47 protein-coding genes and 1 tRNA gene (2 of these 48 running past the window's edge) are annotated in these 57,671 nt (G+C 67.7%); 5 read left to right on the top strand and 43 right to left on the bottom strand.

Annotation, left to right across the window (positions count from 1 at the left end; translation table 11 throughout):
- The 3 genes from M5D76_RS05910 to M5D76_RS05900 all read right to left on the bottom strand — a co-directional run.
- On the bottom strand, positions 1–2,294 hold the 5' portion of the coding sequence (locus M5D76_RS05910; RefSeq protein WP_248922467.1) for a DNA translocase FtsK. Its footprint begins 310 nt before the window's first position; only the first 2,294 of its 2,604 coding nucleotides appear in the window; its start codon is at positions 2,292–2,294; the stop codon falls past the left edge of the window.
- On the bottom strand, positions 2,295–3,956 hold the full coding sequence (locus tag M5D76_RS05905) for a ribonuclease J (RefSeq protein ID WP_248922466.1): 1,662 nt from the start codon (positions 3,954–3,956) through the stop codon (positions 2,295–2,297).
- A gap of 243 nt (positions 3,957–4,199) precedes the next feature.
- The gene (locus M5D76_RS05900; RefSeq protein ID WP_248922465.1) at positions 4,200–4,673 is read right to left on the bottom strand and encodes a hypothetical protein; all 474 of its coding nucleotides are present in this window, start codon (positions 4,671–4,673) and stop codon (positions 4,200–4,202) included.
- Here M5D76_RS05900 and M5D76_RS09160 point away from each other — a divergent pair.
- From M5D76_RS09160 to M5D76_RS05880, 4 genes are all read left to right on the top strand, one after another.
- Complete coding sequence (locus M5D76_RS09160; RefSeq protein WP_346348400.1) at positions 4,612–4,968, top strand: Ig-like domain-containing protein; 357 nt, start codon at positions 4,612–4,614, stop codon at positions 4,966–4,968. The genes M5D76_RS05900 and M5D76_RS09160 overlap by 62 nt on opposite strands.
- Positions 4,969–5,252: 284 nt before the next feature.
- Positions 5,253–7,757: a response regulator gene (locus tag M5D76_RS05890; RefSeq protein WP_248922464.1), complete on the top strand. Its 2,505-nt coding sequence runs from the start codon at positions 5,253–5,255 to the stop codon at positions 7,755–7,757.
- Positions 7,754–9,079 carry an ABC transporter substrate-binding protein gene (locus M5D76_RS05885; RefSeq protein ID WP_248922463.1) on the top strand — a complete coding sequence of 442 codons (1,326 nt, stop codon included), beginning with the start codon at positions 7,754–7,756 and terminating at the stop codon, positions 9,077–9,079. Before M5D76_RS05890 ends, M5D76_RS05885 begins: the two co-directional genes overlap by 4 nt.
- A 403-nt stretch (positions 9,080–9,482) precedes the next feature.
- On the top strand, positions 9,483–11,201 hold the full coding sequence (locus M5D76_RS05880) for a S41 family peptidase (RefSeq protein ID WP_248922462.1): 1,719 nt from the start codon (positions 9,483–9,485) through the stop codon (positions 11,199–11,201).
- Between the two features lie 395 nt (positions 11,202–11,596).
- On the opposite strand, the gene M5D76_RS05875 is transcribed toward M5D76_RS05880, so the two are convergent.
- The 13 genes from M5D76_RS05875 to lepA form a co-directional block, all read right to left on the bottom strand.
- Positions 11,597–13,807, bottom strand: coding sequence for a polyribonucleotide nucleotidyltransferase (locus M5D76_RS05875; protein ID WP_248922461.1), 2,211 nt, complete (start codon positions 13,805–13,807; stop codon positions 11,597–11,599).
- Between the two features lie 90 nt (positions 13,808–13,897).
- Positions 13,898–14,176, bottom strand: a complete 279-nt coding sequence (gene rpsO, locus M5D76_RS05870; protein WP_248922460.1) for a 30S ribosomal protein S15 — start codon at positions 14,174–14,176, stop codon at positions 13,898–13,900.
- A 185-nt stretch (positions 14,177–14,361) separates the two neighbouring features.
- A complete protein-coding gene (gene recO / locus M5D76_RS05865) occupies positions 14,362–15,117 on the bottom strand; it encodes a DNA repair protein RecO (RefSeq protein ID WP_248922459.1) in 756 nt (251 codons plus the stop codon).
- A gap of 3 nt (positions 15,118–15,120) precedes the next feature.
- Complete coding sequence (gene era / locus M5D76_RS05860; protein WP_248922458.1) at positions 15,121–16,035, bottom strand: GTPase Era; 915 nt, start codon at positions 16,033–16,035, stop codon at positions 15,121–15,123.
- Positions 16,036–16,108: 73 nt separating this feature from the next.
- Complete coding sequence (locus M5D76_RS05855) at positions 16,109–16,498, bottom strand: diacylglycerol kinase family protein (RefSeq protein WP_248922457.1); 390 nt, start codon at positions 16,496–16,498, stop codon at positions 16,109–16,111.
- A complete protein-coding gene (ybeY, locus tag M5D76_RS05850) occupies positions 16,495–17,004 on the bottom strand; it encodes an rRNA maturation RNase YbeY (RefSeq protein ID WP_248922456.1) in 510 nt (169 codons plus the stop codon). The genes M5D76_RS05855 and ybeY overlap by 4 nt, the downstream gene beginning before the upstream one ends.
- Before the next feature lie 27 nt (positions 17,005–17,031).
- Positions 17,032–18,009 carry a PhoH family protein gene (locus tag M5D76_RS05845; RefSeq protein WP_248922455.1) on the bottom strand — a complete coding sequence of 326 codons (978 nt, stop codon included), beginning with the start codon at positions 18,007–18,009 and terminating at the stop codon, positions 17,032–17,034.
- Positions 18,010–18,104: 95 nt separating this feature from the next.
- Positions 18,105–19,331, bottom strand: a complete 1,227-nt coding sequence (locus tag M5D76_RS05840) for a MiaB/RimO family radical SAM methylthiotransferase (RefSeq protein ID WP_428847230.1) — start codon at positions 19,329–19,331, stop codon at positions 18,105–18,107.
- Between the two features lie 59 nt (positions 19,332–19,390).
- The gene (gene dnaJ, locus M5D76_RS05835) at positions 19,391–20,572 is read right to left on the bottom strand and encodes a molecular chaperone DnaJ (protein WP_248922453.1); all 1,182 of its coding nucleotides are present in this window, start codon (positions 20,570–20,572) and stop codon (positions 19,391–19,393) included.
- A 69-nt stretch (positions 20,573–20,641) separates the two neighbouring features.
- Entirely contained in the window at positions 20,642–21,742 is a 1,101-nt protein-coding gene (locus M5D76_RS05830) for a DnaJ domain-containing protein (protein WP_248922452.1), read from the bottom strand.
- A gap of 136 nt (positions 21,743–21,878) precedes the next feature.
- The gene (locus tag M5D76_RS05825) at positions 21,879–23,093 is read right to left on the bottom strand and encodes a coproporphyrinogen-III oxidase family protein (RefSeq protein WP_248922451.1); all 1,215 of its coding nucleotides are present in this window, start codon (positions 23,091–23,093) and stop codon (positions 21,879–21,881) included.
- The gene (locus tag M5D76_RS05820; RefSeq protein ID WP_428847247.1) at positions 23,094–24,158 is read right to left on the bottom strand and encodes a tRNA dihydrouridine synthase; all 1,065 of its coding nucleotides are present in this window, start codon (positions 24,156–24,158) and stop codon (positions 23,094–23,096) included.
- A gap of 35 nt (positions 24,159–24,193) precedes the next feature.
- A complete protein-coding gene (gene lepA, locus M5D76_RS05815) occupies positions 24,194–26,008 on the bottom strand; it encodes a translation elongation factor 4 (protein WP_248922449.1) in 1,815 nt (604 codons plus the stop codon).
- 138 nt (positions 26,009–26,146) lie between these two features.
- Here lepA and rpsT point away from each other — a divergent pair, with 138 nt between their 5' ends.
- Positions 26,147–26,410: a 30S ribosomal protein S20 gene (gene rpsT, locus M5D76_RS05810; protein WP_248922448.1), complete on the top strand. Its 264-nt coding sequence runs from the start codon at positions 26,147–26,149 to the stop codon at positions 26,408–26,410.
- Positions 26,411–26,514: 104 nt separating this feature from the next.
- Here the strand turns inward: rpsT and holA are convergent, their stop codons facing one another.
- From holA to M5D76_RS05675, 27 genes are all read right to left on the bottom strand, one after another.
- A complete protein-coding gene (gene holA, locus M5D76_RS05805) occupies positions 26,515–27,477 on the bottom strand; it encodes a DNA polymerase III subunit delta (RefSeq protein WP_248922447.1) in 963 nt (320 codons plus the stop codon).
- Positions 27,478–27,501: 24 nt separating this feature from the next.
- Complete coding sequence (locus M5D76_RS05800) at positions 27,502–29,874, bottom strand: ComEC/Rec2 family competence protein (RefSeq protein WP_248922446.1); 2,373 nt, start codon at positions 29,872–29,874, stop codon at positions 27,502–27,504.
- Positions 29,867–30,634: a helix-hairpin-helix domain-containing protein gene (locus M5D76_RS05795; protein ID WP_248922445.1), complete on the bottom strand. Its 768-nt coding sequence runs from the start codon at positions 30,632–30,634 to the stop codon at positions 29,867–29,869. The genes M5D76_RS05800 and M5D76_RS05795 overlap by 8 nt, the downstream gene beginning before the upstream one ends.
- Positions 30,635–30,765: 131 nt before the next feature.
- A complete protein-coding gene (gene thiI, locus M5D76_RS05790; RefSeq protein ID WP_248922444.1) occupies positions 30,766–32,013 on the bottom strand; it encodes a tRNA uracil 4-sulfurtransferase ThiI in 1,248 nt (415 codons plus the stop codon).
- A gap of 4 nt (positions 32,014–32,017) precedes the next feature.
- Positions 32,018–32,311 carry a DNA-directed RNA polymerase subunit omega gene (locus tag M5D76_RS05785; RefSeq protein WP_248922443.1) on the bottom strand — a complete coding sequence of 98 codons (294 nt, stop codon included), beginning with the start codon at positions 32,309–32,311 and terminating at the stop codon, positions 32,018–32,020.
- Positions 32,298–32,891, bottom strand: a complete 594-nt coding sequence (gene gmk / locus M5D76_RS05780; RefSeq protein ID WP_248922442.1) for a guanylate kinase — start codon at positions 32,889–32,891, stop codon at positions 32,298–32,300. The genes M5D76_RS05785 and gmk overlap by 14 nt, the downstream gene beginning before the upstream one ends.
- Positions 32,892–33,200 carry an integration host factor, actinobacterial type gene (mihF, locus tag M5D76_RS05775; RefSeq protein ID WP_248922441.1) on the bottom strand — a complete coding sequence of 103 codons (309 nt, stop codon included), beginning with the start codon at positions 33,198–33,200 and terminating at the stop codon, positions 32,892–32,894.
- 203 nt (positions 33,201–33,403) lie between these two features.
- Entirely contained in the window at positions 33,404–34,129 is a 726-nt protein-coding gene (pyrF, locus tag M5D76_RS05770) for an orotidine-5'-phosphate decarboxylase (protein ID WP_248922440.1), read from the bottom strand.
- Positions 34,123–35,031: a dihydroorotate dehydrogenase gene (locus tag M5D76_RS05765; protein WP_283102145.1), complete on the bottom strand. Its 909-nt coding sequence runs from the start codon at positions 35,029–35,031 to the stop codon at positions 34,123–34,125. Before M5D76_RS05765 ends, pyrF begins: the two co-directional genes overlap by 7 nt.
- Before the next feature lie 14 nt (positions 35,032–35,045).
- Complete coding sequence (locus M5D76_RS05760) at positions 35,046–35,837, bottom strand: dihydroorotate dehydrogenase electron transfer subunit (RefSeq protein ID WP_248922438.1); 792 nt, start codon at positions 35,835–35,837, stop codon at positions 35,046–35,048.
- Positions 35,838–35,898: 61 nt separating this feature from the next.
- A complete protein-coding gene (locus M5D76_RS05755; protein WP_248922437.1) occupies positions 35,899–37,194 on the bottom strand; it encodes a dihydroorotase in 1,296 nt (431 codons plus the stop codon).
- Positions 37,178–38,116, bottom strand: coding sequence for an aspartate carbamoyltransferase catalytic subunit (locus tag M5D76_RS05750; protein WP_248922436.1), 939 nt, complete (start codon positions 38,114–38,116; stop codon positions 37,178–37,180). The genes M5D76_RS05755 and M5D76_RS05750 overlap by 17 nt, the downstream gene beginning before the upstream one ends.
- Positions 38,117–38,689, bottom strand: a complete 573-nt coding sequence (gene pyrR / locus M5D76_RS05745; protein WP_283102113.1) for a bifunctional pyr operon transcriptional regulator/uracil phosphoribosyltransferase PyrR — start codon at positions 38,687–38,689, stop codon at positions 38,117–38,119. It lies immediately after the preceding gene.
- A 292-nt stretch (positions 38,690–38,981) separates the two neighbouring features.
- Positions 38,982–40,118: a glycosyltransferase gene (locus M5D76_RS05740; protein WP_248922435.1), complete on the bottom strand. Its 1,137-nt coding sequence runs from the start codon at positions 40,116–40,118 to the stop codon at positions 38,982–38,984.
- Positions 40,119–41,207, bottom strand: coding sequence for an ABC transporter ATP-binding protein (locus M5D76_RS05735; RefSeq protein WP_248922434.1), 1,089 nt, complete (start codon positions 41,205–41,207; stop codon positions 40,119–40,121). It abuts the gene before it with no gap.
- 8 nt (positions 41,208–41,215) lie between these two features.
- Positions 41,216–42,037 (bottom strand): ABC transporter permease, encoded by an 822-nt coding sequence (locus M5D76_RS05730; protein ID WP_248922433.1) that lies wholly within the window; start codon positions 42,035–42,037, stop codon positions 41,216–41,218.
- Between the two features lie 231 nt (positions 42,038–42,268).
- Positions 42,269–42,343: transfer RNA gene (locus tag M5D76_RS05725), tRNA-Asn, on the bottom strand.
- Positions 42,344–42,577: 234 nt separating this feature from the next.
- Complete coding sequence (gene rpoD, locus M5D76_RS05720) at positions 42,578–43,966, bottom strand: RNA polymerase sigma factor RpoD (RefSeq protein ID WP_248922432.1); 1,389 nt, start codon at positions 43,964–43,966, stop codon at positions 42,578–42,580.
- Between the two features lie 47 nt (positions 43,967–44,013).
- Positions 44,014–46,056, bottom strand: a complete 2,043-nt coding sequence (gene dnaG, locus M5D76_RS05715; RefSeq protein ID WP_248922431.1) for a DNA primase — start codon at positions 46,054–46,056, stop codon at positions 44,014–44,016.
- Positions 46,053–47,114, bottom strand: a complete 1,062-nt coding sequence (ribF, locus tag M5D76_RS05710; RefSeq protein ID WP_248922430.1) for a riboflavin biosynthesis protein RibF — start codon at positions 47,112–47,114, stop codon at positions 46,053–46,055. Before ribF ends, dnaG begins: the two co-directional genes overlap by 4 nt.
- Positions 47,111–48,037, bottom strand: coding sequence for a tRNA pseudouridine(55) synthase TruB (gene truB, locus M5D76_RS05705; RefSeq protein ID WP_248922429.1), 927 nt, complete (start codon positions 48,035–48,037; stop codon positions 47,111–47,113). The genes ribF and truB overlap by 4 nt, the downstream gene beginning before the upstream one ends.
- The gene (locus M5D76_RS05700) at positions 48,034–49,071 is read right to left on the bottom strand and encodes a DHH family phosphoesterase (protein ID WP_248922428.1); all 1,038 of its coding nucleotides are present in this window, start codon (positions 49,069–49,071) and stop codon (positions 48,034–48,036) included. The genes truB and M5D76_RS05700 overlap by 4 nt, the downstream gene beginning before the upstream one ends.
- A gap of 4 nt (positions 49,072–49,075) precedes the next feature.
- Positions 49,076–49,570, bottom strand: coding sequence for a 30S ribosome-binding factor RbfA (gene rbfA / locus M5D76_RS05695; protein WP_248922427.1), 495 nt, complete (start codon positions 49,568–49,570; stop codon positions 49,076–49,078).
- Between the two features lie 6 nt (positions 49,571–49,576).
- Positions 49,577–52,180 carry a translation initiation factor IF-2 gene (gene infB, locus M5D76_RS05690; RefSeq protein WP_248922426.1) on the bottom strand — a complete coding sequence of 868 codons (2,604 nt, stop codon included), beginning with the start codon at positions 52,178–52,180 and terminating at the stop codon, positions 49,577–49,579.
- A 60-nt stretch (positions 52,181–52,240) separates the two neighbouring features.
- Positions 52,241–53,488, bottom strand: coding sequence for a transcription termination factor NusA (gene nusA, locus M5D76_RS05685; RefSeq protein WP_248922425.1), 1,248 nt, complete (start codon positions 53,486–53,488; stop codon positions 52,241–52,243).
- Positions 53,489–53,536: 48 nt separating this feature from the next.
- The gene (locus M5D76_RS05680) at positions 53,537–54,010 is read right to left on the bottom strand and encodes a ribosome maturation factor RimP (protein WP_248922424.1); all 474 of its coding nucleotides are present in this window, start codon (positions 54,008–54,010) and stop codon (positions 53,537–53,539) included.
- A gap of 191 nt (positions 54,011–54,201) precedes the next feature.
- Positions 54,202–57,671, bottom strand: the 3' portion of a protein-coding gene (locus tag M5D76_RS05675; RefSeq protein WP_248922423.1) for an InlB B-repeat-containing protein. The gene runs 3,367 nt beyond the window's last position; the window shows 3,470 of its 6,837 coding nt (coding positions 3,368–6,837); its start codon lies off the right edge, out of view — the gene reads right to left on this strand; its stop codon occupies positions 54,202–54,204.

Below are 57,671 nucleotides of genomic sequence, written 5' to 3'. Positions count from 1 at the left end.
TCGGGCTCGCCCTGGTCGCGGATGAAGCCCACGATCTGCTCGATCTCGTTGTCCGAGGTGTAGCAGCCGAGCACGCGCTTGGGCGCGAGGCCGCGGTCCTTGAAGAGCATGTCGCCGTTGCCGAGCAGGCGCTCGGCGCCCGTCTCGTCGAGAATGACGCGCGAGTCGATGCCCGAGGAGACCTTCAGGGCGCAGCGGGTGTCGATGTTGGACTTGATGAGGCCCGTCACGACGTTGGCCGAGGGGCGCTGCGTGGCGATCACGAGGTGGATGCCGGCGGCGCGCGCAAGCTGGGCGATGCGCACGATCGACGCCTCGACGTCCTTTCCGGCCGTCATCATGAGGTCGGAGAGCTCGTCGATGATGACGACGATGTAGGGCAGCGGCTCGGGCGGGTTGTCCATCTCGGCGAGCTTGCCGTTGACGCACATGTCGTTGTACTTGGTGATGTTGCGGGCGCCGGCGCGCTCGAACACCTTGAGGCGGCGCTCCATCTCGGAGACGGCCCACTGCAGCGCGCTCGCGGCCTGGCGCGGGTCGGTCACGACCGGCACGTACAGGTGCGGGAGTCCGTTGTACGAGGAGAACTCGACGCGCTTCGGGTCGACCATGATGAGCCTGACCTGCTTGGGCGTCGTGCGCATGAGCAGGCTCATGATCATCGAGTTGATCATGACCGACTTGCCCGAGCCGGTGGTGCCGGCGACGAGCATGTGCGGCATCTTCGAGATGTCGGCGATGACGGGCTTGCCGGCCGAGTCGCGGCCGATCGCGACCTCGAGCGGGCCGCCCGCGGCATAGGGCAGCACGTCGCCCAGGTGGACGTTCGAGCGCGTGTGGTTCGGGATCTCGATGCCCACGTAGGAGGTGCCGGGTATCGGCGCGAAGATGCGGACCTTCTCGGCGGCCAGCGTCAGCGCGATGTCGTCCTCGAGGTTGCGGATCTTGTTGACCCTCTCGCCCTCGCCCATCTCGATCCTGAACGTCGTGACGAGCGGGCCGGAGACGTAGTCGACGACCTTGCTCTGCAGGCCGAACTCCTCGAGCGTGCTCTGCAGGCGGCCCTTGGTCTCCTCCAGCTCCTCGCGCGAGCTCGCGGCCGTGGCGCTGTTGGGGTTCGAGCTCAGCATCGAGAAGGGCGGCAGCTCGTAGCCCTCGGCGTCGTCGCCCGGGCGCGCCGACGCGGTCGGGGTCGCGCCACGCCTCTTGCGGCCCGACTTGCCCTTGGCCGCGCCCTTGGACTCGCCCTTCTCCTCGCGGCCCTCCGAGCTCGCGGAGTCGCGGTGCGGGCGCTCGGCCGTGGCGGTCGAGGCGGTGGCGTTCTTGATGAAGTCTGGCACAGCGAGAGGAGCCTCGGCCTCGCGTTCGTCGTCATCCAGGGGAAGCGAGGTCTGGTCGGCCCCGACGACGCCCGACGCGGGACGCGCGCTCTCGACGTCGATGTCGGGGTGGCGCTTCCTCTTGAAGATGCTGGTCTTCGCCTCGGCGGGCGCCTCCTGCCCCGCGGCCTGCGCGTCGCGCCTGCCGCGCCCACGGGTGAGCACCGTGGTCTTGCGCTGGCCAATGAAGGTGGTGGGGGCCTCGCCGGCACCCTCCATGGCCACGTCGCCATAGGCGGCCGCGGCCAACTCGCGCTCCTCGAGGGCGCGCAGGTGCGCCTCGCGACGACGCTCGGAGGCCGCGTGCAGGGACTCGCGCGCCTCCTCGGCGCGCTCGCTGACCTTCTGGACGGCGCCCGAGATCGAGAAGCCGCAGACGATGACGCCGGCGATGATGACGCCCGCGAGGATGACGTAGCCGACGGCTCGGCCCACGCTCTTGAGCAGGCACCAGGCGACCGCGCCTCCCACGTAGCCGCCGAGCGAGCCCACGTGCTCAGCCGAGATCACGAGGTCGGGGTCGACCTCGGCCTCGCCGAGGTTGAGCGAGATGATGGCCAGGATCGACACGACCACGAGGGCGAGGCCGAGCGCGACGCGCGAGCTCAGGCCATCCCCCTCGGCGACGAAGAAGGTCGCCGCGAACGCGATGATCGTGAGAGGGAACAGGAGCGCCCCCACGCCGAAGCAGGCCACGAGCGCGTCGCCCGTGGCTCGCGTCACGGGCGCGCTCGACGGCATGACGAGCGCGACGATCATGGCGACCGCGAGAACGATCAGCAGGACCGCGAGGATGTCCCAGGCGGCGCTGCCGCGCCTGATGGCCGGAGCCTGCGCCTGGGCCTTGCCGCGACCCTTGGACGATTGGTTGTTGCGCCTCTTTTGTTGTGCGTTTGACCTGCGTTTAGAGGGCATCTAGACCTCCATCACGAACGGAATCACCATCGGGCGGGTACGCGTCTGGTCCCACAGGTAGTTGGAGAGGGTGTTGCGCGACCCCTTGCGCAGGGTCTCGAGGCTCATGGCCTCCTTGGAGAGCTGCTTGTTGAGGTGGGCCTTTACGCGCTCCTGGGCCTCGCGCGAGATGTCGTCGGCCGAGAAGGACACGCCGCGGCAGGAGACCTCCACGTCGCGGACCTCCTTCTTGCGCAGCGAGACGGTCGAGACGACCGTGACGATGCCGTCGCTGGCGAGCTTCTGGCGGTCGCGGAAGACCACGGGGTCGGCGTCGGTGATCGAGAGGCCGTCGACGTAGACGACGCCGCTCTCGACCGGCTTGCCCCAGGAGACCTTGCCGCCGCGCATCTCGAGCGTGTCGCCGTTGTCGGCGACGAAGATGTGGTCGGCGCCCATGCCCATCTGCTGGGCGAGCTTGGCATGGGCGCGCAGGTGCACGGCCTCGCCGTGGACCGGCATGAAGTACTTCGGCTTGGTCATGGCAAGCATGAGCTTGAGCTCCTCCTGCGAACCGTGGCCCGAGACGTGGACGAGGGTCGTGCTCTTGTCGTACACGGCGCAGCCGATCTTGGAAAGCGCGTTGATGATGCCCTGAACGCTCTTCTCGTTGCCGGGAATCGGGTTTGCCGAGATGATGACCGTGTCGTTGGCGGTGATCGTGAACGAGCGATGCTCGCCGTTGGCCATGCGCGAGAGCGCGCTCATGGGCTCGCCCTGGCTGCCGGTGCACAGGACGACGACCTTGTCGTCGGGGATGTCGCCGGCGTCGAAGGCGTCGATGATGTCGTCCTGCGAGATCTTGAGGTAGCCGAGGTCACGGGCGATCTTGGTGTTCTGGACCATGGAGCGTCCGGTCACGACGACCTTGCGCCCCACCGCGACGCTCGCGTCGCAGATCTGCTGCAGGCGGTGGATCTGGCTCGAGAACGAGGCGACGATCACGCGGCCGCTGGCGTTCTTGATGATGTGGCGCAGCGCCGGGCCGACGGCGGACTCGCTCTGCGTGAAGCCGGGCCTCGTCGCGTTGGTCGAGTCGGACAGCAGAAGGTCGATGCCCAGAGTCGAGAAGCGGTTGATCGCCTGGTAGTTGGGCGTGACGCCGTCGATCGGCGTCTGGTCGAGCTTGAAGTCGCCCGTGTGCAGGACAGAGCCGGCAGGCGTGCGCATGTAGACGCCGAGCGCGCCCGGGATCGAGTGGGTCATGTCGAAGAAGTCGATGCTGAAGGCACCAAGGTTCACGTGGGTGCCGTTGGAGACGTCGCGGAACTTCGGCGACCTGAGGCGATGCTCGGCGAGCTTGCCCTCGATGAAGCCGAGGGTGAGCTTGGAGGCGTAGATGGGCACCTTTCGCGCAAGGTCCATGAGGAGGTACGGGAGCGAGCCCGTGTGGTCCTCGTGGCCGTGGGTGATGATGATGCCGCGCAGCTTCTCCTCGTTCTCGAGGACGTAGGAGTAGTCGGGCAGGATGAGGTCGATGCCGGGCTGCTCGTCGTCGGGGAACATGAGGCCGGCGTCGACGAGAACCATGTCGTTGCCGTACTCGAAGGCGGTCATGTTCTTGCCGATACCGTCAAGGCCGCCCAGGGGAATGATCCTGAGCGGAGTCTGCTTCTTTGCCATTAGCTGGTAATTCCTTTCGATGGTACGTTTTATGACTATCAAAGCGCTCATGCGCTCTCTTTTATGGTTGTGGCATGTGGGCCTAAACCACACATACGTCGTTTATTGTACGCAAAGAAGCAGGCTGTATGCAGCAGCGACGCGACCCTATACGAAATCGATAGGAGGATGCGCCGCGGGCGGACACGCGCGCGACGTCACAGTCGCGCCGTTGTGATCCTTGGCTCTTCTCGCCCCAATCGACTATCGAGCCGAGAGTTCGCGCAGGTGCTCCAGATGAATCCCGATGTGGCCGACACCGAGGATCGCCGCAGCGGCCACGGTGATCGGCGATTGGTACCAGATCCCCAGGAGCGCCAGGGCAGCAACCGGAAGGGTCGCAATGGGTACGGGGATGGGGCCTAGCGGCTGGTACATTCCAGCAAGACGTTCTCCGCCCATGAAATACCTCGCCCAGGCAACCTCGTAGAGAAGCATGGACAGGAAGGCGGTCATCAACCAGATCAGCCAAGGAAACGAGAAGCCCTGTGGGCACACGAAAGCGACGGCGGAGATGGTGGCGAGCACTTGGCCGACCCGTTCGAACACGAGAAGAGCCTTGCGCTCGTGCCTGGAGATTTCCCCATAACCCAGGGGCTGGTTCCTCGCCCACTTGATGTTCGGTATGAACAGCATCGCAAGAAAACCGACGCCTACCATCGAGAAGCCGAACTGCATTTTCACCCTCCAGATCGCGTCCAGGAGCTTGACCCTCGAGCACTTCCCCATTGCGCTTCTTATCAATTGTGCCGCAAAACCCCTATCTTCAGAATGCCCGTCGAGCTCCTGCATCGCCTTGGGTTGCACGCCGAGCTTGAAGAGGATCGTGAAGATGCGCTACGAGTCCACCAATCCCAAGGTCGCGACCGTGTCGGCCAGGGGCGTGATCAGGGCTAAGGCCAAGGGCAGCTGCTACGTCTACGCCTATGTCCAGAACGGCGTAGCCAAGAGGGTCAAGGTGACCGTGAAGTAGCGCGCGGCCTCAAGGCCGCGGCGCGCGACGCCGCATACTGCGCGGGACCGGGGCGGAGGCGATGCTTCCGCCCCGGTTGCCGTTGCCGTTGCCGGGCCGGAGGACGCATCTCCGGCTCATCCGTCCCCAACCCGCCGCTCGTGCCAGATAACCAAGCACTTTGGCGCAAACAGAGGGTTGGGGACGTTTTTCAAATGAGATAATGCTTGCATACGAAGCGGAAAAGGCTCGCTATGCAAACGAGAAGCAAACGACATCTGATAATTCTGGTGAACGTAGCTGTCATGCTCGGCATCATAGGCTTCGTTTTGCTGCACGTGCAGCGGGCAGCTAGCGAGTCGATTAACGATGAGGTGGCCCAGTTCGAGACGGCGACCGTCACCATGGAGCAGGTGACGGCAAATTACCTCGAGGGCGAGCAAAATATCTGCAACGTTTGGGCGCGTTACATCAACAGCGAGCCTATGACCATTGACGAGGCGGCATCGTTCGTCAGGGCTTCCCATGTGTCGACCGAAAACGCTGCACACATCGTTTTCACAGACAACGGATCGCTCGAGGGGCTCTCGACGCGCCCCAAGACGGGCGCGGAAGATGACTACGCCGTGTCGTACAAGGCGATCGGCCTTCCCATAAGGCTTGACAAGCTGGACGAGCAAGATGGCGCTATCAACGTCTCGCGGTCCTACACAAACCCTATGACCGGTGTTCAATCGCTGGCGTTTTGCAACAAGATCTCGCTTGTGGATTCCAGTGACAGGTTGAAGCAGCGCGAGGCGATCCTCTTGCGCGTTATCCCCTTGGAGAAACTCCAGGAAAAATGGGTGTTTCCCAGCGACCGGTACGAAGACGCTGAAGTCTCGCTCGTCGACAGCGACAGCAACTACATCATCAAAGGCCGCAATTACAAGAACAGCAACTTCGTCGAGTTCTACAAGTCGTACAACCAGATTGATGCAGCTGGGGTCGAAGAGCTAAAGGAGCGTCTTACAACGCAGAGTGGGTCGTTTTTCATGGACAACTCGCGCGGTGAGGAATGCCTGATAGCGTATGTGCCGATCAGCGCGAACAAAGGCTGGACAATCCTGAACTACATCCAATCGAGCAGCTTGAATCGAAGCAACGTCGACTGGTTCTTGATCGGCGGGGTTGCTTGCGCCCTTCTGTTCCTGCTCAACTTCGACATGGCCTTCATGAATTGGTTCAACGCGCGCCTGGATGAGGCCGCGAAGGAAGCCGAGGCGGCGAATCGCGCGAAGAGCGACTTCCTCTCAGCCATGTCCCACGATATCCGCACGCCCATGAACGCAATTCTGGGGTTGACGACCATCGCTCAACGCAACGTCGACGACCCGGCCATTGTCAAGGACAGCTTGCATAAGATTGGGCTTGCGAGCAACCACTTGCTCACGCTTATCAACGACATCTTGGATATTTCCAAAGTGGAAAGCGGCAAGCTCACCCTCACGCCGGCAACCTTCTCGATCGTGGAGGTAACCGAGAACCTCGTCAACATTTCGCAGCCCATGGTGAAGGAGAAGAATATCGCCTTCCAGCTCCATGCCAACGCCGTGGAACACGAGTACCTGTGCGCCGATCAGCTGCGCATCAACCAGGTGTTCATCAACATCTTGTCGAACGCCCTCAAGTACACCGAGCCTTTCGGTAGCGTCGCGGTCGACTTGCAGGAGCTGGAGAGCGAGACGCCCGGCATGGTGCGCCTGGTCTACCGCGTAGCCGACACGGGCATGGGCATGAGCGAGGAGTTCATGGAGCACATGTACGAGTCGTTCTCGCGCCAAACCGACAGCCGCGTGAACAAGGTCCAGGGCACGGGACTCGGCCTGGCTATCACCAAGCAGATGATCGACCTCATGGGAGGTACGATCGAATGCCAGAGCAAGCTGGGCGAGGGGACGACATTTACCGTCACGCTCGACCTGCTCATTGCGGAGCGCGAGCCCGAGGATATGACCCTGGAATCCGTCGATGCGCTGCTCGTCGACGATGACGAGGTCTTCCTCCAGACCGCCCAGTACACGTTCAACTCGCTCGACGCGCGCGTCGAGGTGGCTTCTTCGGGCGTGCAGGCGCTCGAGATGGTGGGGGCGCGACACAGCCTGCACGATGACTATGGCGTCATCATCGTGGATTGGAAGATGCCCGACATGGATGGTATCGAGGTCGTGCGCCGCATGCGCGCCCTGGTCGGGGAGCAGGTGCCAATTATCCTTGTCTCGGCATACGATTGGTCCGACATCGAGGAAAGCGCGAAAGAGGCCGGCGCCGACGGGTTCATATCCAAGCCGCTGTTTAAGTCCACGCTCTATCGTGCGATCAACGAGCTTCTGAATTTGACGGAAGCGACGGATGCCAACGAGGACGACCATTCCGACATTGCGGGTATGCGCGTGCTCGCCGCCGAGGACAATGACATCAACTGGGAGATTCTCAACATGTTGCTCGACATGCACGGCATCGAGTCAGTGCGCGCCGAAAACGGCCAGATTGCGGTCGATATGCTTGCGTCATCGCAGCCGGGAGATTACGACCTCGTGTTCATGGACGTGCAAATGCCCATCATGAACGGTATCGAGGCCACGAAGGCCATCCGCGCTCTGCCCGGCGAGTGGCCGTCGACAATTCCGATTATCGCGATGACGGCAGATGCGTTTTCCGAAGACGTTGCAAAATGCATGGATGCTGGTATGAACGGTCATATCGCTAAGCCAATTGATATCAAGATCGTTTTGAAAGAGATTAGAGGGGTGAAGGAGGGCAAGTTATGAGAAAGTCTGTGGTGCGTTGCCTGGTCGTTTTATCTATTGCTCTCGTCTCGGTCGCGTTGGCGGCCTGCGCCGCATCGTCGGGTTCTACCGGGTCTGCGGTTCCATCGGGGCAGGCGGGCGAGAAGAAGGGCTTTACCCCCTCGCTCGATACCGCCACGAAATGCTCCCTTTCCGTAGCCGGCAGCTACGATAACTTTGAGGCGCTTGAAGCTGAATTCGATAAGTTCAACGAGTACTATCCCAACGTCGAGCTGAGCTACACCAAGCTTGACGACTACAACAACGTCGTTTCTACGGCCTTGAACTCCGAAGATGCGCCTGACATCTATTTCGCGTTCGACTTCATGATGGATTCCGACAGCCACAAGCCGGTATTCGAGCACGCCGAGGACCTCTCCGATTCGGCGCGTGGCATCGACTTGTCGTGCGTGCGCCCGAGCTTGCTGTGCAAAGACGATGCGGGGGCGTGCCCCATGGCCCCCATATTCTCCAGCACTTCCGGCATCCTTGTGAACGAGGACCTCTTCGAAAAGGAGAAGATCAGCGTTCCGACAAACTACGAGGAGCTGCTGGCTGCATGCGATGCGTTCAACAAGGCGGGGTATCCCACTCCCATTTTGACCTACAATGTGGCGTCTGCGTACGGCAACCTCGTTGGCGAGCTCATGTATGGCGATGCCGCCAAGAACCCCAAGATGGTCGAGAAACTTAACTCGCTCGATCCCTCGGCTGGCGAATACATGAGGCCAGTCCTCGAGAAGGTCAACGTCATGAAGGAGCATGGGTGCTTCAACCTCGATGTCTGCAACGAACTTAAGAACGGCTACAACGCGCTGATTCTGCGGTTCTTCGAAGGCGATATCCCCATGGCACTGTGCTCGGGCGATACGGCGTCAGGCACGACAAAGCGCGAAAGCCAGTCCGAAGCATTTTCCGCCCATCCGTTCTCGTACGCCCTCTATCCGTTTACTCTCTCCGATGAGGGCGCCAGCCTTCTCGACAAGCCTTCGGTGCAGTTTGCGGTTAACAAGGAAGGCAAAAACCTCGACATGGCAAACGAGTTCATGCGCTTCCTGATGAACCAGCAGGAACTTAACAACATCGCGCGCGCGAAACGCCTGCTCACGGTGACGTCCGACCTTTCCTTCGATGGTATGTACGCTCCGTTCAGCAAGATTGACCCAAGCCGTGTCATTTCGACCCATGAAGTCGGACTGACAGATGGCGTCACCATCCAATACCGCGTCGCGGCTTTCCAGGTTGCGAACGGCGAGGCGTCGATCGATAAGGCAATCGCCGGATACGGAACGTACGAGCTGTAAGAGGCCTGTGCAGCGCTTGATGCGGCGGATGCCGGTCCCGAACTGCTTGATGACGTTCAGGCGGAACAGGACGTTGGGAACAACACCCAGACGACTCAACGGAAGTCGGGCCGACAGACGCTTCCCAACCCCTCCGTCCGGCCCTGGACGCGTCAGGTGAAGTGAAGCGACCGGTATATCGCCTCGTCTGTATCGCCGAACACGTTGAAGACCACGGTGATGCCCGCGTCCTCGTATGTGTCGAGCCACTCGCGCACGGTGCGCACGGCAATCTCGGCAGCCCAACCGAACTAGGCATAACGAGAAGCCCCTCACGTATGAGGGAGGCTCTTCTCGACCCCCTCTCTCTATACTTTTGATCACCGATTGTTGCGGGTCCCGTTTAAAGGTGGGAGGAGAGAAGATGAAGTCATTACCCAAATTGCTATGCCTAGTGGTGATGGTTCCCCTTGCGGCGACGCTCGTCGCATGCGGCGGTACGAACGCGGCTTCAAGCGCCAAGAAGCATGAAGTTGCCAACGACACGTTTCCCCTGTACAACGGAACCGAGAAGTCCGGCACGGAGCTGAAGCTCTATTTCCTCGACGGTGCAAAGGACCTGCCCTATATCGACGCGAGCGATTGTCTGGCCCTGCTCAAGGAGACGTACCATGGCACCGTGGACTTCACGATGTCCACGGAGGGGCCTGTCGTGACCTATTCCAGGGCCAACAAGCTCTATGACACCGATGTGCCTCTGACCATCGATTTCGATAAAGACGTCATGCATTACGCAGATTACAACCTGTTCAGCATGAGGGCTGATCAGTCCACGATGCTGGACTTGACCAGCATCGACGTCGTGAACGAGGCGGGTGATTTCAAGCTCCTGCAGAAAGTCGGCACGGGCACCTTGGACCGACGGGGCGACGTCTTTGAGGTCAACCTGGGCGATTACGGCATCGACCTGGTTAATCAAGACGGCCTGTACCTGATCCCGTTGCAGACGGTTGCCGACATCCTCATTGCGCCAACTTGGCTGGAAAGCCTCTACTTCAACGGCCAGTGCGTGATTAAGGCCGACGATATCTCCAGGTGCGGCGATCTTTACTATTCCGCGCCCACCGGAAACCGCAGCGATGCATTGGCGGAATTCGGCTACAACGAGCTGTGCATGATGCTGGACACCTTGTACGGCCTGAAAGAAGACCACAAGATCGAAAGCTTCGACCAGCTGTTCAAGGAGACCGGTTTCACGGAAGCTTTGAAGGGACCGGATTCGGCCGAGGCCGACAAGGCGGTCTACCGCCTCATCACGGAGTACCTCGACGACGTCCACAGTAATTGGTACGGCTTTTCGTACCTGTCCGGGCCCATCGACTACACGGCACTCGGCACCTCGCGCGCCCGGGTCTTGGCCGCCCGCGAGCGCCAGGAAGCCTCGAGGGACAAGTACTACCCCGACAACATCCCTGGTTACGAGGAGGTCGGCAACACGGCCTACGTCACCTTCGACGCCTTCACCCCTCCGCCCTCAGCGGATTATTACTACGGGGTGGATGATGTGGCGAAACTCCCCGACGACACCATCAGCCAGATCATAAAGGCCCATGCGCAAATCACGCGGGAGGGCAGCCCCATCGAGAACGTGGTCCTCGACATGAGCGACAACGGCGGCGGCGACGCGACCGCCGCGGAGTTCACCATCTCCTGGTTCCTGGGCGAGGGCTCCATCGGCATGGAGGACGCCATGACCGGCGCGCAGTGCGTCTCCTCCTATCGCGCCGACGTCAACCTCGACGGAAAGTTCGACGAGAAGGACACCCTGGCGGGCAAGAAGCTGTTTTGCCTGACTTCCCCCGTCAGCTTCTCCAGCGGAAACCTGGTGCCCTGCATGCTAAAGGAATCCAACGTCGTCACGCTGCTGGGCCGGCCTTCCGCCGGAGGCGCCTGCGTCATACAGCCCATCTCGTCCGCATGGGGCACCTCGTTCAGGATCTCCAGCCCCCGGCGGCTGTCCTTCATGAAGAACGGCTCGTTCTACGACATCGACCGCGGAGCTGACCCGGATTACGTCCTCACCGACCCTGACAGCTTCTACGACCGCGCGGCCCTGACCGAATACATCAACGGCCTTTACTAAGGTTGGAGAGCCCCGACTGCGGAGGGAGCGAGGTCCCTGTGATGCCCGTCCCGTTGGCGGGCCAGACGTATGGGTGCTGTCGGCGCATGGAAGAATTCATGGAAGAAATGTCCCGAAAGGAGCGTTTTCCAGTGATGCAAAGTGGTGCGCCGAAGATTTCGCGCACCACTATTTACCTGCGAAAACGATATGTTTTGGTTCGGAGTGAGAACTACCGTTATATGGCCTGGTTTACTCCCTCTCAACAGCTCCTTGAGGCCGCATGGCCATGGCACCCAAACGACGCTGGGACACCGTAAAACGCGTAAAACAAAATGGGAGGCGCCACAAAAGGCGCCTCCCATGACGTGCTCTATGTCAGTCCAAAGGAACCAGGTCGACGAACGTCGAGGAACTTAGCCCTCGTGGTGACGACGGGGCTGACGACCACCGCGGTCGCCAGCGTGACGACGGGGCTTGCGCTCGCCGTCGCCGTGGCCGTGGCCGCCACGACCGTGGCCAGAGCCAGCGGGGGCCTCGGGCTTGTCGAGGCGATCGAGGCTGATCTTGCCCTTCTCGTCCACCTCGATGACCTTGACCTTGACCTCGTCGCCGACGTTGAGGACGTCCTCGACCTTGTCGACGCGGCCCTGGGCGACGCGGGAGATGTGGAGCAGGCCGTCCTTGCCGGGCAGCAGCTCGACGAAGGCGCCGAAGGCCTGGATGTTCACGACGCGGCCGGTGTACTCCTCGCCCACCTCGGGAACCTTGACGATGGCGCGGATGCGCTCCGCGGCCTCCTCGCCGGCGGCGCCGGTGCCCGCAATGAAGACGGTGCCGTCCTCCTGGATGTCGATCGTGGCGCCGGTGTCGTCCTGGATGCCGCGGATGACCTTGCCGCCGGAGCCGATGACGTCGCGGATCTTGTCTGTCGCGATCTGGAGGCTGATGATCTGGGGCGCGGTCTCCTTGGTCTGCTCGCGGGGAGCGGAGATCTGGTCGAGCATGGCGTCGAGGATGAACATGCGGCCCTCGTGCGCCTGCTGGAGCGCCTGCTTGAGGATCTCGGGCGTGAGGCCGGTGGCCTTGTTGTCCATCTGCATGGCCGTGATGCCCTTGGTGGTGCCGCAGACCTTGAAGTCCATGTCGCCGAGGAAGTCCTCGATGCCCTGGATGTCGGTCAGGACGACGGTCTTGCCCTCCTCCTGGATGAGGCCCATGGCCACGCCGGAGACGGGGCGGGTCAGGGGCACGCCGGCGTCCATGAGGGCGAGGGTGGAGCCGCAGGTCGACGCCATCGACGAGGAGCCGTTGGACTCCATGACCTCGGAGACGACCCTGATGGTGTAGGGGAAGTCGTCCTCGGAGGGGATGACGGGGAGAAGGGCGCGCTCGGCGAGGTTGCCGTGGCCGATCTCACGACGCTTGGGGCTGCCCATGCGGCCGGTCTCGCCGGTGCAGAACGGCGGGAAGTTGTAGTGGTGGATGTAGCGCTTGCCGTCGATCGGCTCGATGGTGTCGAGGCGCTGCCACTCGTTCAGCATGCCGAGGGTGGCGACGGAGAGCACCTGGGTCTGGCCACGCTGGAAGAGGCCGGAGCCGTGGACGCGCGGCAGGTAGTCAGGCTTGACCATGAGGGGACGGACCTCGGTGGCCGTGCGGCCGTCGACGCGCTCGCCGGTCTCGACGACCATCTTGCGCATCGCGTGCTTCTCGAGGCTCTTGAGCTCGACGGGGATCTCGCGCTCCCACTGGAGCTGCTCCTCCTCGGTGAACTCAGCGCGGATGGCGTCCTTGAGGGCCTCGACCTTGCCCATGCGGGCCTGCTTGTCGGCGTCCTTGAGGGCCGCGGACATGTCGTCGAAGTGGGCGAAGACCTTCTCGTGCACCTCGGGGACGGGCTGGTCGAGGATGTACTCGCGCTCGGGGAAGGCGCCGTTGACCTCGACGACCTTCTCGAAGAACTTCTTCTGCTCCTCGCAGAAGGCGGCGATGGCCTCCTGGCCGAAGGCCATGGCGGCGAGCATGTCGTCCTCGGAGATCTCCTTGGCGCCGGCCTCCAGCATGGAGATGAAGGTCGCGGAGCCGCCGAGCTCGAGGTCGAGGTCGGAGTTGTCGCGCTCCTCGTAGGTCGGGTTGACGATGAACTCGCCGGTCTCGACGTTGCGGCCGATGCGGACGCAGGCGAGCGGGCCCTCGAAGGGCACGCCGCCGACGGTCAGGGCGGCACTGGCGCCCATGATCGAGATCGTGTCGACGGAGTTGACCTGGTCGGCGACGAGCGGCATGGCGACGATCTGGACCTCGTTGCGGAAGCCGTCGGGGAACGACGGGCGGATGGGTCGGTCGATCATGCGGGCCGTGAGCGTGGCCTTCTCGGACGGGCGCGCCTCGCGCTTGAGGTAGCCGCCCGGGATGCGGCCGACCGAGTACATCTTCTCGATGAAGTCGACCGTCAGCGGGAAGAAGTCGTAGTTCTTGCGCTCCTTGGAGACGACGACCGTGACGTTGACGGTCGACTCCCCGCAGGAGACGAGGCACTCGCCCGTCGCCTGCTTTGCGAGCTCGCCCGTCTCGAAGCGGTAGTGCTTGCCGTAGAGGTCGAACTCGTGTGTAACCTTAGCCATTTTCTTTTCCTCTTATCTCCGCCTGCCGCATTGCAGGCGGGCCGTCTATAGCAAGGGAGCGCCCTTGTGGCGCCCCCTCGTAACACCTCGTTACTGGATGTTGTCGCGAATGCCGAGGCTCTTGATGAGCGAACGGTAGTTCTCGATGTCCTGCTTCTTGATGTAGGACAGGAGACGACGACGCTTACCGACGAGCATGAGCAGGCCACGACGGGTGTGGTGGTCGTGGATGTGCACCTTCACGTGCTCGGTGAGCTCGCGAATGCGCTCGGTGAGAAGAGCGACCTGGACCTCGGGCGAGCCGGAGTCGTGCTCGTTCTTGCCGTACTGCTTGATGAGCTCGGCCTTGCGCTCCTTGCTGATTGCCATTTGAAACCCCTTTCACATAGATTCGCCCCGAACCGGGTTGGCCGTCTGGCAATGGACGAACCACCAAGTACGGGGTAATGACTGATAAAGAGTACCACTAATGCGCGCCCAAGCCAAAGCGCGGGGCCGGACGCGTGCGCTCCTCTCGCAATTCACCGCAGGTTGCACACATCTTGCGGCCGCGCTCAGAGGCTGAGCATGAACTCCATCGCGCGGAGGCGGGCGTCGAGGTGCGTTGCCGCCCAGGTATGCGCGAGCGAGACGAGCGTGGTCGAGGTCGTGACGTCGATCTGGGACGCGAGCAGGTCGTCGAAGGTGAGGTGCAGCAGCGAGGCGACCCAGCCGATCTCGGAGGCGCTGAGCTGCTGGGCGCCGGGGACGTCCTTGGCGCAGCTCGAGCAGAGGGTGCCGCCGGCCGCGGCCGAGAAGTACGAGACGTCGTGGTCGCCGCAGGCGATGCAGCTCGAGAGCTCGGGGCGCCAGCCGCCGTGCGCGAGCACCTTGAAGACGTAGGCCGCGACCGCGAGGTCGAGGCGGGGCTGGTCGACGGCCTCCTCGCAGGCGCGGAGCGCCCGCGAGCAGATCGGGTGCAGGAAGGGGTCCTCGGCGTCCTCGAAGCAGGTGAGGCGCGCGGCCTCGAGGACTGCCGAGGCCGCGGAGAGGCGGTCGAGCTCGCCGCGCAGGCGCGGGTGGCCGTCGACGAGGGAGGCCTCGCTGACGACCTCGAGCCCCCGGCCGCGGCCGCGGGCCAGCAGGAAGTCGGTCTCGCAGGCGAGCTCCGAGCGGGCGGCGAGCCGTCCGCCCGGCTTTCTCGCGCCGCGGGCGACGGCGCTCACACGCTCCCCCGATTCGGCCAGGAGCGTGAGGATGAGGTCCTGCTCGGCCAGCTTGGTGCGGTCGAGAACGATGGCGCGCAGGCGCCTCGAGCGGGGGCGTGCCATGCCCTACTCGGCCTCGTACCCCAGGCGGCGGATCTCGTTCTGGTCGCGGCGCCACTCGGGCTTGACGCGGACCTGCAGGTCGAGGTAGCAGCTGCAGTCGAAAAGGCGCTCGATGTCGCGGCGCGCCTCGGTGCCGACCTTCTTGATCATCTTGCCGCCGTGGCCGATGACGATGCCCTTCTGGCCCTCGCGCTCGACGATGATCGTCGCGCTGATGGAGGCGTGGTCCTTCGACCAGTCGATGTCGTCGCAGATGACACCGACGGAGTGGGGCACCTCCTGGCGCAGGTTGTTGAGGAGCTTCTCGCGGACGAACTCGGCCACGAGGTCCTCGTCGGTCGCGTCGCAGTCCATGTCCTCGGGGAACCACCTCGGCCCCTCGGGCAGGTGCTCGGAGACGAGCGCGACGAAGGAGTCGACGTTGAAGCCCTCCTTTGCGGAGAGCACGAGCGTCTCGTCGAAGCGGGCGAGCTTGCCGGCGGCCTCGAGCTGGGCCGTGACCTGCTCGGGCTTGGCGATGTCGGCCTTGGTGATCACGAGCAGCTTGAAGGGGGCGCACGAGGCGTCGACGTGTTTGGCGACCCACTCGTCGCCGGTGCCGACGGGCTTGGTCGCGTCGATCAGGAAGGCGACGGCGTCCACGTCGGCGAGCTCGCCGAGGGCGACCTTGTTGAGCTCCTTGCCGAGGGCGTCCTTGGGCTTGTGCAGGCCCGGCGTGTCGACGATCACGAGCTGCGAGTGGTCGGTGTTGACGACCGCGCGCATGCGGCGGCGCGTGGTCTGGGCGACGGGGCTCGTGATGGCGAGCTTGCCGCCGACGGCCGCGTTGAGCAGCGTGGACTTGCCCACGCTGGGGCGTCCGACCAGTGCGACGAAGCCGCTGGTGAAGGGCTTTTCCTGGGAGGCGTCAGAAGTCATGTCAATCCTTGGTTCGTGGTTGGGCCGGGGCGAAGGGGCAGGCTCTTCTCGACAGCGCGGGGCCGGGGCCGCGCTAGAGCGAGGAGATGAGCCGGACGAGGGCGCTGATGTAGACGCAGGCGCCGGCGAGGGCGACGAAGAGGCTGAGCACCCACGACGCGGCGGCGGCGATGTCCTTGGCGCGGCCGGCGAGCGGGTGGAACTCGGGCGAGACGAGGTCGACGACCGTCTCGACGGCCGTGTTGACGAGCTCGGCGGCGAGCACGACGCCGCAGCAGACGAAGACGACGGCCCAGCTCACGGGGTCGAGGCGCACGATGATGCCGAGCACGACGGCAAACAGCGCGCCGCCGAGCATGACCTTGATGTTGCGCTCCTGCGAGATCGCGGTCCTGAAGCCCTGGAGGGCGAACAGGAAGCTGCGCCTGAACGACGGGTGGCTCGGGCCCTTGCCGGGAATCACGCGTCCTCACCGCCCCGGTGGCGCGTGAGGGTGACGCGCTCGATCGGGCGGTCGGTCTTGATGAGGGCGAGGAGCTCGTCCTCGCGGGCCTCCATGACCTCGGCCTCGTCGTCCTCGAGGTGGTCGTAGCCGAGGAGGTGGAGCATGCCGTGGACGAGCAGCAGCCTGCACTCGTCCTGCACGGTGGTGCCGACCTCGGCGGCCTGGCGGGTGATGTAGTCCGGCGCGAGCACGATGTCTCCGAGCTCGCAGGGCTCGCCGGGGGCGAGGTCGGGGTCGTCGGGGCGCTCGCACTCGAGGGAGATCACGTCCGTCGCGCGGTCGATGCCGCGCCAGGAGGCGTTGAGCTCGCGGATGCGCTCGTCGCACACGACGGAGACCGAGACCATGCAGGGGCGCTCGACGCCCTCCTGCTCGAGGACGAAGGCGCAGTCCGCGCAGAGCTCCTCCTCCGAGAGGGGCGAGGCGATTCCGTCCTCGAACGAGATGTCAAAAGCGTGTTCCACGCGAGCCTCCACGTACGTCCTTCTACCCTATTGTGCCTGAGTTTTGCCGACGGCGCGACCAGATTGGTCGGCGCTCTGGTAGGCGTCGACGATGGCGGCCACGAGCGAGTGGCGCACGATGTCGTCGCCGCGCAGGTCAACGAAGGCGATGTCGTCGACGTCGGCGAGCACCCTGCGGGCGACGTCGACGCCGTTCTCGCCGAGGAGGTCGCGCTGAGAGCTGTCGCCCGTGATCACGAACTTGGAGTTGAAGCCCAAGCGCGTGAGGAACATCTTCATCTGGTCGGGCGTGGTGTTCTGGGCTTCGTCGAGGATGACGAAGGCGTCGTTCATGGTGCGGCCGCGCATGAAGGCGAGAGGAGCGACCTCGATGACCCCCTGCTCCACCAGGGTCTGGGCGCGCTCCGCCTCGACCATGTCGAAGAGGGCGTCGTAGAGCGGGCGCATGTAGGGGTCGAGCTTCTCCTCGAGGGTGCCGGGGAGGTAGCCGAGCGACTCGCCGGCCTCGACGACGGGACGGGCGAGCACGATGCGGGCGATCTCGTGGCGCTTGAGGGCGGCGACGGCCATCGCCATCGCGAGGTAGGTCTTGCCGGTGCCGGCGGGGCCGAGGCCGAAGGTGATGGTGTTGTTCTTGATCGCGTCGATGTAGCGGCTCTGGCCGGGCGTCTTGGGCCTGATGGAGCGGCCGCGCAGGGTCTGGATGACCTCGCCGCGGCCGGGCTCGGCGTTCTCGGCGCCGCGGCGGGCGCGGCCGAGCAGCAGGTCAACGTCCTTGGCGGTGGGCGTCTCCCCCGCCTCGACGAGCCCGATGAGGTGCGAGAAGACCGACACGACCTGATCCACCTCGTCTGCGGGGCCAACGACCGACACCTGGCTCCCGCGCACGGTGACGATGGCCGAGAACGCCGACTCTATGCGTCTGAGCAGGGCGTCTGCTGGCCCCATGAGCACGAGCGGGTTTACCGAGTCGGGAATGGTCAGGCGAATCTGGGTCGGCTCCATGTTCCTCCAAACGAGTGTCAGGTCCCCGCGGGCGCAGGGCATGTGCCCATGATAGCCCTAGGCGCAGGCGCGCGGCGGGCCGGGGGCGGGTCGGTTCAGTGTTCGGTCGCGGGCGAGCAAACGAGGCGCGAGGACGGCGCGGTGGCGTCCACGCGGACGCGCACGAGCTCGCCGACGGGGCTCTTCTCGTCCAGGGTGGCCTCGAAGAGGCCGCCGGTCACGCCGGTGCCCGGAGCCTGGACGAGCACGAGCTGCTCGGTCCCCACGAGGCGCTCGGCCTCGGCGGCACGCATGGCCGACGCGAGGTCGCGCACGCGACGGGCGCGCTCGGCCATCACGCGGGGGTCGACCTGGCCCGGCGCCTCGGCCGCGGGCGTGCCGGGCCGCCTGGAGTAGCGGAAGACGTGCATCTTGGCGAAGCGCATCTCCTCGCAGAAGGCGAGCGAGCGGGCGAACTCGTCGTCGGTCTCGCCCGGGAAGCCGACGATGAGGTCGGTGCCGAGCGCGAGGCCGGGCAGGGCCTCGCGGGCGCGGCGGACGACGTCGCGGTACAGCGCGGTGTCGTAGACGCGGCCCATACGCGCGAGGGTCTCGTCGCAGCCGGACTGCAGGCAGACGTGGAGGAAGGGCGCGACGCGCTCGCCGTGGCGGGCCATGGCGGCGAGGAGCTCGTCGTCCACGTCGGGAGGCTCGATCGACGAGAGGCGCAGGCGCCCGATTGGGGTCTCCTGCATGAGCAGGTCGATCAGGGAGGCGAGGTTGAGGCTCCTCTCGCCCGAGGCGTCCTCGTAGCGGCCGAGGTTGATGCCCGTGAGCACGACCTCGCGCGCCCCGCGGTCGCAGGCGGCGCGCACGGCCGAGACGACGTCGGGGGCGGCAAGCGAGCGCGACGCGCCGCGGGCCTTCCAGACGATGCAGTAGGTGCAGCGGTTGTCGCAGCCGTCCTGGATCTTGATGCCGGGGCGCATGCGGCCGAGCGGCGTGGGCGAGGCGGGCACGCAGGCGACGGCGGGGTCCGCGGCGTCGACTGCGTCAGGCGAGGCCTGGCCGAGGGCCTCGAGGACGCGGCGCGCGACGGCGGACTTGTCGCGCTCGACGATCACGTTGGGCGCGATGGCGGCGACCTCGTCGGTGAAGAGGTTGGCCACGCAGCCGCAGGCCACGACCACCGGCGCCTGCGGGAGCGTCGCGGCGTGACGTACGGCCTTGCGGGTCTTGGCCTCGGCCTCGCCCGTGACGGCGCAGGTGTTGATGACGATTGCGTCGGCCTCGGACTCGCTGGTGAGACGGGCGCCCGCGCGCTCGAGCTCGGACGCGATCACGTCCGCCTCCACGCGGTTCACCCTGCAGCCGAGGTTGACGACGCTTACCCTCGCGCCGCTCACTTGGAGCCGTTGGCGCTCTTGCGCCCGTGGGGCCTGAACTTGGTCTTCTTCTTCGAGCCGTCGGAGGCGCTCTTCTCGCCTGCGTCGCCCTTGGAGGCGCCGCGGGCCTCGACCATCTGGCGGATGGCGTCGAGGTCGGACTCGGCGAGGCCCTCGGGGCTGACGACGCGCACGACCGCCACGAGGTTGCCGCGGGCGGTGGAGCCGAGGCGCGGCATGCCGAGGCCCTCGACCATCACCTGCTGGCCGAACTCGCAGCCGGCGGGGACGTCGACGGTCACCTCGTCGCCCTCGAGGATGCCGTCCATCTTGACGGTGGTGCCCACGATGGCCTCGAGCGCGTCGACGCGGACCTCGCAGAAGAGGTCGTCGCCCTGGCGCTCGAAGACGTCGCTGGCCTCGACCTCGATGCGCACCACGAGGTCGCCCGCGGCGTCGCCGCGCACGCCCGCCTCGCCCTTGCCGGGCACGGTGAGCGACTGGCCGGAGTGGATGCCGGCCGGGATCTCGACCTCGACGGTCTCGCGGGAGGGCGTCCTGCCCTGGCCGTCGCAGGTCTCGCACGGCTTGTCGACGACCTTGCCGGAGCCGCCGCACTCGGGGCAGACGCTCTGGGACTGCATCTGGCCGAAGATCGTGCGCTGGACCTCGACCACGCGGCCGGTGCCGTTGCAGCGGGTGCAGGTGGTCTCGTGGCCGCCCTCGCCGACGCCGGTGCCGTCGCAGTCGTCGCAGGGGGCGAGGCGGTCGTAGGCGATGGTCTTGGTGCAGCCGGACGCCGCCTCGGCGAGCGTGATGCGCAGCGTTATGCCCATGTCGCGGCCGCGGGTGCGTGCCGGGCGGCCGCCGCGGGCGGACGCGCCGCCGCCGAAGAACGAGTCGAAGATGTCGTTGATGCCGAATCCGCCGCCGAAGATGTCGGACATGTCGACGTAGTCGGCGCCGAAGCCGCCGGGGCCCTCGGCCGAGCCGTAGCGGTCGTAGTTGGCGCGCTTGCGCTCGTCGGAGAGGACGGAGTAGGCCTCGTTGACCTCCTTGAACTTCTCCTCGGCGTCCGGCGCCTTGTTGACGTCGGGGTGAAGCGTGCGCGCGAGCTTGAGGAACGCGCGCTTGATGGTCTTCTGGTCGGCGTCACGGTCGACGCCGAGCACCTCGTAGTAGTCGCGATTTGAAGCCACTCTAACCAATCTCCTGCACAAATAGATACCTGTCGCGCGGCCGTGGCCGCGCAAGAACCAACCGAATTGCTAGCCCCTGACGGCGCCGTAGCCCGTGCGCCCGAGCGATGCGCCGCACGAGAAGAGCGACACCATGACGAGGGCGAAGAACGTGCCCGTCACGAGGCCGTTGACGAAGGCGACGCGGGCGTGGCGCCACCAGCGCGGGCTCGCCTTGAGGCCGCCGCCACGAGCGATCGAGAAGACGCCGAGCGCGGCCAGGATGACGACGTAGAAGAGAAGCGACGGCAGCACGCCGGCGATCGCGCCGAACGCGACGAAGGGGACGTCGAAGCCGAGCACGCGCATGCCGAAGGCGACCGAGGGGCTCATCTGCTCGGACGGGACGCGCACGCGGCAGACGAAGTCGCCGGCGCTCGACGCGTTGGTGCCCGCGTTGCCCTTTCCCTCGAGGCGGATCTCGTCCCCGTCGTGGGAGCCTGCGGGGACCTCGACGACGACCTCGCTGGCGGAGAGGACGCGACCGGAGCCGCCGCAGCTCTCGCAGGGGTTCGCGACGACCTTGCCCGTGCCCTCGCACTCGGGGCAGCCCATCTCGACCACGCCAAAGCCGAAGATGCCGGAGAGGTCGACGTGGATGTGGCCGGAGCCGCCGCAGGTCGGGCAGGTCTCGGCGTGGTCAGACTCGACCGAGCCGTGCCCCGAGCAGGCCTCGCAGGCGACGTAGCGCTGGTACGTGACCCCACGCTTGGTGCCGCTCTTGGCGGCCTCGTCGTCGAGCGTGAGCTCGTAGACGACGTCGGCGCCCGCGCGCGGGTTGTACGAGCGGGAGCGCGTGCCCGACTGCGCCTGGCCGGCCCCGCCGAAGGGGAAGCCCCAGCCGAAGGGCGAGCCGGCGCCCGCAGAGCCGCCGTAGGAGCCTCCGAAGCCGGAGCCCGCGAACGGCGACCCGGAGCGCATCGCGTCGTAGCGCTTGCGCTTCGACTCGTCGGAGAGGACCGCGTACGCCTCGGAGACCTCCTTGAACTTCTCCTCGGCATCGGGCGCCTTGTTGACGTCGGGATGCAGCTTGCGCGCCTTCTTCTGGAAGGCGCGGCGGATCTCGTCGGTCGTTGCGCTCGACTCCACGCCGAGGATGGCGTAGTAGTCCTTCTCGTTCATGGCTGCCATCAGGTAGCTCCCGTTTCGCTCTCAGTCGCATCTGCGAACATGTTCAACCTTGTCGATTTTATCCGTATCTCGCCCCCGCTATACCGACAAGGGCGCCCATGAGGAAATCCCCAGACGAGCCAGGCGACCCCGCAGCTCAGACGGACAGCTCGCGGACGCTGCCGGGCGCAAGGCCCCAGAGCAGGCCGTAGAGCTCGTTGCCCAGAAGCCACCCGCGCCCCGTCGGGACCAGGCGCTCGCCCTGCTCCTCCAGAAGTCCCTGGTCGATGGCGGTGCCGAGCGCCTCGTCGAGCGCGCCTCCCAGGACGCGTCGCCCGCGGGCGAGAAGAGCCTCCCCCATGCCCGCGGCAAGGCGGGCCGCAAGCATCAGGTCCTCGGCCGCGGCCTGCGCCTCGTCGAGCACCTCGAGGTCGAAGGCCAGCTCCGAGAGACCGCACCCCGCCGCGATGTCGCGCCGCGACGTCCGCACCGTGAGCCTCACGCGCCAGTCGCCGGCACGAAGCGCGGGCAGCTGCGGGCAGAGCGCGCGCAGGCGCCCGTAGGCCTCGCGGTGCACCATCCCCGAGCCCGACGTGCCGAGCCCCAGGTACTCGCGGCCCTCCCAGTAGGCGCGGTTGTGGCGGCACTCGCGCCCCGGCCGCGCGTAGCTCGCGACCTCGTAGCGGTGCATGCCGGCCGCGACGAGCACGCCCGCGGCGGCCTCCATGCGCGCGGCGGCGACGTCCTCGTCGTTGAAGGGTGCCTCGTCGTAGATCCTGTCGAACGCGGTCCCCTCCTCGATCTGCAGCGGGTACACGCTCACGTGCGAGACGCCGCAGGCCAGCACGTCGGCAAGCGAGCGCGACCACGACTCGTCGGTCTGCCCCGGCGTCGCGCACATGAGGTCGCACGACACGTCGAGCCCGGTCCGGCACGCCGCCGAGAGCCTGTCGAGGGCGCCCCGCCCGTCGTGGGCGCGGCCGAGAAGAGCCAGCTCGTCGTCGGAGGTGCTCTGGATGCCCAGGGAGAGCCTCGTGCAGCACGAGGCGTCGAGCGACGAAAGCAGGTCGTCGCCAAGCGACTCCGGGTTCGCCTCGCAGGTGAGCTCCGCGGGCGAGGCCGCGTCCCCCACGCACTCGACGAGGTCGACCAGACGCTCGCCCAGAAGGCTCGGCGTGCCCCCGCCCACGTAGGCGGTCTCGACGTCGCCCAGAAGCCCCGCCTCGGCGAGATCGGCCACCTGGCGCTCGAGCGCGCGCTCGTACGAGACCACGAGCTCGTCGCCCGCCCTCGTGGCCCACGAGGCGAAGTCGCAGTAGAGGCACTTGCGTGCGCAGAAGGGAACGTGCAGGTAGAGAGCCGAGACGCTCACCTAAAGCTCACCCTCGGCGGCGTCCACGTAGGCGCGCAGCGCCTCGACCATCTCCAGGAAGTCCTCGAGCGTCACGCACGCCATCGCGCGGTTGCGCCAGGCGGCGGCATGCGGCATGCCCTTGAGGTACCAGCCCGCGAGGCTGCGCCCGCGCGCGAGGTGCGCACCCGTCGCGGCCAGCAGCCGGACGTGGCACTCGAAGGCGCCCAGGCGCTCGGAGAGCGTGGGTGTGTGCGGCTCGCGGCCGGCGTCCACGTCGCGCGCGCCGGCGAACACCCAGGGGTTGCCGTAGGTCCCGCGCGCGACCATGACCGCGGTGGCGCCCGTCTCGGCGCGCATGCGCGAGGCGGCCTCGGCGTCGAGCACGTCGCCCGAGCCGATCACCGGGATCGAAACGGCGTCCACGACGCGGCTCACCACGCCCCAGTCGGCCTCGCCGCGATACAGCTGGCTCGCCGTGCGCCCGTGCACGGCCACGGCGGACGCGCCCGCCTGCTCCATGCGGCGCGCGAAGTCCGGCGCCTGCTCGGGGCCCGGCTGCCGCGAGCGACGGATCTTGCAGGTCACGGGCACGCTCGCCTCGCTGACGCACGCCTCGATGATCCGCGCCGAGAGCTCCGGCTCGTCGAGAAGGGCCGACCCCTCGCCCTTGCGCGTCACCTTGGGCACGGGGCAGGCCATGTTCACGTCGATGAGGGCCAGGCGCTCCCCCACGCGCTCGCACACGAGGGCGGCCGCCTCCCTGAACTGCTCGGGCTTGCTGCCGAAGAGCTGCACGGCCACGTCGGGCTCGGCGCCCTTGGGGTACACCAAGTCCCAGGTCTTCTCGCCGGCGTAGTGGATGCCGGCGACGGACACCATCTCGGTGTAGCCGATCGCCGCGCCGCCCGCGCGCGCCATCATGCGGTACGCGGCGTCGCTCACGCCGGCCATCGGCGCCATGAGGTACGGGTTCGCACAGAGCCGCTCCGCCAGCGTGCCCCCGCCCGCGAAGGGCGCAAGCGTCGCGTCGAGTCCGGCCGCGGGCGCGAGGCGCTCGAGCACACCCGCGCACTCGTCCGCCACCGCCTGGCGCCCATCTGCCGAGAAGAGCCTCTCCGTCACTGGTCGTCATCGACCTTCAGCACGGCCAGGAACGCCTCCTGGGGAACCTCGACCGAGCCGATCGACTTCATGCGCTTCTTGCCCTCCTTCTGCTTCTCGAGCAGCTTGCGCTTGCGCGAGATGTCGCCTCCGTAGCACTTCGCGAGGACGTCCTTGCGGTGGGCCTTGACCGTCGAACGGCTGATGATCTTGTTGCCGATGGCGCCCTGGATGGGCACCTCGAACTGCTGCCTCGGGATGATCTCCTTCAGCTTGTCGCACAGGCCGCGGGCGAGCGTGTACGCCTTGTCCTTGTGGACGATGAACGACAGCGCGTCCACCTCGTCGCCGGCAAGCAGGATGTCGAGCTTGACGAGGTCCGAGGTGCGGTAGTCGGAAAGCTCGTAGTCGAGCGAGGCATAGCCCTTGGTGCGGCTCTTGAGCTGGTCGAAGAAGTCGAGAATGAGCTCGGCCAGCGGCATGTCGAAGTGCATCTCGACGGACTTCTCGGAGAGGTAGACCATGTCCTGCGTGATGCCGCGGTGGTCGATCGCGAGCTGCATCACGGCGCCCATGTACTCGGGCGGCACGATGACCTTGGCCTTGAGGTACGGCTCCTCGATGTGGTCGATGCGCGTGACGTCGGGCAGATCCTGCGGGCTCGTGATCTCGATCATCTCGCCGTCCGTCTTGAAGACGTGGTAGCTGACCGAGGGGCTCGTCGCGATGAGATCGAGGTTGAACTCGCGCTCGAGGCGCTCCTTGACGACCTCCATGTGGAGAAGGCCGAGGAACCCTACGCGGAAGCCGAAGCCGAGGGCCACGGACGTCTCGGGGTCCCAGGTGAGCGACGGGTCGTTCACGTGGAGCTTCTCGAGGGCGTCGCGCAGGTTCTCGTACTGCTTGTTGTCGATCGGGAAGAGGCCCGTGAAGACCATGGGCTTCGCCTCGTGGTAGCCGGGGCACGGCTCCGCGCACGGTCGGTCCGCGTAGGTGATGGTGTCGCCGGTCTTGACGAGCGCGGGGTCCTTGAGGCCCGTGACGACGTAGCCGACCTCGCCGACGCCGAGCTCGTCGAGGGGGAACTCCAGCGGGCGCTTGACGCCCACGCCCTCGCAGAGGAACGTGTCGCCCTCGGCCATCATGCGCAGCGTCTGCCCGCGGCGCATGACGCCGTCGAAGACGCGCACCGTCGCGACGACGCCGCGGTACTCGTCGAAGTACGAGTCCAGAATGAGCGCCTTGAGCGGGGCCTCCGCGTCGCCCTCGGGCGGCGAGACCAGGTAGACGATGCTCTCGAGAAGGTCGTGGATTCCCTCGCCGGTCTTTCCCGACACGAGCGACGCGTCGTCCGCCGGGATCGCGAGCTCCTCCTCGATCTCCGCCTTCACCTCGTCGGGGCGCGCCGACGGCAGGTCGATCTTGTTGATCGCCGGGACGATGTCGAGGTTGGCGTTCATCGCGAGGCTGGCGTTCGAGACCGTCTGGGCCTCCACGCCCTGCGTCGCGTCGACGACCAGGATCGCGCCCTCGCACGCGGCGAGCGAGCGCGACACCTCGTAGGTGAAGTCGACGTGGCCCGGCGTGTCGATGAGGTTGAACTGGTAGTCCTCGCCGTTCTCGGCGGTGTACACGACGCGCACGGCGTTGCTCTTGATGGTGATGCCGCGCTCGCGCTCGATCTCCATGGAGTCGAGCATCTGGCTCTCTAGGTCGCGCTCCTCCACGGTGTGGGTGAGCTCGAGGATCCTGTCGGAGATGGTCGACTTTCCATGGTCAATGTGCGCAACGATCGAGAAGTTGCGGATATGTGAAGTATCGTTGTTAGGCATAGCGAGAATAATAGCCTAAATGCGCCGCGCCGTGCTATACTCGCGAAGTTGACCTCGCCGTGTCGGGTGATGGATACCCCACGTCCCTCACCTCGTCTTATAAGAGGCCTCAAGGATAGTTACCGAAAGGAACCGCACGTGGCAAACATCAAGTCTCAGAAGAAGCGCATCCGCACCGCCGAGAAGGCCCGCATCCGCAACAAGGCGGTCCGCTCCGAGCTCAAGACCGCCGTCAAGGGCGTCCGTCAGGCCGTCGAGGCCAAGGACCTCGATGCCGCCCAGGCTGCCGCCAACAAGGCCGGCCGCCTGCTCGACAAGGCCGCTTCCAAGGGTGTCATCCACAAGAACCAGGCCGCCAAGCGCAAGTCCGGCGTCCAGAAGCTGGTCAACACCCTCAAGTAGCTCGATCGCTACAAGCATGAGCATGGGGCCGTCCCTCGGGGCGGCCCCATTTTTTTGTGCACGTTGTGAAGGCGCGGGCGAGAAGAGCCTAGGCCTCGCCCCGACTACCCCCGGCAGATGCTCACGACGAGCCTGACGAAGGCCGTCTCGGCGTCCGACCCGCTCTTGAGCTCGCGCTCGCAGCGGGCGCACGAGGCGAGAGCCGCCTCGAGCTCGCCGTCGCCGAAGGCGCGCGCCCACCTGAGGTGGTTCTTGACCTGCCAGCCCTGCTTACCGAGGGCCTGGCCGACGAGGCCGCCCTCGCCGCGCTGCTCGAGCGAGCGCGCGCAGATCAGCTCGCGCATCCTCCCTCCGATGATCGACGTGAGGAAGATCTGCGACGGCTTCTGCATGAGATGGTAGAGCGAGAGGGCGCGCTCGGCGTTGCGGGCGCTCACGGCGTCGAGGAAGTCCCAGGGCTTGACCTCGGCCGTGCGCGCGATGTTCTCCTCGATGTCCGCGACGTCGACGCACCCCTTGTCGCGGCAGAGGTCCTGCAGGCGCTCGAGCTGCGCGTCGATCATCGTCGTGGACTCGCCCACGCGGCTCACGAGCTCCTCGGCGGCCGCCTCGCTCATCCTGAGGCCGCGCGCGGACGCCATCTTGACGACGCTCGGCGCCATCTCCCAGCGCTTCTTGGGCACGCACTCGACGATGGAGCGCGCGCCGACCGCCTTGACGGCCTTGTAGAGGCGGGCCGTCTTCCTGAGCGTGGTCGCCTGCAGGAGAAGGACGCAGTCCGGGTTGGGGTTCTTGAGGTAGTCGATGATCGCCTCGGAGACGGGCTTGGGCAGCTTGTCCGCGTTGTGGATGATGACCAGGCGAAAGCCCGCGCCCACCGGAAGCGTGTTGAGCGACGTGACGATGGAGCCGGGCTCCATGTCGGACGTGGGCTCCATCTCGTCGAGGTTGAACGCCGCGAAGGACTCGTCGAGCCTCGCCTTCATCCTCTTCACGGCCTTCTTGCTCTTCAGCTCGTCCGCGCCGACCACGAGGTAGGCGGGGAGCAGCTCCTGCTTTGTAGTCACCAACTAACACCCCTTTCCCCCTAACTATGACACATCGGGGGCGAGGGCGCCCCCGCGCTCGCACGAGACGCGCGGACCCTCCGCCGCGGGCTCGATCGTGACGGTCCCGACGTCCTTGGTGCACAGGAAGGTCGACCCGCTCGACTCGAGCATCTCCACGCACTCGGGCGTCGGGTGCCCGAAGCGGTTGTTCTCCCCCGCGCTTGCGACGGAGACCTCGGCGTCGAGCGCACGTGCCTCCCCCGGCGTGAGCGAGACGCGCGAGCCGTGGTGACCCACCTTGAGGAAGTCCACGTCGCCGACGCGCCCGGCCTCGATCGCGCGCCCCGTCTCGTCGCGCTCCGCGTCTCCGGTGAGAAGGCCCGAAAGGCTCCGCCCACCCCCGTCGTACTCGAGGACGAACTCGAGCGAGTGCGCGTTCTCGTCGCCGGCGACCTCCCCCTCCGGCCACACGCAGCGCAGCGTGAAGCCACCCACGCGCACGACGTCGCCGAGCCCGACCTCCTCGACCTCGTCCCCGACTAGGGCCCTCACGCACTCCCCCGGCTCGCCGCCGAGGTTTCCGCCCACGCCGCGCGCGACCATGACGCGCTCGCACCCGACCCTGCCCGCAAGGTCGTCGAGGCCCCCGTAGTGGTCGTCGTGCAGGTGTGTCACGATCACCGCGTCGAGGTGGAAGACGTTCTGCCGCGCCAGCGCGTCGGCCACCGCACCGTCGGGCCCGGCGTCCACGAGCACCGCGCTCGCCCCGTCCTGGACGAGGATGGCATCGCCCTGCCCGACGTCGAGCACGCACACGCGCGCCGGGGCGAACAGGCGCCACCGCACGAGCCAGCCAACGAGCACGAGCGCACACACGCCGAGCCCCAACGCCATGGGACGCCTTCTCACGCGTGGCCACGTGACGAGGAGAAGCGCAGACACGCCGAGAAGAGCCACGAGCGCGGGCCCCTCGTCCACCTTGAGACGCACCGACGCCAGGGGCAGCCGCGCGATCTGCGAGAGCGCGAGCACGCACCCGTCGCCGACGCGCTCGGCGACCCAGAGGATCGGCCCCGCGACCGGCGTCCAGAACAGCGCCGCGCCGACCATGCCGACACCCATCATGAGCGCGAACGCGGGCGCCACAAGCGCGTTGGCGACGGGCGCCACAAGCGACAGCTGCCCGAACGCGGAGCAGGTCACGGGCAGGGTCGCCGCCTGGCAGACCATGGTCGCCGCAAGCGCCTGGCGAAGCGCCTGCGAGCGGGGCCGCACGCGCGCCGCCACGCGGGCAAGCCCGCGTGGGACGCGGCGTGGCACGAGAAGCGCCTCGAGCACGTAGGCGCCGTACGACGAGAAGAGGCAGAGCCCGACCACCGAGGAGACCGAGAGCTCGAAGGCGACAGAGCCCGATACGCCCGGGTCGAGAAGCGCCATGCACAGCGCCACCACGCAGGCCGACGAGAGCGCGTGGGTGCGCCGGCCCGCGAGCAGCGAGCCGAAGGCGACCGTCGACATCGCCCAGGCGCGCACCGCCGACAGCGGCGCCCCGCAGAACAGCACGAAGAGGCCGCCCGCGGCAAGCAGCACGAGCAGGCGGGCCCTGGGGCCGAGCCGCGTGCGTGCGAGAGCGACCGAGAGGAGCGAGGTGAGGATCGAGAGATGGCTCCCCGACACCGCCACGAGGTGAGCCACGCCGCAGGTCGCGAACACGTCGGTCAGCCCGCGGTCGCGCATGTGCTCGCGCTCGCCGCAGACGCTTCCCGCAAGCACCGCCCCGCCGTCGCTCTCGGCAGGCGAGAGCCGCCGCACCACCGCGTCCCTCAGCGCCTCGAGGCTGCGAAGCGGCTCGCCCGGCGGCCGGGTCGACGTGACGCGCACCATCCTCACGCTTCCCGCGACGCCCGCGCGCCGGTTGGCCTCCCCCCACCCGTCGTCCCCGTTGGCGGAGAACCTCCCGACCCCCGAGACGACGCTCCCGCGGGCGATGGCGTCCTTGGCCTGCAGCCACACGTCGCACGCATGGCCCTCGCCATCGCGGGCCCGCGCCCGCGAGCGCCAGCCCGTCTCGGTCTTCGAGGCGTCGGCGACGACCTCGAACGACCAGGTCGACACCGCGCTCGACCCAAGCCGCGCGACGGCGTCGGCGGAGAGCCGGCCGCGCACGCCGCAGCTCGCGACCGCAAGCGCCGCGCAGAGCGCGACGAGGACCACGGACCGCGCGACCTGGGCGAGGCGCGACCTGAGGGCGAGCCAGGCGCCGACGCACGCCGCGACCGCGATGCCCACCGCGACCAGGGGCTCGAGCGCAAGCGACGACGACAGGCACACCCGCTCGGCCACGAGCGTAGCGACGAGCGCATGCAGGGTCGGCGGCACCTCGGGGCGGTCGGGCCGCCTCGGCTCCCTAGACACAGATCGACCCGCGGATCTTGGCGAGCTTCTTCTCCCCTATGCCCGACACGCGCATGAGGTCGTCGACGCTCGAGAACGGCCCGTTCTGCTCGCGGTCGCGCACGATGGCGTTGGCCGTCGACTCGCCGACGCCCGAGAGCGTCTGCAGCTCGGACGCCGTGGCCGAGTTGATGTTCACGAGCCCCGACGCCGAGGACGGGCCTCCGCCAGACCCCGAGCCCGCCGCCGCGCCCGCGCCTTGCCCGCCGCCCGCGCCAGACGCGCCGGCCGACCCGGCCGCAGGCGCCGCAGCCGCCGCCTGCGCCTCCTCCACGGTCGGCACGTGCACCTTCTGCCCGTCACTCACCTTCTCGGCCAGGTTGAGCGAGCCGGTGTCGGCACCCTCGGCAAGCCCGCCGGCCGCCTCGATGGCGTCGCGCAGCCGCGGCGACGACCCGCTGACCTCGACGACCCCGGGCCGCGCGACGGCGCCGTCTACGTGCACCACGAGCGCTTGGGCGCCGCCCGCGTCCCGCGCGCCCCCGCCCGAGGGCGACGACGAGGATCCCCCGCCTTCCCCCGCCCCGTCGCTCCCCCGCGCCTCGGACCCCGAGTCCGCCCTGCTCACGGTCACCCCGCCGGCCGAGAAGAGCGACACTGCCAGCCCGAGCGCGACCAGGGCCACGACGATCACCGCGGCCGCGACCAAGGGCGCCCGCGGCGCCGATATCCCCAGACGCCCCAAAAGAGACGAGCTCCTCCTGCGATGTAGCTGTGCCATGGAAAACCACCCCTGACACCATGGTGTCAGGGGTGGTCGCATGCCTCTCTCAGAAGCTGAAAATCCCTTGTTCGCAGCTGGCCCGTGGCTCGCACGTGGCTGCACACGCCCTCAGGAGCGCATTGCCGCAGCTAGGCGTAGTGGTCGGGCTCCGCGGGAGCGAGCTCCTTGTGCCTGGCTCGCATGCCGCGCGGCGGCTTGTACGACGGGCACTGGTCGAAGTCGACGTACTCCACGTTCGCGACCAGGTCCTCGATCATGGCGTCGTGGTCGAAGCTGTCCCATGCCTCGTGAACGCGGTCGAGCCTCGCGTGCGTCTCGGGGCGGCGCGGCATGAACAGCGTGCAGCAGTCCGGCGCGTCCTGCAGGCTCACGTCGTAGGTCCCGATCTGCTGCGCGCGGCGGATGATCTCCTGCTTGTCCGAGCCGATGAGCGGCCTCAGGACCGGCATCGAGACCATCTCGTTGACCGCGGTGATGTTGTCGAGCGTCTGGCTCGCGACCTGGCCGAGCGACTCGCCCGTGACCAGCGCCTTGGCGCCCTCGAGCCGCGCGATGCGCTCGGCGACGGCGAACATGACGCGTCGGTACATGATGACGCGCATGCCCTCGGGCGCCGCCAGCGAGATCTCCCTCTGGCGCTCGCCGAACGGGACCACGTACATCCTGCCGACCATGCCGGCGGGCGCGAGCGCCTCGACGATGTCCTGGCAGAGGTACTCGCTCGTGTCCGACACCATGGGACGGCCCGAGAAGTGCACGGGCACGCAGGTGGCGCCGCGACGGCCGACCATCCAGGTGGCGACGGGCGAGTCAAAGCCGCTCGAGAGGAGCGTGACGACCTTGCCCGCGGTGCCCACGGGGAGCCCGCCCACACCGGGGCCGGAGGCGCAGTACACGTAGACGACGTTCTGCACCACGTGCACGACGACCGTCGCATCGGGATGGTGCATCTCCACGCGCTTGTCGGGGAACGCTTCGCAGAGGACGCTTCCCACCAGGCGGTTCAGGTCGAGCGTGTGCAGCTCGTAGTTCGTCTGCGACCTGCGCGCATGTACCTTGAAGCTCTCGAAGTCGCCGGCCTCGCCGAGCGCGCGCACGGCGGCAGCGCAATACTCCTCCTGGTCGAGCGCGCAGCAGTACGCCAGCGACACGCGAGCGACGCCGGGCACGCAGGCGATGGCGTGCGCCAGCTCCTCGGTGGCCTGGCCGTCCTCTGAGCGGACCAGCAGGTGACCAGAGACGCGTCGCACCTCGGAGACCGCAAAGTCCCTGAGAGCGCGACGCAGGTTGGTGACGAGCTGGTTCTCGAAGGTGGATCGATTCTTGCCCTTGAGCCCGATCTCGTGGTAGTGGACCAGGCAGACCCTGTCAGCCATCGACTTACAGGTTGTGCTCGACGCGGGCGTTGGAGCCCTTGATCTCCTCGTCGAACTTGTCCTCGACGAACCCGAGCACGCCGCTCTCGACCTCCTCCATGGCGATGGAGACGGAGTCCTCGCCGGAGACGACCGGGGTGATGTCGTCGAAGTCCTGGATCGCGGTCACGCGCAGGTGCTGTCCGCGGACCATGTTGTTGATGTCGCAGGCGCGCTTGGACGCGACGGCGCAGAGCAGGAACGGGTTGTGCTCGGTCTTGGCGAGAAGATCGTCGATCTGGGGCTTAGTAACTGCCATGGTTGGAGTTACCTCCTGTCGTCTCGTAGGAATCAATCAGGGCGGCCAGCTCATCGGTGGCCTGGGACAAATCGTCGTTGACAACACGGGCGTCGTACTTCTCGGCCAGTGCGACCTCCTGGCGGGCGTTCGCGAGCCTCAGCTCGATCGAAGCCTCGTCCTCGGTTCCGCGCCCGCGCAGGCGCGCCTCGAGGACCTCCATGGACGGCGGCTCGATGAAGATGAGAACGGCGTCGGGGTAGACCTTGCGGACGTTGAACGCCCCCTGCACGTCGATCTCGAGGATGACCGATTTGCCATCGGCGATTCGCCTGTCGACCTCGCTCCTGAGCGTCCCGTACTTGTGGCCGTGAACGTCGGCCCACTCCAGGAACTCGCCGCGCTCGACGCGCGCCACGAAGTCGGAATCGTCGAGAAAGTGGTACGTCACGCCGTCCACGTCACCGGGGCGCGGGCTGCGCGTCGTAGCCGAGACCGTCAGGCCGAGGTCGGGACGACTCTCGCGCACGCGTGAGAGGAGCGTTCCCTTCCCCGCACCTGACGGTCCGGAAATGACAAAGAGTCGAGGGATCCTAGCCACTTACTTGGAGAGGGCCTCGATGAGCTGCTCGCGCTGGCGGGCGCCGAGGCCCTTGACGCGACGGGTGGAGGAGATGCCGAGCTCGTCCATGATCTTGGCGGCCTTGGCCTTGCCGTAGCCGGGGAGGGACTCGATGAGGGCGGTGACCTTCATGCGGTTGGCGATGGGGTCGTCGGAGTTGAGGACCTCCTCCAGGGAGACCTCGCCCTTCTTGATCTTCTCGCGAAGCTCAGCGCGGGCGTGACGGGCCGCAGCGGCCTTCTCGAGGGCTGCCTTGCGCTGCTCGTCGGTAAGCTGGGGTAGTGCCATGTTTCCTCCAAACATCGAAATGTTCGCTATGTCCACGCTGCACGAATGCGTGAATATCCAAGTGCAAGCACATAGTTTGCCAATTAGCACGCCATTTAGCAAGTGTAAGTTTGCAAAATTGCACGTGCGGGGGCTTATAAACACACAATACGCTCCGATAGCGCGGCCGAGAAGAGCCTGGGGTCCGCGCTCCGAGCACGCTCCTACTCTGCGACGAGCTCGGCGATTACCTGCTCAAACGCAGCCACGGGGTCCTCGGACTGGGTGATCGGGCGGCCGATGACGAGCTTCGAGGCACCCGCCGAGATGGCCGCCTTGGGAGTCGCGATTCTTTTCTGGTCGCCGACCGCCGAACCCGCCGGACGAACCCCTGGGCACACGATGAGGGCCTCCCCGCCGAGAAGCTCCCTCAGGCGCGACGCCTCCTGCGGAGAGCACACGACGCCGTCGGAGCCGGCATCGACCGACCCCTTGGCGAGGCGCGAGACCTCCTCGGCCAGAGGCACGCCCACGCCGATCTCGCGCAGCGCATCCTCGTCCATGCTCGTGAGCACGGAGATGGCCACGAGGCGGGTGCGGTCCCCGCCGCGCTCGAGGGCCGCCTCCTCGACGCCGGCCCTGGCCTGCTCGACCATGGCCGCGGTGCCCAGCCCGTGGATAGAGAGGATGTCGGCGCCCGTCAGCGAGGCACTGCGCGCGGCGCCCCTCACCTGGAAGGGGATGTCGTGGAGCTTGAGGTCGAGGAAGACCCTGAGCCCGCGCTCGCGCATGGCCTCGACGATGCGCGGACCCTCGGCGTAGAAGAGCGTCATTCCCACCTTGACCCAGCGGGCCTTGCCCGCGAGGCGGTCGGCCAGCGCGAGGGCCTCGTCGGCCCCGCAGTCGAGCGCGACGATGACGGCGTCGCGCGCCTCTTGCTCTGTCAGCATTGGACGGCTCCAATCAGCTCGTTGATGTCGGAAACTCCCTGCGAGGCAGCCCACTCCTCGAGCTCTGCGAGGATGCGCGGGGCGGCCGTGGGGTCGTGCAGGCTCGCCGTGCCTACCGAGACCGCCGTGGCGCCGGCGAGGATCATCTCGGCGGCGTCCTCGCCGCTCTCGATGCCGCCGATGCCGCAGATGGGGATCGAGACGGCACGCGCGCACTCCCACACCATGCGGACCGCAATCGGGTGGATGGCGGGGCCGGAGAGGCCCGCCGTGGGCCTCGAGAGGCGGCTCTTGCGCGTGCGCACGTCGATAGCCATCGCGGGGATCGTGTTGATGAGCGAGAGGGCGTCGGCGCCCTCGCTCTCGAGGGCGCGGCCGATCTCGGCCACGTCGTGGGGCGCCATCTTGACGACGACGGGACGGCTCGTGAGGGGACGCACCGTACGCATCACCTCGGCCGCGGCCGCAGGCGTCGCGCCCATGGCGGCGCCGCCCTGGCTCACGTTCGGGCACGAGATGTTGAGCTCGAGGCCGGACGCGAAGGGCGCAAGCTCCTCCAGGAGCTCGACGGCGCGCGCGTACTCCTCGAGCGAGTGGCCCGCGACCTGACAGATGACGCGGCATCCGCGCCCCTCGAGGCCCTTGAGGTAGTCGCCGCACGACTCGACGAGGCCGGCGACGCCGGGGTTCTGCAGCCCCACCGAGTTCATGATCGCCGAGGTGCGCTCCACCATGCGCGGGGCGGGGTTGCCGTCCCAGGGCTCGGCGGAGCAGCCCTTGGTCGTGATCGCGCCGAGCGTCGAGACGTCGAAGAAGCCCTCGAACTGCCAGCCGTTGCCGAAGGTGCCCGATGCGGTGTTGATCGGGTTCTTCATGCGGATGCCGCCGAGGTCGACGGCCATGGAGACGGAATCGCTCACCAGAGCACCTCCCTCGCGTCGAAGACGGGGCCGTCCGTGCAGCAGGCCTTGTAGCCACCCGCGCGCATCTGGACGTTGCAGGTGTTGCAGGCGCCGAAGCCGCAGGTCATCATCCGCTCGAGCGACGCCTGGCACGCGATGCCCGCGTCCTCGCAGACGCGCGCGACGGCGGCCATCATGACGTTGGGGCCGCAGGTGCAGACGAGGTCGTAATCATGGCGGCCCATGAGCTCGTCGACCGCGACGGTGACGAGCCCGTGGATGCCGGCGCTGCCGTCGTCGGTCGTGACGAGGACCTCGTCGGCACCGGCCTCGAGGGCGGCCTCGCGACCCCAGAGCGTCGAGGCGCTGCGGGAGCCGAGCACGACGTCGACCGTGCGACCGGCGCCCACGAGGGCACGGGCCGCGGCGACGACGGGCGGCGCGCCGATGCCGCCGGCGACGAGGAGGGCGCGCCCTCCCCCGTCCACGGACCAGCCGTTGCCGCAGGGACCGACGACAGTGGACGCGTCATGGGGACGCATGAGCGAGAGGCGCCTCGTCCCCTCGCCCACCGTGGCGTAGAGGACCTCGACGGTGCCCTTCTCGGCGTCGGCCGAGGCGAACGACAGCGGGATCCTCAGGATGTGCGAGGCGTCGCCGGGCACCTCGAAGTTCATGAACTGGCCCGGCCTCAGGGCGCGGGCGAGGTCGGGCGACGAGAGCACGAGGCGGAAGACGCCGTCGGCGACCTCCTCGTTGCTCACGACCTCGAATCGGTGAAGGCTCACCGAGGACACGTGGGTCACGTGTCACCTCCTTGTAGGGGGCGGGGCGCCCCCACCGGCGCGCCCCCCCCCGACGATGTGACTAGGCCTGGACGACGCCGTCGGCCAGGGTGCGGCGGCCGTCGACGAAGACGTCGGTGGCGACGCCGGTGAGCGTCTCGCCGATGAAGGCGGAGTTCTTGGACTTGCTCTCGATGTAGTCGGGCGTGACCTCGATGGTCTTGCCCGGGTCGATGAGCGTGAGGTCGGCCTTGGAGCCCGCCTCGATCGTGACCGGCTTGAGCCTCAGCACGCGGCGCGGGTTGACGGCCATGACCTCGACCAGGCGCGACCAGCTCATCTCGCCCGTGGACACGAGCTTGGTGAGCATGAGGGGCAGCGACGTCTCAAGGCCGATCGTGCCGAAGAAGGCGATCTCCCACTCGCAGTCCTTCTCGTGCTGGGCGTGCGGGGCGTGGTCGGTCACGAGGCAGTCGATGGAGCCGTCGAGGATGCCCTTGCGCAGGGCCGCCATGTCGTCGGGGGTCCTCAGCGGCGGGTTCATCTTGAGGTTGGTGTTGTAGGCGTCGGTGATGTCGTCCTCGTTGAGGAAGATGTGGTGCGGGGTGACCTCGCAGGTCACGGGCAGGCCGTCGGCCTTGGCGGCCTTGACGAGCTCGAGGCCCTTCCTCGTGGAGATGTGGGCGATGTGCAGCGGGCATCCGGTCAGGCGGACGAGCTCGATGTCACGGTAGATCTCGAGCTCCTCGCCGAGCGCCGGCCAGCCGAACATGCCGAGGCGCGTGGAGGCCTTGCCCTCGTTGATGACGCCGTGGGTGGTGAGCGACTCGTCCTCGCAGTGCGCGATCGCGACGCGGTCGAACTGGGAGACGTAGTCCATGCAGGTGCGCATCATGCCGGCGCTCTGCACGCCGTGGCCGTCGTCGGAGAAGGCGGCGGCGCCCTCCATCACCATGTCGCCGATCTCGGCGAGCGCCTCGCCCTTCTGGCCGCGGGTGAGCGCGCCGATGGGACGGACGTGGCAGAGGTTGGCCGCGTGGGCGCGGTCGACCTGGTAGCGAACGCCGGTGCCGGTGTCGGTCACCGGATCGGTGTTGGGCATGGTCGCGACGTCGGAGAAGCCGCCGTGGGTGGCCGCACGCGCGCCGCTCTCGATGGTCTCCTTGTACTCGAAGCCGGGGTCGCGGAAGTGGACGTGCATGTCGACGAGGCCGGGGACGAGGTACTTGCCCGAGCCGTCGATCACCTCGTCGCCGTCGCTCTTCTCGATGTCGTCGGCCACCTTCGCGATGGTCTTGCCGTCGATGAGGACGTCGACGACCTTGTCGAGGTTGAGCTGCGGGTCGACCGCGTGGACGCCCTTAAGCAGAAATGCCATTTTGATCTCCTCCCAGAAGCAGGTACATCTCGGCCATGCGCGTCAGGACGCCAGCATTGACCTGGTCAAGAATTCGAGAGCGCGCGCAGTCGGCGACGTCGGCGTTGATCTCCATGCCGCGGTTCATGGGGCCCGGGTGGCAGATGATCGCGTTGTCCTTCATGCGGTCGACGCGCCTCATGTCGAGGCCGTAGAGGCGGTTGTACTCGCGGCGCGACGGGATAGCGGCGCCCTCCATGCGCTCGAGCTGGACGCGGAGCATGTAGACGACGTCGACCGAGTCGATGACCTCGTCGAGGCTGGAGGTCTGGGGGCAGCCGAACCAGTCGGGGTCGTCGACCTGGAAGGTCGGGGGCCCGACGAGCGTGACCTCGGCGCCCATGGTCTTGAGGGCGGGCGCGAGCGAGCCGCAGACGCGGGAGTGCGCGAGGTCGCCGACGATGGCGACCTTGAGGCCGTCGAGGTGGCCGAAGTGCTTGCGGATCGTGTAGAGGTCGAGCATGGCCTGCGTGGGGTGCTGGTGCTTGCCGTCGCCGGCGTTGATGACGATGGCGTCGGTGTTCTCGGTGATCTTCTGCGGGGTGCCGGCGAGGCGGGCGCGGCAGACGAACATGTCGACGTTCATGGCGTCGATCGTCTGGATCGTGTCGGCGAGGCTCTCGCCCTTGACGACCGAGGAGGTGGAGCCACCCATGGAGATGCTGTCCGCGGAGAGTCTCTTCTCGGCCAGCTCGAAGGAGCTCTTGGTGCGGGTGGAGGGCTCGAGGAAGAGGTTCACGATGGTGCGGCCGCGCAGGGCGGGCACCTTCTTGATGACGCGGGCGTTGTTGACGGACTCGAAGGCCGCGGCCGTGTCGAGGATCTGGGTGATGTCATCGGCCGTGAGGCTGTAGGTGTCGATGAGGTGTTTGACTGAGAGCATCTAGCGCTTCCCTCCTGCTTCGCTTTCGGACCGGACGTCCCAGATCTCGACCGCCTCGCGGCCGTCGAGGGGATCGACGCACACGCGCACGTCCTCGTCGTGGGAGGAGGGCACGTTCTTGCCGACGTAGTCGGCGCGGATGGGCAGCTCGCGGTGGCCGCGGTCGACCATGACCGCCAGCTGGACCGTCTTGGGGCGGCCGTAGTCCATGAGGGCGTTGAGCGCCGAGCGGACCGTGCGGCCGGTGTAGAGGACGTCGTCGACGAGCACGATGTTGATGTCGTCGATGGGGAAGTTGATGTCGGTCCCGCGCAGGACCGGGGCGACGTTGCGCATGTAGTCGTCGCGGTAGAAGCTGATGTCGAGCGAGCCGAGCTTGGGGCGCACGCCCTCGATCTTCTCGATCGCGTCAGCGAGGCGGATCGCGAGGGTCTCTCCCCTGCGGATGATGCCGACCAGCGCGATGTTGGCGGCCCCCTCGTTGTGCTCGATGATCTCGTGGGCGATGCGCGTCACCGCCCTCGAAAGTGCCTGGTCGTCCATGACGACCGCCTTAGGTGCCATCTCTGCCATGCCACTCCTTCCACAAAAAAAAGACGCCGTGCCAGCTGGGGCAAGACGTCTGCAGAAGGCTATGGGTGAACCAGGGATGGCTCAGTGAACCAACTAGGTTCGGGTCCTTGCCGGCGTCTCGCACCGTGCTTAAAGGTCGTAACAACTATAGCGCCTCCCGCCTTCGGCGCAAGGGCGATTTTTGGCGAATCCGGCGCAAGGTTGGGTGCGGGGCACATGGGAGCGCCCGACCGCAGGTTGGGCGGCCGGGCGCGGCGATGTGCATCGTGTGGGCGGGCGCGGGGCGCGGACGTTAGCTCTTCTCGTAGGTCTCGGACTTCTTGTCCTGCGAGCTGCGGCGCCTGAGGTAGAGGGCCGTCTGCATGCGCGCGAAGCCCATGCCGTTGGTGCGGATGGAGTAGGCGAACTCGGAGACGAGGCCACGGAGGTAGCCAAGCTTGGAGATCTTTGGCACCTCACGGCCGGAGAGCCTGAAGGCGAGCTGCCTGAGCTGCGGGGACACGTTCTCGAGCGAGAGGATGGTCTTCTCGTCGATGCGGGCGAACATCTCGCCCATGGCGCGCGTGAGGTCCTCGTCGTCGAGGGCGCCCTGGCCGACGGCCTCGCCCGCGTAGCGGAAGGCGATGGTAGCGAGCGCCTTGCGGACGCCCTGGTCGGTGATGCCCAGGCGGTCGACGACGTCGGCCATGTCGTTCCAGCGCTCGAAGGAGAGGGACAGGACGCGCGTGGCCGACGAGGAGCCGGGAAGGTCCTCGCGGTAGCAGTAGTAGGGCGTGTTCTTGAAGACGATGGACTTGGCCTGGCACATGGTCTCGAAGAGGAACGGGTTGTCGACCCAGCCGGCGCCGGGGACCTCCTTGAAGCGGATGTTCGCGTCCTCGATGAAGCCGCGGCGGTAGATGGCCGACCAGATGGACGGGTGGTGCTGCACGACGCGCGGGCAGTCGAAGACCGTGAAGGGCTGGTGCGCGGGCTTGATGCGGTCAAAGTAGGCGCAGTGGAGGCGGCGCTCGTCCGGCGTCTCGGGCATCCAGATGCGCCAGTAGGGGCTCTTGACGACGTCGGGCAGGCCGGAGCCGTCGCCGACGGCGTCGAAGCCGCACGCGAACTCGAAGAGGTCGTCGTACATGGGGCCGTCGAGGTAGTCGTCGGGCTCGACGATGGCGAGGTAGGTGCCGCGGGCCTCGGAGAAGCCGCGGTTGACGCTCGCGCCGTAGCCCTGGTTGGGCTTGTCGATCACGCGGATGCGCGGGTCGCGCGCGGCGTGGTCGAGCATGATGGTGAGCGACGAGTCGGTGGAGCCGTCGTTCACGCAGATGATCTCGAGCGAGACGCGGCTGTTGACCTCGATCGAGCTCAGGGCCTGGTCGAGGTACTTCTCGGCGTTGTAGATCGGCAGGACGACGCTGACGTCAACGGATTCGCTCATCTACTTCCCCAGGCTCTTGTACTCTTCGCAGATCTCGTCGGTCGGGCCGACCATGCGCATCTGGCCCTTCTCGATCCAGCAGACGCGGTTGCAGATCCTCTCGACCAGCTCGATGGAGTGGCTGACGAGGAGGACCGTGACGTTGCCGGACTGGACGAGCTCCTGGATGCGGCGCTCGCACTTCTGCTGGAAGAGGTAGTCGCCGACGGAGAGGGTCTCGTCGACGATGAGGATGTCGGGCTCGGTGATCGTGGCGATCGCGAAGGCGATGCGGGCGACCATGCCGGAGGAGTAGTTCTTGAGCGGCATGTCCATGAAGCTCTGGAGCTCGGCGAACTCGACGATGTCGTCGAAGTGCTCGTCGATGAACTCCTTGCGGTAGCCGAGGAGCGAGCCGTTGAGGTAGATGTTCTCCTTGGCGGTGAGCTCCATGTCGAAGCCGGCTCCGAGCTCGATGAGCGGGGCGATCGTGCCGGTGACGCGACAGGTTCCCTCGGAGGCCTCGAGGACGCCGGCGATGATCTTGAGCATGGTCGACTTGCCGGAGCCGTTGGTGCCGACGAGGCCGAACGCCTCTCCCCTCTTGACGGAGAAGCTCACGTGGTTGAGGGCGCGGAACTCCTTGAACTTGAGCTCGTGGCGGGCCAGCGCGATGAAGTACTCCTTGAGGGAGTTGAACTGCTCGGAGGCGATGTTGAAGATCATCGAGACGTCGTCGACGGAGATGACCTCGTCGGCGTCGTCGGCGATGGACTCGGGACGCGCGAGCGGGGCCTCGTCCACGGCGTTGACCTTGACCCAGGCGCTCGTGTTGCGCACGACGCCGTCGGAGCCGTGGGCCTCGACGGTGATGATGAAGGTGCCGGGGCAGGGCGGGATGAAGCCGAAGCGGGTCTGGTCCTTGGGGGTGCCGGTCTTGTCGCCCAGGCCGCCGCCCTCGATGGACCAGTAGTAGCTGTAGAGCACGTGGCGAGGGGCGTCGCCGGCGATCTCAACGTCGAGGAAGGTGTGCTCGCCGAAGGAGATCTCGCTCTGCGTCAGCGTGGCCACGGGCAGCCACGAGGGCATTGCTGCTTTGCTGTCAGTCAAGGTCGCTCCTAGATGTAGAGGATGAACTTGTGCTCGTTCTTGCGGAAGACGAGGTAGCCGATGCCGAGGGCGACCAGCGCGCAGGCGGCGCAGGCGGCGTGCATGGCAACGGAGGGAACCTGCTGGTAGAGCACGACGTCACGGATGTAGGTGACGTAGAGGTACATGGGGTTGAACTTCTCGAACGTCTGCATCCACGCGGGAAGGATCGAGTAGGGGTAGAAGAGCGGGGTCGCGTAGGTCCAGGCGATCAGCACGACGCCCCAGAGGTGCATGACGTCGCGGAAGAAGACCGAGAGCGCCGAGAGGAGCATCGAGAGGCCGACCGAGAAGACGAGCAGCATCAGGAGGCCGAAGGGAAGGAGCAGCGCCGTGAGGCCGAGGGGCACCTGCTCGACGAGCATGACGAGTGCGATGGCCACGAGCGAGAAGAGGTAGTTCACGCCCGCGAAGAGGGCCTTCTCGACCGGGAACACGACGCGGTTGATCTTGACCTTCTTGAGAAGCGAGCTGGCGCCGATGATCGAGCCCATGCCCTGGCTGGTCGCGTCGTTCATGAGCTGGAAGGCGGTGTTGCCCAGGATGAGGTAGACGGCGTAGTTGCCGATGCTGGGGTCGTTGTAGCGCATGAACGTCCCGAAGACGGCCGCCATGACGAGCATCATGAGGAGCGGGTTGAGAACGCTCCAGACGACGCCCAGGGCGCTGCGACGATACTTGAGCTTGAAGTCCTTCGTGACGAGCTGCTTCAGGATGAACCAGTCGCGCTTGGATGCGGGATACCAAGCGTCCTTCGCGGCAAGGTCAGTCGTGGTCGTTTGCGAGTCCAAAGTACCTCCAGGTGAGTCCTCTGACGGACGTCTCGTCCTGCTAAACGTGTAAATACTAGCACAGGGATTTTGCCTGCCCGAGATGCCATACAATGCCCAGACCCCCGCCGCGCGAGGCGACGCTCGACGCCGAGGGGCGCGAGTCGACGGACGGCAGCGATGCAAGCGCCAGCGGAGAGCGAACCAGGAGAACAAAAAAGAGGCCGGGATTACTCCCGGCCTCGAGCACTCTGGCTCCCCGAGCAGGATTCGAACCTGCGACACGCTGATTAACAGTCAGCTGCGCTACCACTGCGCCATCGGGGAATTCGTTCGCGTCGCTGCGACGCAAGAAATAAGTATACGGATTCGCATTCGCGTTGCAAGGACAAATTTGAGAAATTCTGACTTGCACACGATGTGCGCACCCACGAGGGAGTTCAAGCCCCTGACCTAGGCTTTTCTCGCCCGCGCCAAACCGGGGCCATCACGCAACGCACAAAGTTGCGGGGCACGCCGAAGCGCACCCCGCAACCGAGTCGATCCACTGTGGGTCCGAGACTAGTCGTCCATATAGTCCTTGAGCCTGCCGGAGCGCGAGGGGTGACGGAGCTTGTTGAGCGTCTTGCCCTCGATCTGGCGGATGCGCTCGCGCGTGACGCCGAACTCGCGGCCGACCTCCTCGAGCGTGCGGGGGTGTCCGTCCTCGAGGCCGAAGCGGAACTTGATGACCTTGCGCTCGCGGTCCGCGAGACTGTCGAGCACCTGCTCGATCTGCTCGCGCAGCATCGAGTCACTGGCCGCCTCGGGAGGCGCGACGGCGCTCGCGTCCTCGATGAAGTCGCCGAGCTGGGAGTCCTCCTCCTCGCCGATCGGCGTCTCGAGGGAGACGGGCTCCTGGCTGATCTTCTGGATCTCGCGGACGCGGTCGGCGGAGATGCCCATGGCCTCGCCGATCTCCTCCGGGGTGGGATCGTGGCCCTTGTCCTGCAGCAGCTGGCGCTGGACGCGCACGAGCTTGTTGATGGTCTCGACCATGTGGACGGGGATGCGGATCGTGCGGGCCTGGTCGGCGATGGCGCGCGTGATGGCCTGGCGGATCCACCACGTCGCGTACGTGGAGAACTTGAAGCCCTTCTTGTAGTCGAACTTCTCGACCGCGCGGATGAGGCCGAGGTTGCCCTCCTGGATCAGGTCGAGGAAGAGCATGCCGCGTCCGACGTAGCGCTTGGCGATGGAGACCGTGAGTCGCAGGTTCGCGCTGATGAGCGCCTGCTTGGCCTCGAGGCCGACCTGCTCGATGCGCATTAGGCGCCTCTGCTCGGCGCGCCTGAGCTCGAGCTCTCCCCTCTCGCAGGCCTCGAGCTTCTCGGTCGCGGCGCAGCCGGCCTCGATCTTCATGGCGAGGTCGACCTCCTCGGAGGCGGTCAGCAGGTCGACCTTGCCGATCTCCTTGAGGTACATGCGGACGGGGTCGCCCGTGAGCATGACGGTCGCGTTGTCGGTGCGACGGGCGCGAGCGCGAGAGGAGCGCTTGCGAGACTTGGACTTCGGTGCGGAGCGCAGGACCTCGTTGGCGACGCGGGCCTCCTTGCGGGCCTCGGACATCTCGTCGTCCTCGTCGTCGCCCAGGCCGTCGCCCTCCTCGTCATCGTTGTCGTCGATGTCGTCGTCGATGTCGGAGACGTCGGAGTCGCTGGCGGCACCGGGGACGGCGGGCGCGGCCGCGTCGGAGTCGGCCGTGATCTCGACGCCCTTGGAGCGGATGCACTCGTAGATGCCGGAGAGCTCCTCGTCGTCGACGTCGATCTCGGCGATGGCAATCTGGATCTCGTCCTCGCTGACGCTCCCGCCAGACTGGGCGCCCGAGACGAGCTTCTCTACGACGACCTGCAGCTCGTCGGAGAGCCCGAGGTTGTCGCTTTCAGTAGCAGCTTTCTTAGTGGCCACAAATATCCTTTCGACGCACGTGCGCTTGGAATCATATCAAATTCTGACTACACCGAACCAGACAGTCTCTTGCGAAGACCATATATTCTCTTCTGCAGCTCAGTGGCGGTCTGCATGAGGGCGCGCGAGTCCTCGTCGGGCACGGTGCTCGACGCGGCCGTGAGGTTGCCGCTGATGCGCCTGACCTCGCGCTCGCACGAGCAGAGCTCGATCAGGTCGAGCAGGAACTCGGCGCGCTGGGCATGCGTGAGCGTGGATTCGCTCTCGAGCCTGCCCTGCGCGAGGATGCTCGCGGCCTGGGGCTCGACGGCCTCCGCGGCTGCCACGACCTCCATGGGCGAGGTGCCCTGCGGCGTGGCGAGCATGGCCCACGCAACGTTCTCGTGGCTGCGGTCGACCCAGGAGAAGGAGGCGATGCGCTCCGAGTAGGGCCGCATCGTGTCGGGGTGCGACGCGATCATGGCGAGCAGCTCGCACTCGGCCGCGTTCTGCATGCGCATGTCCTTGGAGAACGCGCCGAGGTCGACGCCGGGCGCCGCCGAGAAGGACGTGGCGGCCGGAGCAGCGGCGGCCTGCCCCATGTCGGCGTAGGGATCGTCGGGGTCCCCCTCCGCGAAGTCGTAGCCCGCGAAGCGGTCGAGGTCGTCGTCGACCACGGCCGTGGCGGCGGGTGCGGCGGCCGAGGCCGAGCCGCCGCGCTGTGCCGGGCGCGCCTGGGCGCGCTGGCCGGAGGCGGCGCGCCCGCTCGTGCGGGAGCCGCCGCGGGCAGGTGCCACGTCGTCCGGGCGCGTGACCTTGGCCTCGCTCACGAGGCGCTTGATCTCGCCCGCGTCGACCGACAGCGAGTTGGAGAGCGACTGGGCGTACTGGTCGAGCAGGTAGGAGCCCTTGAGGGGCGCGAGCAGCTGCGCCATGTCGCGCATGCAGTCGACGCGCTGCCCCGGCACGGCCAGGTCATATCCGGCGAGTCTCTTCTCGAAGACGAAGCTCATGAGGGCCGTGGGGCGTTCGAGCAGCTCCTCCATCTCTTTGGGGTCATGCGAAGAGAGGAACTCCATGGGGTCCTGGTTGTCAGGCAGCACCACGCAGACAAAGTCGGCGCTCGTCGTGCCCATGAACTGCACCACGCGCTCGGCCGCGCGCTGGCCGGCGGCGTCGCCGTCGAACAGGCAGATGATCTGGCGCTTGGCGAAGCGGTCGAGCAGCTTGACGTGCTCTGCGGTGAGCGCGGTGCCCATGGTGGCAACCGTGTTGGTGAAGCCGGCCTGGTGCATCGCCATGACGTCGGTGTAGCCCTCGCAGATGATGGCCTTGCCGGTTGCGGCCATCGACTCCTTGGCGCGGTCGAAGGCGAACAGGTGGCGCTTCTTCGAGAAGACCGCGGTCTCGCTCGAGTTCACGTACTTGCCGCCCTGGGCGGGCTTGCCCTGCGTGAGGACGCGCCCGGAGAAGGCGATGGTGCGCCCCATCTCGTCGTGGATGGGGAACATGACGCGATCGAAGAAGCGGTCGCGCAGGTTGTTGCCGCGCCCGTCGAGCGCGAGGTTGGCGGCGACCATCTCCTGGTTGGTGAAGCCCTTGGAGCGCAGGTGCGCTACGAGCGCGCCGTGGCCGGGGGCGTAGCCCAGGCCCCAGCTCTTGCAGACGGCCGAGCCGAAGCCGCGGCCGCCCAGGTAGGAGCGGCCCTCGGCGGCGCCGTCGCTCTTGCCGCGCATGAGCTGCAGCGAGTAGAAGCTCTCGGCCTCGCCGAGGCACTCGATCAGGCGGTTGCGCTTGGGCCCGCGACGTGCGGCGCCGCGCTCCTCGGAGAGCTCGATGCCGGCCTTCTCGGCCAGATAGCGGATGGAGTCGGGAAAGTCGAGGCCCTCGCGCTTCATGATGTACGCGAAGACGTCGCCGCCCTCGCCGCAGCCGAAGCAGTGCCAGATCCCGTTCTGCGGCACGACGTGGAACGAGGGGCTCTTCTCCTTATGGAACGGGCAGCATCCCCAGAAGTCGCGACCCCTCTGCTTGAGCTCGACGGTCTCGCCGACGATCTGCAGGAGGTCAGACGCCTGGCGCACGCGCTCCTTGTCTTCATCGGAAATCAAGCGGACACCTCCACACCTTCTGTTCCCACATTGGTACGTACCCAGTCGATGTTGCCGCGAACCACGGAAACGAGCTCTTCGGTGGACGAGAAGGGCCGCGACTCGCGCAGCCAGCTCAGAAGGACCACCGAGCACGAGCGCCCGTAGAGGTCGCCCTCGAAGCCGATGAGGTGAGCCTCGAGGAAGAGTTCGTCGGGCGCGGCGAAGGTCGGCGGCGCGCCCACGTTGATCGCGGCCGGCCATGCGCGCCCGCCCAGGACCACGGCGCCCGCGAAGACGCCGCCCTCGGGCAGGCACGACAGCTCGCGCACGCGCACGTTGGCGGTCGCGAAGCCGAGCGACGCGCCCTCTCCCCTGCCGTGCACGACCTCCCCGCGCACGAAGTGGGGCCGCGCGAGCAGGCGCCTTGCGAGGTCGACCCTGCCCGCGCGGACCGCCGCGCGCACGCGACTCGCCGAGACGCGCTCGCCGGCGTCAAGCAGAAGCTCGTGCGCGACCACGTCGAAGCCCAGCTCGCGGCCGAGCTCCGCCAGGGTCGAGACGTCGCCCGCGCCGCGGGCGCCGAAGCGGAAGTTGTCCCCCACATGCACGGCGAGCGGGCTCACGAGCGAGCGCACGCAGTCGCGCGCGAAGGCGGCGGGGTCGAGCGCGGCCAGCGCGTCGTCGAAGCGCAGTGCCACGACCGCGTCGAAGCCGAGAAGAGCGAGGCCCCTCACCCGGTCCTCCACCTCCAGGAGGTGCGGCTCCGCGGCTGCACCCGGGAGGACGTCTGCCGGGTCGGGGTCAAAGGTGAGCGCGACGGAGAGGCAGCCGCGGCTCCGGGCGTCGGCGACGGTCGCCTCCGCCAGGGCGCGGTGCCCCGCGTGCACGCCGTCGAAGGCGCCGATCGAGACCACGGCCGGCACGTCCGCCCCGAGGGCCACATCCGCACGACGCGCGACGCGCCCCAAGGCGACGTCCTCGAGCACGAGGTCGGTGTCGTGACGGTCGCCCAGAAGCAGGCTCTCCCTCACGACGTCGGCCAGGCCGGCCCCCGCGCCAGGCGCGGCGCCGCTCACGCGCGCACCCCGCTCACGCCCGCGGGGAAGTTCGCAACGCAGCGCAGGCGCGACCCGTCGCGCTCCCAGACGCCCACGACGCTCGAGCCGAACACGAGCGTCACGCGGCCGCCGTCGGCGACCCGGACCGCCCCACACGAGATCGCGCGCCCGCAGAGGGCGTCGTCGCGCTCCTTCTCGGAGAGGCTACGCACCGGAAGCCCGAGCGCGCGCACCGGGTCGAGCGCAAGCTCGGCCACGCCGTCGGCGCCGCGCGCGTCGAGGTCGTCGAGCGACACGCAGGACGAGGCGTCGACCGAGCCCGAGCTCGTGCGCCGCAGCCCGCAGAGATGCGCGGCCGAGCCAAGGCTTCGGCCCAGGTCGCGCGCTATGCTCCTGATGTAGGTGCCCTTAGAGACGGTAAAGGCGCAGGTCCAGACCGCGCCCTCCTCGGCGACCGAGATGAGCATCGCCCCCTCGATCGTGATGTGGCGCGCGGGCAGCTCGACGTCCTCGCCCGCGCGGGCGCGCTTGTACGCACGCTCGCCGCCGATGGAGATCGCCGAGTACGCGGGCGGCACCTGGTCGTGCTCGCCCACGAGGCGCGCGACGGTCTCGCGCGCGAAGTCCACGTCGGCGCAGGCCGCGGGAAGGGCAGCCTCGCGCACCACGCGCCCCTCGGCGTCGTCGGTGTCGGTCTCCGCGCCGAAGCGGATCTCGGCGAGGTAGCTCTTGGAGTCCTGCGTGAGCATGCCCATGAGCCTCGTGCCCTGGCCCACGCCCACCACGAGCACGCCCGAGGCGGCGGGGTCGAGGGTGCCTGCATGGCCCACGCGACGCTCGCCGAGCGCGCGCCTCACGCGGCCGACCACGTCATGGCTGCTCATGCCCACGGGCTTGTCGACCGCAAGCAGGCAGTTTATGCCGCTCTGACCACGCCTCACCTGGCGTCCGACCCCTCGTCGGAAACGTCGGCGTCCGAGAAGAGCGCGACCACGAGCGGAAGCGCCTCGGAGAGCGCCTCGTCGATGTCGCCCTCGATCGTGAAGCCGGCCGCGGCCTTGTGGCCGCCGCCGCCGAGCGCGCGGGCGACGCCGGAGACGTCGTGGTCGGTCTTGGAGCGCAGGTTGCCCCTGACCTTGCCGCCGGGGATCTCCTTGAGGAAGAGCGACACCTCGGAGCCGGCGACGCTGCGCACGGCGTCCACGAGGCCGTCGCACTCGTCGAGGCTCGCGCCGGTGCGCTTGAGGTCGCCCGCCGTGGCGTAGCTGTACGAGACGCGCCCGCCGGCGAACGTGGTGATCCTGCCCATGACCAGCGACTCGAGGTGCAGGTAGGCCAGGCTGAAGTTCTGGTACACGTTGAGCGAGAGCTCCGAGGGCGAGGCGCCGGCGTTCACGAGCAGCGACGCCACGCGGAAGGCCTCGGGGTCCGCGTTCTGGTACTGGAAGCGACCCGTGTCGGTCGCAATGGCGCAGTAGAGGCAGCGCGCGATGTCGGAGGTGATCTCCACGCCCAGGAACAGGGCGAACTCGCACACGAGCACGCCCGCCGCGGCCGCGCTCGGGCGGATCATGCAGGCGTCCGCCACGGGCTCGTCGCAGGGGTGGTGGTCGATGATCGCGCGCATGCGGGCGCGGCGCATGACGGCCTCGCCGTGGTTGAGGCGAGCGGGCACCGAGACGTCGACGCTCACGAACAGGTCGGGCGAGCCCACGAACGAGCTCGCGGGCACGAGGTTCTCCGATCCCGGCAGGTACGAGTAGATGCGCGGCACCGGCTCGTCGTCGGCGAGCAGGTTCACGTAGTGCTTCTCCGGCCACTTGGCACGCAGCACCATCTCGAGGGCGAGCGTGGAGCCCAGCGCGTCGCCGTCGGGGCTGGTGTGGGCGCAGATCGCGACCGTGTCGCTCTTCTCGACCAGCTCGGCGATGCGGGCGAAGCGCTCGCCCTGCTCGGGGTCGTACATGATGCCCATGTGGCTACTCACCTGCCTCGACCTCGCCGTCTGCCGCGCCCTCGTCGAGCTCGGCGCCGTCGTCGGCCTCGTCGGCCTCGTCTGCGGAATCGGCCTCGTCGGCGTCACCGTCAGCGGCAGGCGCCACGGGGTAGCCAGCCTCGTCCTTCTCGACGGCGAGCGTCGCCGGCACGTTCTCGAGCGCGAGTGCGATGCGCTCCGCCTCGTCGGCGGTCGTGTCGATCTGGAAGACCAGCTCGGGAGTCACGCGCCAGTCGAGCGCGTGGCCGAGAAGACCGCGGATGCGTCCCTTGGCGCGCGCCAGGGCGGCACTCACCTCGTCGTAGCGGTCGCGGTCGCAGCTCACGTACGCCTTGAGCACGGACTTGTCGACCGAGACCTCGACGCTCGTGAGGGTCACGAGCGCCAGGTCCGGGTCCGAGACCTCGAACAGGAGGATGCTTGCCAGCTTCTCGCGCGCAAGCTTGTTGATGCGGCGGGAATTGCGGTTCTGCTTCATGTCCACCTACTCCGTACGGGCGACCTGCTCGATGCGGTACGTCTCGATGACGTCGCCAACGTGAATGTCCTGGAAGTTCTCGAGGCCGACGCCGCACTCGAAGCCCGCCTTGACGCTCTTGACGTCGTCCTTGTAGCGGCGCAGCGACGCGAGCTGGCCCTCGTAGACCACGATGCCGTCGCGCACGAGGCGGCAGAGGTCGTCGCGGGAGACCTCGCCGTCCTCGACCATGCAGCCGGCCGCGATGCCGACCTTGGGCACCTTGAAGGTGTTGCGGACCTCGATGGACGCGGTCTGGACCTCCTGCTCGGTCGGCTTGAGCATGCCGATGCGGGCGGCGTCGATGTCCTCGATGCACTTGTAGATGACGCTGTAGGTCCTGATCTCGACGCCGTCGCGCTCGGCAGCCGTGCGCGCCTTGGCCTCGGGACGCACGCCGAAGCCGATGATGATGGCGTTGGAGGCGTCGGCCAGAATGACGTCGGTCTCGGTGATGGCACCGACTGCCGAGTGGATCGTGTTGATGCGGACCTCGGACTGGTCCATCTTGTCGAGCGAGTCCTGAAGTGCCTCGATGGAGCCCTGGACGTCGGCCTTGATGATGAGGTTGAGCTCCTTGAACTCCGCATCCTCCATCGTCGAGAAGAGATTCTCCAGGGTCACGTGCTTGACCTTGTTCTGCTCCTCGATGCGGGCCTTGAGGGCGCGCTCGTCGGCGAGGGCGCGGGCGTCGCGGTCGTCCTGGAAGACGCGGAACTCGTCGCCGGCCATCGGCACGCTCTGCAGGCCGAGGACCTCGACCGGGTAGGACGGCGTCGCCTCGGTGACGTTGTTGCCGCGCGGGTCGACCATGGCGCGGATGCGACCGTAGGACATGCCCGCGACGATGGCGTCGCCGACGCGCAGGGTGCCGCGGTTGACGAGCAGCGTCGCGACGGAGCCGCGGCCGCGGTCGAGCTTGGCCTCGAGGACGTTGCCCGACGCGAAGGTGTCGGGGTTGGCCTTGAGCTCGAGGACGTCGGCCTCGAGCAGGACGCTCTCGAGCAGGGTGTCGATGCCCTGGTGCTTCTTGGCCGAGATGTCGACGAACATGTTCTGCCCGCCCCACTCCTCGGGGATGACGCCGTACTCGGTGAGCTCCTGGCGCACGCGGGTCGGGTCGGCGCCCGGCTTGTCGATCTTGTTGACGGCGACGATGATGGGCACGTCGGCGGCCTTGGCGTGGTTGATCGACTCGATGGTCTGCGGCATGACGCCGTCGTCGGCGGCGACGATCAGGATGACGATGTCGGTCACCTTGGCGCCGCGGGCACGCATGGCCGTGAAGGTCTCGTGGCCCGGCGTGTCGATGAAGGTGATGATGCGGTCGTTGATCTTGACCTGGGAGGCGCCGATGGCCTGCGTGATGCCGCCGGCCTCGCCCTCGGCGACGCCGGTGTGGCGGATTGCGTCGAGGAGGCTCGTCTTGCCGTGGTCGACGTGGCCCATGACGGTGACCACGGGCGGGCGGGGCTTGAGGTCCTTCGGGTCGTCGTAGAAGGTGAAGGAGTTCTCCTCCTCCTTCGTCATGACCTTGACGTCACGCTCCATGTCGTCGGCGACCAGCTCGATGAGCTCGTCGGACATGGTCTCGGTCATGGTCAGCGGTGTGCCGAGAAGGAACAGGCGCTTGATGATGTCGTTGGCGTTGACGCCCAGGAGCTCGGCGAGCTCGGCGACCGTCGAGCCGGTCGGCACCTTGACGGTGTCGAGCTGCGAGATGTCCTGGTCGTTCGCCAGGGCCTCCTCGATGCGTGCCTCCTTGGCCGCCTCGGCCTGCTGCTGCTTGCGGCGCTTCTTGCGCTCCTTGCGGCGGCCGGTGGACTCGCGCGTCGCCTCCTCGACGGCCTCGCGCGCCTCCTCGAGGACGCGGGAGCGGCTGTACTCCTCCGCCTCGCGGGCCATGCGCGTGTAGCGGTCCTCCTCCTGGCCTCGGCGGGAGCCCTTGCGGCCCTTGCCGCGACCGCGGCCGTCGGCGTCGCCCGGGTGCGGGGCGTCCATGCGCGGCGCGGAGGTCCTCCTGCCGCCGCGGCGGGCGTCTCCGCCACGGGAGTCCTCGCGCTTGCGGGCGCTCTCCTCGGCCTGCTGCTTCAGGACCTTCTCCTGCTGGGCGATCTGGTCGAGCAGGCTCGAGAAGGACGGGGCGGCCTTGGGGGCGTTGTCGTGAACGCGGTTGCGCTCCTCCTCGGCCTTGCGCGCGGCCTCCTCGGCGGCGCGCTTCTCCTCGGCCTCCTTGCGTGCGGCCTCCTCGGCGGCACGCCTCTCCTCCTCCTCGGCGCGCTCCTTCTCGCGGCGCTTCTCGGCCTCGAGGCGCTCGGCCTCGGCCTTCTCGCGGGCGATGCGCTCCTCCTCGGCCTTCTTCTCCTCCTCGGCCTTGCGCTGCGCCTCAATCTCGGCGGCGCGTGCCTCGAGGATCGGCTTGAGCTTCTTGCGGACGATCGCGACGTAGGCGTCCTCGAGCGTCGACGAGGCGGCCTTGGCCGGGATCTTCATGTCCGCGAGATGCGCGAGCATCTCCTTGCTTGTCATGCCATATTCCTTGGCAAGGTCATGTACGCGAGTCTTTGCCATGGGACACTTCCTTTCTAGAGTGTGCGAAACGGGGCTAGCGGGCGAACCTGACGTTTCGCGCTAGATCAGGGAGTCGGGGTCGTCGGTGACCGAGGAGTCGTCGAGGTCGACGAGCTTCTCGTGGATGCCGCAGTAGTGCGAGCCGGGGCGCGCCATGTTGCGGCACCTGATGCCGGTCGGGCCGACGTACTCGCAGCGGGTCTCGCCCTCCTCGGCCTCCTGCTCGACCTCCTTGGGCATCTCGCGCATGATGTCGGCGGCGAGAGACTCGTTCTTGATGTCGATGTGCATGCCGGTCAGGCGCGCGGCGAGGCGGGCGTTCTGGCCCTCCTTGCCGATGGCGAGCGAGAGCTGGTCGTCGGGAACGATCACGGTCGCGTAGTTGTTCTCGGCGTCGACGATGACGCGGGAGACGCGCGCCGGGGAGAGCGCGTTGGCGACGCACTTGGCGGGGTCGTCGCTCCACAGGACGACGTCCACGCGCTCGCCGCGGAGCTCGGAGACGACGGTGCGCACGCGGCTGCCCTTGGGGCCGACGCAGGCGCCCACGGGGTCGAGGCGGTCGTCGATCGACGAGACGGCGACCTTAGAGCGCACGCCCGGCTCGCGGGCGACCGAGCGGATGTCCACGACGCCGTCGTAGACCTCGGGGACCTCGAGCTCGAAGAGCCTGCGGATGAGGTCGGGATGCGTGCGGGAGACGACGATCGAGGGACGCTGGCGCTCGCCGCGGATGGGCGGCTGGCCGCTGCTCGGGTCACGCACGTCGATGATGATCGCACGGATGCGCTGGTTGTGGGCGTAGCGCTCGCCCGCGGGGCGCTCGTTGCGCTCGTCGGGGAAGCGGCGCTGGTCGAAGTAGGGCAGCTCGGCCTCGACGTTCTCGCGGATCTTGATGAACGCGAAGTCGGGCGTGGTCTGCAGGACCGTGCCGGTGATGATGTCGCCGATGCGCTGGCTGAACTCCTCATAGATCTGCTGGCGCGCGGAGTTGCGCACGATCTCGTTGATCACGCTCTTGGCGTGCTGCGCGGCGGTGCGGCTCGTGTCCTTCGGCGTGACGTCGACCTCGTCGAACTCCGTGTAGAGGCCGGTCTCGTCGTCCCAGGACTCCTCCTTCGGGACGAGCTCGTAGACGTAGACCTTGCCGGTCGAGCGGTCGATGGTGACGCGCGCGCCGTCGGTCATGTGCATGACCTCGGCGTAGCTCTTGGCGAGCGACTGCTCCAGCTGGTCGATCAGGTAGAGCTCGTCGATATGCTTCTCCTGGCAGAGGGCCATGAGGGCTTCCATCATCTCAGATGCCATGGTGCTTCCTTCCTTCTCGCGGGCGACGTGCGCCTGTCGTGTCTGTCTCTAGTCGAATGAGGGCTTGATCTTGCAGTTCTTGATCTCGTCGAGCGCGAACGAGAAGAGCTCGCCGTCGCACTCCAGGGCAACCTTGCCGTCGAGCATGCCCTTGAGCGTGCCCGTGTAGCGGCGCCTGCCCTCCTTCGCGATCGTGTTGAGCGAGACGGTCTCGCCCGCGAAGCGCTCGAAGTCGGCCTCCTTGCGCAGCGGGCGCGACAGCCCCGGCGACGAGATCTCGAGCGTGTACGAGCCCGGGAACGGGTCCACCGCGTCGATCACCTCGTTGACCCAGGGACTCTGGGCCGCCACGTCGTCGAGCGAGATGGTGCCCTTCTCGGCGTCGGCGTTGTCGAGGCGCACGCGCACGATGGGAGACTTGCTCGACCCGGCCACCTCGACGTCGACGACGTCGATGCCATGGTCGGCCGAAACCTCCTCCAGCGCGGTCACAAGCCTCATCTCAAGATCTGTCGAAGCCACCTGAACACCTCCCGGAACGTACCCCTACATACAAAAGGAAGCGGGGCAAAACCTCTGCCCCACTTCCTCGTACAATCGCGAATAAGCTTTGGTAACTCTAACACATCGGCGAACGGCATGCATCCCACACGCGAGCAACACATTCTCTGCACCGCCCACCACGCCTGACGCGCCGCCCAACGGGCGAAACGCTACCTCGTGCGCCTCCTGCGACGCAGTCCAACGCCACAACCGGCCACGGCGATTGCCCCGCCGAGAAGAGCCACAACCGCACCCGGGCCCGCGTCTCCCGTGGAGGGCGTGCGGGCGGGCCCGCCCGGGGCCGCCTCGGGCGCCGTCTCGGGCGCGACGGCCGCCACGACGTCGAACTCGATCGTCACGGGGCGCGCGAGGGCGTGCTCGGTGCCGGGGAGCGGCGTCACGGTCACGGTCGCGCGCGAGCCAGGCGTGGTGGGCGCGAGGTTGTCCGCCCAGGAGAGCTCGTAGTCGACGCCCTCGGAGAGGACGCGGCCGTCCCAGCCCAGGACGGTCGGCCTCGGCCGGGCCCCCGAGCCGTCGGCGGGGAGCGCGAAGGGGCCTCCCGCGAGCGCGGCGGAGATCTCGTTGACCTCCCATTGGGCGAAGAGGCGCTGGCCTCCCGCGACGAGCGTCACCGCGTCGCCGGGCATGACGCGCTCGCCGGAGCCGTCGGCGGACCCGCCCCAGCCGGCGAAGCGACACCCGACGCGCGAGAACCCGCACGCGGCGGCGCGCACGACCTCGCCGGCATTGCCCAGGTTCGGGGGCGTCTCGCCCGAGTCGGCGCCGTTGCCCTCGTAGCGCAGCTCGCCGGTGGGCAGCCACTGCGCGTAGAGCACGTCGGGGCCGCCGGTGAGGACGAACTCGTCGCCGGGCAGGTAGGCGTCGCCCGAGCCGTCGGGCGCGGCGTTCCAGCCCCGGAAGGAGTGACCCTCCCAGGCGAGGGGGCCGTCGTCGGAAACGGTGACCGCCTCGCCGACCGCGCCCTCCGCGGGCGCGACGGACCCCGTGGCGAGCGGGCTGTTGGCGTCATAGGAGAGCGTCGCCGCCGAGACGGAGAAGGGGACCTCGGCCGACAGGCCGGAGTAGTTTCGGGTCCCCTCCACCTCGGCGCGCATCACGTAGGAGCCGGGCGACGTCGGGACGTCCGTCGACCAGCCGTCCCCCTCGGCCTGGGCCGCGAGGGCGGGCGCGAAGGAGAGGGCGGCCTCGCCGAAGGCGGCCCGCGCCACGGGCGCGGGCACGGGCTCGCCGAGGGTCCAGGAGGCCATGGAGGGGCCGGCGACCCAGCGGTTCCCCGCGCGGGCGACGGAGAGGGCGCCGGGCACGAGCTCGAGCTCGTAGTTCGAGGTGGCGACCACGCCGGAGGGGACGACCTCGTATTCGCCCACGTCGGACCAGCGCGCGTAGGCGCAGTCGAGCGAGAGCGTGCCCGTCGCGGCGTCGGCGGGGCCCTCGCCGGGGGCGAGGTTCTCCCAGTCGGCCGCGTAGGCGGGCGGCTCGTCGCCGTAGGTGACGGCGCAGGGGCGGGCGACGACCCTTGCGGGGCGCCTCAGTATGTCGGCGGCGGAGTCGTCGGGCTGGGCGGCGAGCTCGTAGTTGGCCGCGGCGGCGCCGGAGAGCGACCAGCCGGAGAACCTGACGGCCCTGCCCGTCCCCGCGGAGGGGCTGTCGAACGAGGCCTCGCCGGGGGCCGCGGCGACGTCGTCTCCCGCGACGGGGCCGGAGGCCGCGGCGCCGGGCACGCCCGCGAGGGCGGGCTCGCCGGACACGGGGGCCGCCGCCGTGCCGTCGTAGACCTTGCCTGCGCTGGCAACGCCCCCTATCAGGACGGGCCTGCGCGCGACCTCGAAGGCCTTGGCCGGGCTCGTCGCGCCCTCGTAGTCGGGAGTGCCCTCGACGACGGCGCGCACCCAGTGGGTGCCGGCCGAGGCCGGCGGGTCCGGCGTGAATGGCCCCTCCGCTGCGTCGGCATATTCGAACGTCGCCGTTGCGGCGCCGAAGCCGGCGATCGCGGTGGGCGCGGCGTGCGAGGTCCCGTCGTAGGTCCAGTCGTCGATCGCGGCGGTGGCGGAGTTGGCGGCCACGGTGACCGACCATTCGTGGGAGAGCCCCTCGGCGGGCAGGCTGTAGCTCGAGGCCCTCGCCCCGGTGAGGCCCGTGACGGTCGCGACGTAGGAGCCCGCGTGGGTCGCGGAGGCGCCCGAGAGGTCGCAGCTCACTTCGTCGCCCTCCCGGACGCCCGAGAGCGCCGCGCCGGCGTAGGAGCGGGCCGAGCCCGTGTAGGGCATTGAGTCGGCGGCGGACCACTCGAGCGAGAGGGCCTTCCTCCCGACCGTCAGCGTCCCCGGGACGTAGGAGATGTCGTAGTTTGCGGCGTCGGCGCCCGAGGCCTCGATGCGGTAGCTCCCCGCGGGGCTGCCCGCGGCGTAGGGCTCGTCCAAGGCGGACTTGAAGGAGAACGCGAGGCCGGAGAGGTCGAGGGCGCCCTCCCCCTCTCCGTTCACGAAGCCGGACCAGGAGACCCTGCCGGAGGGGGCGTCGGCGCCGTAGGTGACGGAGTCGCTTTTCACGGCGCACGTCAGGGGCGCCATTGCGACGTCTATGACCACGGAGCCGGCGTCCGCGCCCTCCTCGACCTGGAAGTCCCCGGTGCCCTCCACGTAGTAGTGGACGATCGTCCTGCCGAAGTCCTTGCGAGTCGGCGGGACCTCCGTGCCGTCCCGGAAGTTGCCGGAGTTGAGCTCCTTCTCGCTGGAGTACCAGACCTTCGCGCCGGCGGACACGGCCGCCTCTGGCGAGAGCGAGACCGTGGCGGCGTGCTCGGCGCCGTCGTAGGTGCCCGACCAGCCCTGCGCCGTGACGCGCAGCCTCGCGGCGCTCACGCGGTAGGTTCCGGGCACGACCGTCACCTCGTAGTCGGGATTGGCCGCGTGCGAGACGAGGACGTCGTAGGTGCCCGCGTGCGAGTTGTCGACGGGGGCGGCAGCGGTGGTGTCGTGCACGACCGTGTAGGCGACGATCGGGTCGAGGTCGCCCGCGGAGGCCAGGGAGCCCGAGGTGACCCGGTAGGTCAGCTCCTCGACGGGTTCGTCCTTTCCGCTGGACTTGTTGTCCGCCGTCAGCGTGACCTTGCGGCGCGCGATCTCGAAGGGGGCGGAGGCGTCCTCGGAGCGCTTGTAGTCGCCGAGTCCCCTGACGGTGACCGTGGCGGTCCCCGCGCGCACGTTGTTCGACCAGGAGAGCTCGTAGTCGGTGCCGCGCGCGAGGGCCGATCCGTCCCAGCCGGTGACGGTAGGCTCGGGCTTGTGGGCGGTCCCGTCGTAGACGAAGCTGGCCGACAGGTCCGCGGAAAGCCGGTTGGCCTCCCAGACGGCGTAGAGGTCGGTGTCCGAGGCGACCGCGACGCGCTCGCCGACGGCGTAGTCGGCGGAGGCGGCGCCGGGCGACGTCGCCCAGCCGGAGACGTGGTAGCCCTCGGCGCGTGCGCCGGCCACTCCGGAGGGCAGTGTGACGGAGGCGTTGGCGCGCTCGGCCTGGACGGACGACTCGACCTCGCCGCCGGGGCGGTCCTCCCCCGGCAGGCTGGCGAAGCTGGAGTGGAGCGTGACCACGGGCGCGCCGTCCTCGACGTCGCCGGCCG

It is taken from the genome of Olsenella intestinalis (genome assembly GCF_023276655.1).
GTDB lineage: Bacteria > Actinomycetota > Coriobacteriia > Coriobacteriales > Atopobiaceae > Olsenella_J > Olsenella_J intestinalis.
This window is presented reverse-complemented; position numbering and strand designations above follow the sequence as displayed.

What these genes read in the sequence shown, in the direction of transcription:
- M5D76_RS05905 (WP_248922466.1), bottom strand. Translation starts at nt 3,956, where the DNA reads ATGGCAAAGAAGCAGACTCCGCTCAGGATCATTCCCCTGGGCGGCCTT.
- M5D76_RS09160 (WP_346348400.1), top strand. Translation starts at nt 4,612, where the DNA reads ATGTTCGGTATGAACAGCATCGCAAGAAAACCGACGCCTACCATCGAG.
- M5D76_RS05900 (WP_248922465.1), bottom strand. Translation starts at nt 4,673, where the DNA reads ATGCAGTTCGGCTTCTCGATGGTAGGCGTCGGTTTTCTTGCGATGCTG.
- M5D76_RS05890 (WP_248922464.1), top strand. Translation starts at nt 5,253, where the DNA reads ATGCTCGGCATCATAGGCTTCGTTTTGCTGCACGTGCAGCGGGCAGCT.
- M5D76_RS05885 (WP_248922463.1), top strand. Translation starts at nt 7,754, where the DNA reads ATGAGAAAGTCTGTGGTGCGTTGCCTGGTCGTTTTATCTATTGCTCTC.
- M5D76_RS05880 (WP_248922462.1), top strand. Translation starts at nt 9,483, where the DNA reads ATGAAGTCATTACCCAAATTGCTATGCCTAGTGGTGATGGTTCCCCTT.
- M5D76_RS05875 (WP_248922461.1), bottom strand. Translation starts at nt 13,807, where the DNA reads ATGGCTAAGGTTACACACGAGTTCGACCTCTACGGCAAGCACTACCGC.
- rpsO (WP_248922460.1), bottom strand. Translation starts at nt 14,176, where the DNA reads ATGGCAATCAGCAAGGAGCGCAAGGCCGAGCTCATCAAGCAGTACGGC.
- recO (WP_248922459.1), bottom strand. Translation starts at nt 15,117, where the DNA reads ATGGCACGCCCCCGCTCGAGGCGCCTGCGCGCCATCGTTCTCGACCGC.
- era (WP_248922458.1), bottom strand. Translation starts at nt 16,035, where the DNA reads ATGACTTCTGACGCCTCCCAGGAAAAGCCCTTCACCAGCGGCTTCGTC.
- M5D76_RS05845 (WP_248922455.1), bottom strand. Translation starts at nt 18,009, where the DNA reads ATGGAGCCGACCCAGATTCGCCTGACCATTCCCGACTCGGTAAACCCG.
- M5D76_RS05830 (WP_248922452.1), bottom strand. Translation starts at nt 21,742, where the DNA reads ATGGCAGCCATGAACGAGAAGGACTACTACGCCATCCTCGGCGTGGAG.
- lepA (WP_248922449.1), bottom strand. Translation starts at nt 26,008, where the DNA reads ATGCCTAACAACGATACTTCACATATCCGCAACTTCTCGATCGTTGCG.
- M5D76_RS05795 (WP_248922445.1), bottom strand. Translation starts at nt 30,634, where the DNA reads ATGGCACAGCTACATCGCAGGAGGAGCTCGTCTCTTTTGGGGCGTCTG.
- thiI (WP_248922444.1), bottom strand. Translation starts at nt 32,013, where the DNA reads ATGGCTGACAGGGTCTGCCTGGTCCACTACCACGAGATCGGGCTCAAG.
- M5D76_RS05785 (WP_248922443.1), bottom strand. Translation starts at nt 32,311, where the DNA reads ATGGCAGTTACTAAGCCCCAGATCGACGATCTTCTCGCCAAGACCGAG.
- mihF (WP_248922441.1), bottom strand. Translation starts at nt 33,200, where the DNA reads ATGGCACTACCCCAGCTTACCGACGAGCAGCGCAAGGCAGCCCTCGAG.
- pyrF (WP_248922440.1), bottom strand. Translation starts at nt 34,129, where the DNA reads ATGCTGACAGAGCAAGAGGCGCGCGACGCCGTCATCGTCGCGCTCGAC.
- M5D76_RS05765 (WP_283102145.1), bottom strand. Translation starts at nt 35,031, where the DNA reads ATGGCCGTCGACCTCGGCGGCATCCGCATGAAGAACCCGATCAACACC.
- M5D76_RS05755 (WP_248922437.1), bottom strand. Translation starts at nt 37,194, where the DNA reads ATGGCATTTCTGCTTAAGGGCGTCCACGCGGTCGACCCGCAGCTCAAC.
- M5D76_RS05750 (WP_248922436.1), bottom strand. Translation starts at nt 38,116, where the DNA reads ATGCTCTCAGTCAAACACCTCATCGACACCTACAGCCTCACGGCCGAT.
- pyrR (WP_283102113.1), bottom strand. Translation starts at nt 38,689, where the DNA reads ATGGCAGAGATGGCACCTAAGGCGGTCGTCATGGACGACCAGGCACTT.
- M5D76_RS05740 (WP_248922435.1), bottom strand. Translation starts at nt 40,118, where the DNA reads ATGAGCGAATCCGTTGACGTCAGCGTCGTCCTGCCGATCTACAACGCC.
- M5D76_RS05700 (WP_248922428.1), bottom strand. Translation starts at nt 49,071, where the DNA reads ATGGGCATCATGTACGACCCCGAGCAGGGCGAGCGCTTCGCCCGCATC.
- rbfA (WP_248922427.1), bottom strand. Translation starts at nt 49,570, where the DNA reads ATGAAGCAGAACCGCAATTCCCGCCGCATCAACAAGCTTGCGCGCGAG.
- infB (WP_248922426.1), bottom strand. Translation starts at nt 52,180, where the DNA reads ATGGCAAAGACTCGCGTACATGACCTTGCCAAGGAATATGGCATGACA.
- nusA (WP_248922425.1), bottom strand. Translation starts at nt 53,488, where the DNA reads ATGGCATCTGAGATGATGGAAGCCCTCATGGCCCTCTGCCAGGAGAAG.